At 40.0% G+C, this 49,601-nt stretch carries 45 protein-coding genes, 1 tRNA gene and 1 pseudogene; 25 read left to right on the forward strand and 22 right to left on the reverse strand.

The features are described 5' to 3' along the window. Positions 1 to 118: pseudogene (locus FTU98_RS09025) on the forward strand (IS982 family transposase); the annotation flags it as partial. A gap of 93 nt (positions 119 to 211) precedes the next feature. On the opposite strand, the gene FTU98_RS09030 reads toward FTU98_RS09025, so the two are convergent. Beyond that, entirely contained in the window at positions 212 to 1,678 is a 1,467-nt protein-coding gene (locus tag FTU98_RS09030; protein WP_180051261.1) for a CYTH and CHAD domain-containing protein, read from the reverse strand. 204 nt (positions 1,679 to 1,882) lie between these two features. After that, positions 1,883 to 3,349: a CYTH domain-containing protein gene (locus FTU98_RS09035; RefSeq protein ID WP_096901882.1), complete on the reverse strand. Its 1,467-nt coding sequence runs from the start codon at positions 3,347 to 3,349 to the stop codon at positions 1,883 to 1,885. 503 nt (positions 3,350 to 3,852) lie between these two features. Here FTU98_RS09035 and FTU98_RS09040 point away from each other — a divergent pair. From FTU98_RS09040 to rapA, 5 genes are all read left to right on the forward strand, one after another. Beyond that, a complete protein-coding gene (locus FTU98_RS09040; RefSeq protein WP_373682974.1) occupies positions 3,853 to 4,242 on the forward strand; it encodes an Mpo1-like protein in 390 nt (129 codons plus the stop codon). 642 nt (positions 4,243 to 4,884) lie between these two features. Continuing rightward, positions 4,885 to 5,505 carry a thiamine phosphate synthase gene (gene thiE / locus FTU98_RS09045; protein WP_096900945.1) on the forward strand — a complete coding sequence of 207 codons (621 nt, stop codon included), beginning with the start codon at positions 4,885 to 4,887 and terminating at the stop codon, positions 5,503 to 5,505. 46 nt (positions 5,506 to 5,551) lie between these two features. Next, positions 5,552 to 6,853 carry a glutamate-1-semialdehyde 2,1-aminomutase gene (hemL, locus tag FTU98_RS09050; protein ID WP_167846092.1) on the forward strand — a complete coding sequence of 434 codons (1,302 nt, stop codon included), beginning with the start codon at positions 5,552 to 5,554 and terminating at the stop codon, positions 6,851 to 6,853. Positions 6,854 to 7,339: 486 nt separating this feature from the next. After that, positions 7,340 to 7,984, forward strand: a complete 645-nt coding sequence (locus tag FTU98_RS09055) for an RluA family pseudouridine synthase (RefSeq protein WP_004973024.1) — start codon at positions 7,340 to 7,342, stop codon at positions 7,982 to 7,984. Positions 7,985 to 8,130: 146 nt separating this feature from the next. Further along, a complete protein-coding gene (gene rapA / locus FTU98_RS09060; protein ID WP_179990180.1) occupies positions 8,131 to 10,968 on the forward strand; it encodes an RNA polymerase-associated protein RapA in 2,838 nt (945 codons plus the stop codon). Positions 10,969 to 11,187: 219 nt separating this feature from the next. Here rapA and FTU98_RS09065 read toward each other — a convergent pair. From FTU98_RS09065 to fabR, 3 genes are all read right to left on the reverse strand, one after another. Next, positions 11,188 to 12,010, reverse strand: a protein-coding gene (locus tag FTU98_RS09065; RefSeq protein ID WP_180051264.1) for an IS5 family transposase whose coding sequence is annotated in 2 segments (ribosomal slippage) — positions 11,188 to 11,628 and positions 11,630 to 12,010 — 822 coding nt in all. Because the reading frame shifts where the segments join, the coding sequence is not laid out codon by codon here. A 5-nt stretch (positions 12,011 to 12,015) separates the two neighbouring features. After that, a complete protein-coding gene (locus FTU98_RS09070) occupies positions 12,016 to 12,384 on the reverse strand; it encodes a hypothetical protein (RefSeq protein WP_154320659.1) in 369 nt (122 codons plus the stop codon). Between the two features lie 199 nt (positions 12,385 to 12,583). Further along, the gene (fabR, locus tag FTU98_RS09075; protein WP_171501104.1) at positions 12,584 to 13,264 is read right to left on the reverse strand and encodes an HTH-type transcriptional repressor FabR; all 681 of its coding nucleotides are present in this window, start codon (positions 13,262 to 13,264) and stop codon (positions 12,584 to 12,586) included. Positions 13,265 to 13,418: 154 nt separating this feature from the next. Here fabR and FTU98_RS09080 point away from each other — a divergent pair, with 154 nt between their 5' ends. Together FTU98_RS09080 and FTU98_RS09085 are read left to right on the forward strand one after the other, a co-directional pair. After that, entirely contained in the window at positions 13,419 to 14,489 is a 1,071-nt protein-coding gene (locus tag FTU98_RS09080) for a ferredoxin reductase (RefSeq protein WP_180051266.1), read from the forward strand. A 13-nt stretch (positions 14,490 to 14,502) separates the two neighbouring features. Continuing rightward, positions 14,503 to 15,597 carry an acyl-CoA desaturase gene (locus FTU98_RS09085; protein WP_096900933.1) on the forward strand — a complete coding sequence of 365 codons (1,095 nt, stop codon included), beginning with the start codon at positions 14,503 to 14,505 and terminating at the stop codon, positions 15,595 to 15,597. Between the two features lie 292 nt (positions 15,598 to 15,889). On the opposite strand, the gene FTU98_RS09090 is transcribed toward FTU98_RS09085, so the two are convergent. Together FTU98_RS09090 and FTU98_RS09095 are read right to left on the reverse strand one after the other, a co-directional pair. Continuing rightward, positions 15,890 to 16,537, reverse strand: coding sequence for an HAD-IB family phosphatase (locus tag FTU98_RS09090; protein WP_180051269.1), 648 nt, complete (start codon positions 16,535 to 16,537; stop codon positions 15,890 to 15,892). Beyond that, entirely contained in the window at positions 16,504 to 17,709 is a 1,206-nt protein-coding gene (locus FTU98_RS09095) for a DUF1615 family protein (RefSeq protein WP_004973039.1), read from the reverse strand. Before FTU98_RS09095 ends, FTU98_RS09090 begins: the two co-directional genes overlap by 34 nt. 84 nt (positions 17,710 to 17,793) lie before the next feature. Between FTU98_RS09095 and dusB the strand changes: the two genes are divergently transcribed. Beyond that, positions 17,794 to 18,819, forward strand: coding sequence for a tRNA dihydrouridine synthase DusB (dusB, locus tag FTU98_RS09100; RefSeq protein WP_179989571.1), 1,026 nt, complete (start codon positions 17,794 to 17,796; stop codon positions 18,817 to 18,819). Between the two features lie 84 nt (positions 18,820 to 18,903). Here dusB and FTU98_RS09105 read toward each other — a convergent pair whose 3' ends face one another. Next, entirely contained in the window at positions 18,904 to 19,950 is a 1,047-nt protein-coding gene (locus FTU98_RS09105) for a nitronate monooxygenase family protein (protein WP_154320665.1), read from the reverse strand. Positions 19,951 to 20,109: 159 nt separating this feature from the next. Between FTU98_RS09105 and FTU98_RS09110 the strand changes: the two genes are divergently transcribed. Next, on the forward strand, positions 20,110 to 20,625 hold the full coding sequence (locus tag FTU98_RS09110) for a hypothetical protein (RefSeq protein WP_131260826.1): 516 nt from the start codon (positions 20,110 to 20,112) through the stop codon (positions 20,623 to 20,625). A gap of 403 nt (positions 20,626 to 21,028) precedes the next feature. On the opposite strand, the gene FTU98_RS09115 is transcribed toward FTU98_RS09110, so the two are convergent. Continuing rightward, positions 21,029 to 21,373: a hypothetical protein gene (locus tag FTU98_RS09115; RefSeq protein WP_004973048.1), complete on the reverse strand. Its 345-nt coding sequence runs from the start codon at positions 21,371 to 21,373 to the stop codon at positions 21,029 to 21,031. A gap of 251 nt (positions 21,374 to 21,624) precedes the next feature. On the opposite strand from FTU98_RS09115, the gene FTU98_RS09120 reads away from it, so the two are divergent. Continuing rightward, complete coding sequence (locus FTU98_RS09120; RefSeq protein ID WP_004973051.1) at positions 21,625 to 21,843, forward strand: DUF1653 domain-containing protein; 219 nt, start codon at positions 21,625 to 21,627, stop codon at positions 21,841 to 21,843. An 87-nt stretch (positions 21,844 to 21,930) separates the two neighbouring features. Here FTU98_RS09120 and FTU98_RS09125 read toward each other — a convergent pair whose 3' ends face one another. The 3 genes from FTU98_RS09125 to ahpC form a co-directional block, all read right to left on the reverse strand. Next, complete coding sequence (locus FTU98_RS09125; RefSeq protein ID WP_180051273.1) at positions 21,931 to 22,137, reverse strand: KTSC domain-containing protein; 207 nt, start codon at positions 22,135 to 22,137, stop codon at positions 21,931 to 21,933. 249 nt (positions 22,138 to 22,386) lie between these two features. Continuing rightward, positions 22,387 to 22,704, reverse strand: a complete 318-nt coding sequence (locus FTU98_RS09130) for a hypothetical protein (protein WP_257220038.1) — start codon at positions 22,702 to 22,704, stop codon at positions 22,387 to 22,389. Between the two features lie 345 nt (positions 22,705 to 23,049). Continuing rightward, positions 23,050 to 23,613 (reverse strand): alkyl hydroperoxide reductase subunit C, encoded by a 564-nt coding sequence (gene ahpC / locus FTU98_RS09135; RefSeq protein ID WP_004973058.1) that lies wholly within the window; start codon positions 23,611 to 23,613, stop codon positions 23,050 to 23,052. A gap of 375 nt (positions 23,614 to 23,988) precedes the next feature. Between ahpC and FTU98_RS09140 the strand changes: the two genes are divergently transcribed. The 12 genes from FTU98_RS09140 (at position 23,989) to FTU98_RS09195 (ending at position 37,092) form a co-directional block, all read left to right on the forward strand. After that, positions 23,989 to 27,948 carry a DUF3418 domain-containing protein gene (locus FTU98_RS09140; RefSeq protein ID WP_180051277.1) on the forward strand — a complete coding sequence of 1,320 codons (3,960 nt, stop codon included), beginning with the start codon at positions 23,989 to 23,991 and terminating at the stop codon, positions 27,946 to 27,948. Positions 27,949 to 27,978: 30 nt separating this feature from the next. Further along, positions 27,979 to 29,091 carry a beta-ketoacyl-ACP synthase III gene (locus FTU98_RS09145; protein ID WP_154320667.1) on the forward strand — a complete coding sequence of 371 codons (1,113 nt, stop codon included), beginning with the start codon at positions 27,979 to 27,981 and terminating at the stop codon, positions 29,089 to 29,091. Positions 29,092 to 29,290: 199 nt separating this feature from the next. Next, entirely contained in the window at positions 29,291 to 30,712 is a 1,422-nt protein-coding gene (gene cysS, locus FTU98_RS09150) for a cysteine--tRNA ligase (RefSeq protein WP_180051281.1), read from the forward strand. A 65-nt stretch (positions 30,713 to 30,777) separates the two neighbouring features. Continuing rightward, a tRNA-Gly gene (locus FTU98_RS09155) sits at positions 30,778 to 30,853 on the forward strand. Between the two features lie 402 nt (positions 30,854 to 31,255). Beyond that, a complete protein-coding gene (locus FTU98_RS09160) occupies positions 31,256 to 32,233 on the forward strand; it encodes a KpsF/GutQ family sugar-phosphate isomerase (protein WP_004973067.1) in 978 nt (325 codons plus the stop codon). Positions 32,234 to 32,236: 3 nt separating this feature from the next. Next, a complete protein-coding gene (locus FTU98_RS09165; RefSeq protein WP_004973069.1) occupies positions 32,237 to 32,776 on the forward strand; it encodes an HAD family hydrolase in 540 nt (179 codons plus the stop codon). Positions 32,777 to 32,816: 40 nt separating this feature from the next. Then, positions 32,817 to 33,359: an LPS export ABC transporter periplasmic protein LptC gene (gene lptC, locus FTU98_RS09170; RefSeq protein WP_004973071.1), complete on the forward strand. Its 543-nt coding sequence runs from the start codon at positions 32,817 to 32,819 to the stop codon at positions 33,357 to 33,359. Beyond that, positions 33,349 to 33,915, forward strand: a complete 567-nt coding sequence (lptA, locus tag FTU98_RS09175) for a lipopolysaccharide transport periplasmic protein LptA (protein WP_004973072.1) — start codon at positions 33,349 to 33,351, stop codon at positions 33,913 to 33,915. Before lptC ends, lptA begins: the two co-directional genes overlap by 11 nt. Then, positions 33,915 to 34,682 carry an LPS export ABC transporter ATP-binding protein gene (lptB, locus tag FTU98_RS09180; protein ID WP_154320669.1) on the forward strand — a complete coding sequence of 256 codons (768 nt, stop codon included), beginning with the start codon at positions 33,915 to 33,917 and terminating at the stop codon, positions 34,680 to 34,682. Before lptA ends, lptB begins: the two co-directional genes overlap by 1 nt. A 222-nt stretch (positions 34,683 to 34,904) precedes the next feature. Then, positions 34,905 to 35,504, forward strand: a complete 600-nt coding sequence (locus tag FTU98_RS09185) for a YigZ family protein (RefSeq protein ID WP_096900925.1) — start codon at positions 34,905 to 34,907, stop codon at positions 35,502 to 35,504. Beyond that, entirely contained in the window at positions 35,497 to 36,123 is a 627-nt protein-coding gene (locus tag FTU98_RS09190) for a DapH/DapD/GlmU-related protein (RefSeq protein ID WP_004973079.1), read from the forward strand. The genes FTU98_RS09185 and FTU98_RS09190 overlap by 8 nt, the downstream gene beginning before the upstream one ends. A gap of 126 nt (positions 36,124 to 36,249) precedes the next feature. Then, on the forward strand, positions 36,250 to 37,092 hold the full coding sequence (locus tag FTU98_RS09195) for a universal stress protein (protein WP_154320670.1): 843 nt from the start codon (positions 36,250 to 36,252) through the stop codon (positions 37,090 to 37,092). Positions 37,093 to 37,272: 180 nt separating this feature from the next. Here the strand turns inward: FTU98_RS09195 and FTU98_RS09200 are convergent, their stop codons facing one another. The 4 genes from FTU98_RS09200 to mutS all read right to left on the reverse strand — a co-directional run bounded on the left by FTU98_RS09200 (position 37,273) and on the right by mutS (position 42,128). Next, entirely contained in the window at positions 37,273 to 37,938 is a 666-nt protein-coding gene (locus tag FTU98_RS09200; protein ID WP_136144534.1) for an O-methyltransferase, read from the reverse strand. Between the two features lie 151 nt (positions 37,939 to 38,089). Continuing rightward, positions 38,090 to 38,809: a D-Ala-D-Ala carboxypeptidase family metallohydrolase gene (locus tag FTU98_RS09205; protein ID WP_004973092.1), complete on the reverse strand. Its 720-nt coding sequence runs from the start codon at positions 38,807 to 38,809 to the stop codon at positions 38,090 to 38,092. A 142-nt stretch (positions 38,810 to 38,951) separates the two neighbouring features. Beyond that, complete coding sequence (gene fdxA, locus FTU98_RS09210) at positions 38,952 to 39,275, reverse strand: ferredoxin FdxA (protein ID WP_004973093.1); 324 nt, start codon at positions 39,273 to 39,275, stop codon at positions 38,952 to 38,954. Between the two features lie 213 nt (positions 39,276 to 39,488). After that, on the reverse strand, positions 39,489 to 42,128 hold the full coding sequence (gene mutS, locus FTU98_RS09215) for a DNA mismatch repair protein MutS (protein ID WP_180051285.1): 2,640 nt from the start codon (positions 42,126 to 42,128) through the stop codon (positions 39,489 to 39,491). A gap of 232 nt (positions 42,129 to 42,360) precedes the next feature. On the opposite strand from mutS, the gene FTU98_RS09220 reads away from it, so the two are divergent. Continuing rightward, positions 42,361 to 43,698: a site-specific integrase gene (locus FTU98_RS09220; protein ID WP_180051288.1), complete on the forward strand. Its 1,338-nt coding sequence runs from the start codon at positions 42,361 to 42,363 to the stop codon at positions 43,696 to 43,698. 41 nt (positions 43,699 to 43,739) lie between these two features. Here FTU98_RS09220 and FTU98_RS09225 read toward each other — a convergent pair whose 3' ends face one another. Next, a complete protein-coding gene (locus tag FTU98_RS09225) occupies positions 43,740 to 44,153 on the reverse strand; it encodes a hypothetical protein (RefSeq protein ID WP_180051291.1) in 414 nt (137 codons plus the stop codon). A 56-nt stretch (positions 44,154 to 44,209) separates the two neighbouring features. On the opposite strand from FTU98_RS09225, the gene FTU98_RS09230 reads away from it, so the two are divergent. Next, positions 44,210 to 45,196, forward strand: coding sequence for a hypothetical protein (locus FTU98_RS09230; RefSeq protein ID WP_180051294.1), 987 nt, complete (start codon positions 44,210 to 44,212; stop codon positions 45,194 to 45,196). Between the two features lie 47 nt (positions 45,197 to 45,243). On the opposite strand, the gene FTU98_RS09235 is transcribed toward FTU98_RS09230, so the two are convergent. From FTU98_RS09235 to FTU98_RS09255, 5 genes are all read right to left on the reverse strand, one after another. Further along, on the reverse strand, positions 45,244 to 46,122 hold the full coding sequence (locus FTU98_RS09235; protein WP_180051297.1) for a hydrolase or metal-binding protein: 879 nt from the start codon (positions 46,120 to 46,122) through the stop codon (positions 45,244 to 45,246). A 176-nt stretch (positions 46,123 to 46,298) separates the two neighbouring features. Continuing rightward, positions 46,299 to 47,303, reverse strand: coding sequence for a YqaJ viral recombinase family protein (locus FTU98_RS09240; protein ID WP_373885895.1), 1,005 nt, complete (start codon positions 47,301 to 47,303; stop codon positions 46,299 to 46,301). Positions 47,304 to 47,510: 207 nt separating this feature from the next. After that, on the reverse strand, positions 47,511 to 48,545 hold the full coding sequence (locus tag FTU98_RS09245) for a DUF932 domain-containing protein (RefSeq protein ID WP_180051303.1): 1,035 nt from the start codon (positions 48,543 to 48,545) through the stop codon (positions 47,511 to 47,513). A gap of 17 nt (positions 48,546 to 48,562) precedes the next feature. Next, positions 48,563 to 48,850, reverse strand: a complete 288-nt coding sequence (locus FTU98_RS09250; RefSeq protein WP_158660386.1) for a hypothetical protein — start codon at positions 48,848 to 48,850, stop codon at positions 48,563 to 48,565. An 89-nt stretch (positions 48,851 to 48,939) separates the two neighbouring features. Then, the gene (locus tag FTU98_RS09255; RefSeq protein WP_180051306.1) at positions 48,940 to 49,488 is read right to left on the reverse strand and encodes a hypothetical protein; all 549 of its coding nucleotides are present in this window, start codon (positions 49,486 to 49,488) and stop codon (positions 48,940 to 48,942) included. Positions 49,489 to 49,601: the final 113 nt, after the last annotated feature.

Below are 49,601 nucleotides of genomic sequence, written 5' to 3' on the forward strand. Positions count from 1 at the left end.
TAAACATCGTTCGATTGCTGGTTTTTTAGCAGGCGTATTTTCTTCACTATGTGCGTATCAACTTTGCCAAAAGAATAAGCCTAAAATTCATGTGATTAAATCTTTGGCTTATCCGTAACTGGGGTTAATCTAAGATATAAAAAATAAGCTCAACATGAAATGAATCCCTGTTGAGCTTAAATGTGATCATTGATTGATGATCAAACTTCAACTACGACCAAAAAGGCTGACTTTCAGCAAACTGCTGTAAATCCTGTTCAATCTGTATGGAAATATGACGTTCTTCCGACGCAATCCAACCCAATACAAACCATGTTTTCGGTTCAGTTTGAGCATGGCTTTCATATAGACCTTGTGCCACCATTAAATCATTAAAATGCCCTAAAGTTTCCTGTAATGGTTTTAGGGTTTTTAAATACGTTTTGACGTCATCTTCTGCAAATAAACTACTCACAAACTCCACGGTATAGCGTAAACGTTTTACACGCTTACGCGTGCGGTGTTTAGATTCCACATCCAAGGTTTGGAAATGACCTGTATCATCACAAATTTGTTGATGCATTTTCTGCAAGCGTTTACGTAATACTTTTTTGAATGGTTTTGATTCTGCATCTGCAATCGCAGCCGAATGTGCAAAACTCATAAGTTGTAACAGTAATAAGGTTGTGGTTGGTGAGCGGAAAATTGCATCAATCGCAATGTTTTCAGATGCTGCAGGTGGTAGTTCGGTAATAGGTGAGCCTGCATTTTCAAGTTGCGGAATCAGACTTTCGCGCAAAGCATCTTGATCGCGGGTCGAACCTAACTGCTGAAAAAGTGTCGCCAATTGACTTTCCCAATTGTTATTTGCCAACGCATCATATTCAGCAAAAATTTTTAAGGCACTGCGTAAACGTCGAATGGCAACACGCGCTTGATGCACATGCCCACTGGCATAATCTTGACTGGCAATCGCAGCTGCATTGGGTAGCAAGTGTGCCAAACAATTCTGAGTAATTTGTGTCAACAACTCATGCATATTTTCGGGGTGTTGCAATTGTAAAGCACTTTGCTGCTGTACAGGAATCATGGTTTCATTGTTATACAGCATATTGCCACGCTGCGATTTACTACGTGTGTCGAGCCATAAATGATATTTTTTAATCCACGGCTGAATATAGGCAATTAAATCTGCAATTTCACCTTGTTTCAGTTCAAACTCAACTTCGTAAATTTCAATCGAATTTTTACCTTGTCGGATTTCACCTAAATCAAAAGCAACTTCAATTTGGCTGTTTTTATAATGTGCCAATTGACTGTAGCGTAAAACATCGGTTTCAAACTGCAGAGTTAAATTGACTTTTGAACCATCCAAAGCCTTTTTTAAAATCTTCCGAGCTTGTTTATGATTTTCATAACATGCCAAATCACACAATTCAGGCGCATCATGTCCTAACTCATGTTCAAGCTCAAAGCGTTCATAATGTTGTGGACTAGGCGCTTTTAAAGTTTGTCGCCAAATATCTCCCTCTAAACGCTGACGCAGGGCAATGCGTTGTTTGGCTAAGTGCTGGTCAGGACTATCATAATATTTAGCCCATAAATGTTGTTGTTGAACTAGTTTGTTCTTTTTAAATGCTATTTCGAATGCCGCACGATAATTATGTGGAATTTGAAATTTCAACTCTATTTCAGACATCGGGAATTCCCTCGATGAAAAAAGATACGTTCTATTAACTATAGTGTAAATCTATAAATGAACAAGGGGAGAGCTGTGAACAAAAGCTTGAAAAAGAAAATAATTTGTATTCAGTTTTTAATTCAAAGCAGCCGAAGGAATATTCAAAAGGCTGCCGTTGTATTGCAGTATTTTTAGCGTGTGCTTTGAGGATGTTAAGGATACTTATTTTAAGAATTTACGGCTCACCATAAATTGTTCTGTCGCTTCCAATAAACGCTGTGCATACACTTCCTGTTTTGCAGTGAGCCAACCTAAAACAAACCAGTCGCTCGCTTCCAATTCAGTTTGTTGAATGTATGCTGCAGAAGATGCCAACACTTGATATTCCTGTGCTGCAAGCTGTGCATCATTCAAAGCTTTACTATATTTCTGCAAATTTTTGACATCATAAATATGCGTCAAAATGGGGAAGCTAAATTTTAGTTCCTGAATACGCAAAGCCAGTTGATCTAAACTTTCAAAATCGTGAATATCACTGTGCTGTAATTGTTCATGTAACTGCTTATATTGCTGTTGCAACGTGTTTTGTGCGGCAGTTTTTAAGTCTAAACCTGAGTGATCGCTCGCGGCTAAACTAAACATCAATAATTCTAAATAGTGATGCACATTTTGCGTTGAACGGACTAAATTGACCAATTTTTCTTGGGCGTACAAGGTATCTTTTTTTAGGTTCTCTGCAGTCGTCGGGTTCTGTAAAAATGCGCCGAGTGTGGCTTGCATGTGTTCCAAATGCTGCAGGTGATCAAAATGTTGTTTAAATGCTGCAATTTGCATGGCCCATTTATCGCCTAAATGCTTCGACCAATCTTTAAATAAGGATAGTGTTAGTTGTAAATGTTGCAAAGCGAACTGCGCCTGATCAATATGACTTTGTTCGGCAACTTGAGCAGAAATTGCGGCAATATTGGGCAATAAATGCTGTAATTGTTGTGCAATTAACAGGCGTAAATTTTGGTCGGCATGGTCTTTTTTACTGAATTGAAATTCTTTGCTCTGAGCCGCAGGGCTGACTTTTTGCTGCACAGAAAGCAAATGTCCAATTTCTGCTTTATTGCGCACATCCAGCCATAAATGAAATTTTTTCACCCATTCAAAACTAAAAGCCAGCAATTGCTGAATTGAACCTTGTTTCAGTTCAAACTCAACTTCATGTACTTCAACTTCAGCATCTGCACAACGAATGTGACCAACATCTAAACTGATTTCAATGTCAGTATCTTCAACGGTCATTAGTCGTGAGGTACGTTGAATATCGGTTTCAAATTGTAGTTGCAACTGATCCCAATTTTGTCCCAAAGCTTGATTTAGCAATTGTTGTGCTTCGGGAATACTTTGATAAATTTGCAGATCAAGTTGTGGTGGAGTATCTGGATTTTCAGTTGGCGCAAGTGGATGGTTATGTTCAAAACTATGAAAATGACTTTGACCTGCCGCTTTTAAAGTTTGTACCCATTGCTCACCTTCTAAACGCAGTCTTAACGCCATGCCATGATGCGCCAAGCTGTGCGTAGATGTATCAAAATAGCGTGCTTTTAATGGAATTTGAGTCGATTTTTTCGGGTCTAAAGTTTTGAGTAGTGCAGTACGACGTGCGACTGGAATTTGAAATTTTAATTCAACTTCGACCATGAAAAATATCCTGAACGTAAAGCATGTTGCGCCAAAGCAGCGGCAAACAAATTGGTATTATGAATGTGTGAAAATTGCAGAACGAAGGTTTTGCAAAAGTGCGTTTGATTGTAACCAAAATATGCCAAGAAGTAAGACTTGACCTTGGCTTTTTTAGGGTCTGTTGGCATTTCCTAAATGGCTTGCGCTGTAGGCTAAAACTGAGCAGATCAGGCATGAAACGTAAGGAATAGCGAGACTATTGCCAAGTTTCATAACGCAATCTGAGAAAGTTTTAGCCACAGCCTTTCAGGACAAGCATATTTTTTGCTGCTATTGCGTTATGAGTCAGTTATTTAGAACGACTAAATTTCCTGTCTCATGCCTTATATCAGCTGAAAAATATGCGTTGTCGCAAACATAGACGAAGTGTCAACAGACCCTTGAGTTTGGTTTTTTTTTGGCTTAGTTTAAAGTGTCGTTGAGCGTAGCAAAAATAATTCAAACCTATAAACATCAGGATGATGAACATGAACGCAGCATTAAACCCCGAATTTGAGCCGACACCAGATCCCAAGTTTGAATTGCCAATTCAGGATTATTCAACATTTTATCGCTTTTATTTAACTGAACACCGCAACATTATGAGCCGTCGTTTGCACGTTGTTGGCAGTAGTATCGGTTTATATTGTGTGAGTAAAGCCATACGCCATAAAAAAGCCAAATATGTACTCTATGGTTTGCTGGCAGGCTATGCTTGTGCATGGGTCGGGCACTTTGTTTTTGAAAAAAATAAACCTGCCAGTTTTAAACAGCCTGTGTATAGTTTTATTTCAGACTGGCGGATGTTTGCCGATGTTTTGCGTGGTCATTTAAGTTTGCAAGATCGTGCTAAAGATAAAATTCCAAGTTGAATTGAGCGCTTAGTTATACCGTTTAGGCAAAAACTAAACGATATGTGATTATTTTCATAAAAAATGTACAAATAAAATTAATTTTTTGTTGAAATGATAGAGTGAATATTCTAATAATGTGTCATCAAATTTATTGATAAAAGTTTGTGACTTTCCAAGCCTAGAGTGACCTTTCTCTAGGCTTTTTTTATGTGAAAAATTATATTCAGAATGGTGTTAAATCAGAAATCATTCATCTTTAAGCAAGGATATAGAGCAAGCAGGTTACTGATAGAGCGGCATGAAAAAATATAGACACATGATCATTTGTCGCATCCCCACATGCGCTCTGGCACAAATGATCATGTGTCTAAATGGGCGACCTAAATATGTCGTTATTCGCTGTAGTCACCCGTATGGATTTTAAAATCCATATCTTATTGAACTGGTTGCAGTTCTTGTTTTGCGCAGTTCAATTAAAGCTAAATCTATCTTTTAGCGCTATCACTAGAATTTGGTATTTTTAAGTTTTTGACTCAATAAAACCCAAACAAAATAGAAGCTTATAGAGCCTATATAAAAAAACTTGTTGAGCCTGAGGTTCTGACACATGCCGCCTGAATGTGTAATAATACAGACCTTGTATTATTTGTGGCTGAGATTATGCGCGGTTTATATTTGATTACCAATGATGATCCTATCGAACTGCTTTTGGCAAAATTAGAAGGGGCGATGGCAACTTATGAAGTCGCGGTGTTGCAATATCGCCGTAAAAATGTGCCTCAAGCTCAGCAGGCATACGAAATTGAATATATGAAATCGATGTGTGATCAATACAAAGTGCCATTTGTGATTAATGATGATCTTGAAACTGCAGTGAAATATGGTGTTGGCGTACATTTGGGTCAAGAAGATGGCTCTATTGTTGAAGCGGTTGCACGTTTACCACAAGATGTATTGATTGGTCGCAGTTGTAATAACTCGATTGAATTGGCAGAGCAAGCCATTGCCGATGGTGCAAACTACGTGGCTTTTGGTGCAGTCTATGCAACTGAAACTAAACCTGAGGCAAGTACACTTACATTAGACACGCTCACACTGGCGAAGCAACAACTCAATGTGCCAATTTGCGCGATTGGTGGTTTAACTGTTGAAAACAGTCAGCCTGTCATTGAAGCAGGTGCCGATTTATGTGCAGTGATTAGTGATATATTAAGACGTCCGATGCATACTGTTGCACAGCGTGTTTATGATTGGTCTGCACTTTTCAAAGCAGACACTTAAAGCAGACAGCTAATTTTTTATTTTATTTTTTGAGTTGAGTGCCTCCATGAGCTTATCTCCAAAGCAAGAACAATTGTTTAAACAAGCCAATAAGCATATTCCAGGTGGGGTCAATTCACCTGTACGCGCATTTAACGGGGTAGGCGGAACCCCTGTATTTATTGAAAAAGCCAAAGGTGCTTATTTGTACGATGTCGATGGCAAACGCTATGTCGACTATGTAGGTTCTTGGGGACCAATGATTTTAGGTCATGCCCATCCTGCTATTATTCAGGCGGTGCAAGCTGCAGCTGAAGATGGTTTGAGTTTTGGTGCGCCAACGGTGCATGAAACGACTTTGGCCGATATTATTTGCGAAATTATGCCTTCAATTGAGTTGGTTCGCATGACCAACTCAGGTACAGAAGCCACCATGACCGCAATTCGTTTGGCGCGTGGTTATACAGGTCGTGACAAAATCGTCAAATTTGAAGGTTGCTATCATGGACACTCAGATTCGCTGTTGGTCAAAGCAGGCTCTGGACTTTTAACCAGTGGTGAAGGTGAAGCGACTTCTGCGGGTGTTCCTGCCGATTTTGCTAAACATACGCTGACTTTACCGTATAACGATATCACCACCTTAAAAGAATGTTTTACAAAGTTTGGTGCTGAAATTGCAGGGGTGATTGTTGAGCCAGTTGCGGGCAACATGAACTTGGTTAAACCAATTGATGGTTTCCTGCAAGCAATTCGTGATGTCTGCGATGAACGCGGCTCAGTCTTTATTATTGATGAAGTAATGACAGGTTTCCGTGTTGGCTTAGGCGGTGCTCAGGCGCATTATAATGTTAAACCAGACTTGACCACACTCGGTAAAATTATTGGTGCTGGCTTACCAGTAGGTGCATTTGGTGGTAAACGCGAAATCATGGAATGTATTGCGCCATTAGGTAAGGTGTATCAAGCAGGTACTTTGTCTGGTAACCCGTTGGCGATGCGTGCGGGCATTGAAATGTTTAAACATTTACGTGCCGAAGGTTTTTATGAAAATTTAACTGCGCAACTGGAAAAATTGTTGGCAGGCTTACAAGCTGCGGCAGATGAAGCAGGTATCCCGTTCAAGACGCAACAAGTCGGTGCTATGTTTGGTTTGTATTTTACTGACCAAGATGACATCACCAGTTTTGATTCTATGCTGAATTGCGATGTCGATGCTTTCCGTAAATTCTTCCACGGAATGTTGCAACGTGGTGTGAACTTGGCGCCATCTGCTTTTGAAGCAGGCTTTATTTCATCTGCGCATAGTGATGAAGATATTGCCTACACCATTCAAGCTGCAAAAGAAACATTTGCGGAAATGAAGGCGTAATTTGACCTCTGCTTAACACTGTCCTAAAAGGCATAGATATCTCCAAAATATCTATGCTTTAGGTTAAATTGAAGACATACTCTTCAATTTAATATCAAAGGCTTAGATCAGCGTCTTGTTAAACACTAAAATAGCCTGGTCAAACTAAATATGAATCCTATTACTTCATTTGCTCCCGCCATCAAAGATATAGCTTCAGAACGGCTTTGTTGTGCAACTATCTTGCACTATGATTTCATTGTATTTTTCTATCCAAATTTTAAAAACCTTTAAAACAGTATCTTAAAAAATATTTATGCAACAAAGCCTCCTGCATGCTATAAAACCCACATTTCTAAAAGCAGGCTGATTTAAAATTCAGCAGATTGTCTGATTCAGGAATGTAAATCGGAAAATTCATCGGGAATTGATGTATTTTGCATTGTAATTCTGTGTCAGGCTTTTTATTATTGCCGCCTTGTTTTCACGATCGGCCCGGAATTGAAATTGAGTAATTTTCTAAGCGAACACCTGATTCATCGTGACGATGAGTTTATGGTGATACATAAACCCGCTGGCATACTCACCGTTCCAGGTAAAACAGCAGATTTGCAAGATTGTGTGATGAGTCGTCTAGTTAAAATTGAGCCGCGCACTTTGCTGATTCATCGCTTAGATCGTGATACTTCGGGTATTTTGGTATTTGCACTCACGAAATGGGCGCAAAAACAAATTTCGCGTCAGTTTCAAGAACGCCAAACCGATAAAACCTATCAGGCATTGGTGGCAGGGCAACTGCAAGGTGAAGGCACTGTAGATGTGCCTGTGGTCTATGATCCTGCACATCCTCCATTACACATTGCCGATGCAACCCATAACAAACCTGCGTTAACGCATTGGCGTGCATTGGAGCAATTTGAATTGCAGGGGCAAATTGTGACTCGTGTGCAACTGACGCCTATCACAGGTCGTTCGCATCAACTGCGAGTACACATGCAATATTTAGGTCATCCAATTATTGGTGATACTTTGTATGCCACGCCCGAACAGCAACAACTTATGCCTCGTTTGTGTTTACATGCAGCAGAATTAAGTTTTCTGCATCCACAAACTGAGCAACGTGTACAGTTTACTTGCCCAGTCCCATTTTAAGCGAAAAAGATTACGCAAAGCCTGTGCTTTAGGCTCTCTTTTTAGTGCGCTTTATGTCAAAATATATTGCTATACGCCCTGAATTTTTGCTCAAATACTCAGCAGGTTTTGCGCAAAAATTTATACGTCCTAACTTCTAAATAAAGGTGGAAAAATTGCAGCAGTTTGCTATTGGTCAACGTTGGTTATCAGACACAGAAACGGAATTAGGACTTGGTGTTCTGATTGATGTAGATGAGCGATCGGTCAGCATTTTATTCCCTAAAAGTGATGAAACCCGTGTCTATGCACGCAATAACGCACCTTTATCGCGTATCATTTTTAATGTAAATGATGAAGTTCAAGACCAAGAAGGCAATGCGTGGACGGTTGAATCGGTCGAAGACCGCCATGGCGTATTGCGTTATAACGTGGTGCGTCGTTTGCAAGATGGCAGTGAAGAAAAGAAATCACTGAATGAAACCCGTATTGGTGCAAGTATCCAACTTTCAAAACCCTTAGACCGCTTGCTTGCCAGCCAAATTGACTATAAAGAATGGTACGACTTGCGTATTGAAGCCTTGTTGATGCAAGCCAATATGCAAAGTAGCCCACTGCGCGGCTTGGTGGGTTCGCGTGTAGGTTTGATTCCACATCAACTTTATATTGCACATGAAGTCGGTAAGCGTTTTGCGCCACGTGTCTTATTGGCAGATGAAGTTGGTTTAGGTAAAACCATTGAAGCAGGTTTGATCATCCATCAGCAACTCAAAACAGGACGTGCGGAACGTATCCTGATTTTGGTACCTGATTCGCTGCAATATCAGTGGATGATTGAAATGCGTCGCCGTTTCAATCTGCAATTCTCTTTGTTTGATTTAACCCGTACGGCATCTATTAAAGAACACGATCCTGACCTGAATCCATTCTTGACCGAACAATGCATCATTGCTTCAGTCGATTTAATGATTGACCACGATGACTTACGCGAACAAGCCCTAGAAGCAGGTTTTGATTTGCTGGTGGTCGATGAAGCGCATCACTTAATGTGGAGCGAAGAAGAAGGTGGTAATGACCGTTATGATCTGGTCGAAGAATTAGCTGAACAAACCGCAGGGGTGTTATTGCTCACTGCAACGCCTGAGCAACTGGGTGTAGAAAGCCATTTTGCGCGTTTACGTTTACTCGATCCGCAGCGTTTTAGCTCGCTCGACCGTTTCTTGGATGAAGAAGCGCAATATCAACATACGGCAAAAATTGCCGAAGTCTTAATGTCAGATGCCGCATTGGAAGAAAGCCATTTGGTTGCACTGGAAGGCTTGTTGGGACATCGCATTGAAGATAACCCAGAGCAGCGTTTCCGTGCCATCCACGAATTATTAGACCGTCATGGTACAGGGCGTATTTTGTTCCGTAATACCCGTGAAGCAATTCAAGGTTTCCCAGGTCGTGATTGTCAGCCTGCGCCGTTACCTGCGCCAGAAAACTGGTCTAAAGATGGTAAATTACGTGAACAAATGTGGCCAGAAGAAGCACAGCTCGATGGCAGTTGGATGGAAACTGACCCGCGTGTAATGTGGTTAATGGAGCGTTTGCGTAGCGACTTAAAACATAAAAAAGTGCTTTTAATTGCGCGTAGCGGCCCTGTGGTAGAAGCCCTTGAAAATGCGCTGCGCCTACATGCAGGTATTCGTACTGCAATGTTCCATGAAGGCATGAGCTTGTTAGAACGTGACCAAGCGGCAGCATATTTCGCAGAAGATTCTTATGGTGCACAAATTTTATTGTGTTCCGAAATTGGTTCAGAAGGGCGTAACTTCCAGTTTGCATCAGACCTGATTTTGTTTGACTTACCTGCCAATCCCGACGTGTTAGAACAACGTATCGGTCGTTTAGACCGTATTGGTCAAGAAAACCGTATTCAAATTCATGTGCCGTATTTGGTGGGGACTGCGCAAGAGCGTATGTTCCGTTGGTATAACGAAGCACTCAATATTTTCAGCAATATTTCACCCACTGCACAAACCTTGCAGGAAAACTTTATTGTCGATTTAAAACACTGCTTACTTGCAGATTTAGGACAACAGTTTGAAGATTTACTGGAAGCAGTCAGTGTGCAGCGTGAAGCTTTGGAAGCAGAACTTCAAGCGGGTCGAGATCGTTTGTTGGAATACAACTCTTGCCGTCCTGTGGTGGCGCAGGAAATTGTACAAGCTTTAGAAGATTACGACGACAATACCACGTTGCCTATGTTTATGAAGCGCTTTATGGCATCGACCAATATTGACTTCGATGAACAAAGCAATGGCACGGTGATTATTAAACCAACTGATCAAATGCAAGTGCAAGGTTTGACCTTAGACGAAGAAGGCATGACCGCGACGTTCTATCGGGATCAGGCGCAAATTCGTGAAGATGCACAGTATTTGACCCTAGAGCATCCATTCACAGAAAGCGTGATGGAAATGATCAATACACAAGGTTTTGGTAGCACCAACGTTGCGGTATTAAAATCTGCCGCTTTGCCACAAGGTTCTGTGTTGCTTGAAGTCTGGTTCAAAGTGGATGTCATTGCACCTAAAGCCCTGAATTTGCCATCAAGCTTGCCACAGCAACTCATTCGTGTCTTATTGAGCGAAAAAGGGCAGGATTTATCGCAAAAAATTGCCCCTGAAATTTTAAAACCTTATTTACATCATTTAGATGGCAACAGTTGTCGTCAAGTGGTGAAAGCACGCCGTGACGCGATTGAAGCGCGTTATACACAGGCTTTGGAGTTGGCTAAAGCTGCATTGCCTGAATTTAAGCAACAAGCTAAAGATGTATATAGCAAAAAATGGCAATATGAAATTGACCGTTTAAGCTATTTGAAGCAATTTAACCCAAGTATTCGTGAAGATGAAATTACACGTTTACAGAAATTGCAAAAAGAAGGTGTTGCATTATTAGATGGTTTGTCGGTCACGCCTGAAGCAATTCAGGTGATGGTGGTGGTAAAGCCATAACCGATTGATTTTAAATCTGAATATGTTGTATCTATGTTGAAGCGCCTTCGGGCGCTTTGTTTTTGAGATTTTATTGAATTATTTTGCCGTTTAGTTATTTAGTCAGCGTTGTTATTGCCTATTAGAAAATATGTGTTAAGCAAATATTCAACTTCTGCCTCAAAATTGTCATCGGGTTGCATCATATAAAATAAATCACTAGACCTCTTGCGAAAGTCGTTATTGCAAGTTAATTCGGTTTACCAGTGCAGCGATTAAGTTAATGCGTGAACCGAATCTTTTCCGTCTATTTCGATAGCGTTCACTTAATATTCTAAATGTTTTCAATTGACTATTGATGTGTTCGATCACAACTCGTATTTTTTCAAGCATTTTATTGTACTTTTTCTCAGCATCAAATAAAGGTAAATTCTTCTTTTTCTTGATTGGCATCAATAACTTAAACCCCTCTTGTTCTAATCCATAGTACCCTAAATCCGTCAGAACATATTCACAATGTTTAAACTTCTTAACCGTTTTTCTTGCCAGTTTAATATCATGCTGACTGCCATTTGATACATCGATCCCTATGATTTGTTTGCTCTGCGGATGATAGATCACTTGGGTTTTTAGTGTATGTTTCTTCTTTTTACCACTGTAGAACTTACTCTGGTTTTTTTTTCGGGCGTTCTATTGAACATTCTGTCGCATCAATAATGACCCAGTTAAAGTGTTCGTCTGCTGTGGTAATACTTCGTTTTGGCAGAGTATAACATCTCGATTTCATCAAAGCATCTTCAACCTTTTTAATGGTTCGATTCACATTACTTTCAGCGATATGGTAGTATGCTGCCAATTCTAGTTGAGTGCTGTAGTTGCGTAAGTAATTGAGCGTTAATAACAATTGATCCTCTATAGCTAAAGTATGAGGACGACCTGATTTCTTTTTAAGTGATTCTGCTTTTTCTAAAACATCGACCATTTCAGTAAAAACTGGTCGAGGTACACCAACCAAGCGCTTAAATTCAGAATCTGAAAAACGGTTTAATTTCTCATATCTCATGAAATCTATATTGAAGCATTTTTTACTTTCGCAAGAGGTCTACTAAATGACTTAAATTGAGGATGTGTCTGTAACAACATGATTCTCACCTCATAAAAACGCTGTTTACCACGCTGCAGATAGGCATGTTGCAGTTTTTCGAGTGAAACATTGTCGGTAGGGTGTTTGAGCGCAATTCCACCGCAGTGTGGCAGAATTTCAGTTAAACTTTCTAAAATAAAATCTGCCTCAAGACCTTCGGCAACAATTAGTTCAGGTTGATATTTTTGACTGAGCGCGACAATGTGCTGCTGTATAGTGGCGGCATCTTGTGATAAATCGAGTGTAATCTTGCGTTGTGGTTCAGTCTGAGCCGTATCATCAAGAAATAGCATATTGATTTGCCTTTGCTTTGTTGTTATTAATCCTTAGATTATAAAAACTCAGCATCACTTGTCGAATTTCAGCGTCATAAAATGACGTGCTGATTTTCAGTACACAGAAACTATATAAGCAAAGTGGTTGCATCCAAAATAAAAAAAAGCAGATTTATGTGGTTAAAGCTGCTTTGATAGAGAAGGGATAAACTTGGGTTTATCGAATCTTCCCTTCATCCAAATGACGCGCACCTTCTAAAATCATACGAATCATAATCATGGTTTGTTCGGCGGTTTCTTTGCGCTCTGCAGTTGGCATATCAATGACTTTGGCACCCATATTAAACACCAGTTGCGTAATGGCTTTGGCTGCAATGTCGGGATGCGCCAATTTGCTATTATTCAAACGTTCCAAACGAATTAAATCATCCTGCAATTCTTGCTGGAAATAATTCAATTGGCGCTCAACAGCTAGCTTATAAGAGGTTGAACCCGTATAACCTTCACGTAATAGCAGACTTAAATTGCCTTCATCGGTATCTAATTGTTCAATAAATACTTCAACCGAGCTGCGAATAATACTGTTTTGTTTAGATGCTTTTAAACGTGCTTCATGCAGAATTTGACGCAACACCACACCTGCACGATCAATCAGTTCAATCGCGAGTTCATCAATATCTTTAAAATGACGATAAAAACTGTTTGGTGCGATGCCTGCTTCACGTGCAACTTCACGTAAACTTAAAGATGCGATACTTTTTTGTGGGCCAATTAAATTTAATGCTGCCTGAAATAATTCTTGTTTGGTAATGGTAGCTTTACGCCCAACCGTACGCACGACAAGAGGCTCATGAACCGTTTCAGATTCTGGAAAAGTCACATCATGGTTTGTTTTCATGGCAGGCTGAGTCATATTTTCAATAATTTATAAGCTTAGAGGCATTATAGCGGTTGCGCCAGTACTTGTGAAATGATTAGAAACAATACAGGTGTATATACAAATATATATACATGTGTATAATAATTAAAATTTCATCGGGTGGTGCTGAATCATGCAGCTAACTGAAAAAAGAAAATCTCCCTTAACCAGTATTGCAACTGCAGTACTAGATCCTTATGCAGCAAATTTCTGGTTGCAAAAAATTAATCCATTATGGTCGGTGAATCAGTCACTCGGCAAAATTGTGAAAAAAGATATTGCCGCACAAGGTGTGGTGAGTTTCACTTTGCAATTCAATAAAAAATTCCAAATTGGCGCAGCAGGGCAGCATCATCCTGTTTATGTGACAATTCAGGGCGTACGCTATGAGCGAACCTATAGTTTGACTCAGCTTGATGCACAACACGTTTTATTGACGGTAAAAAAAGTTGATCAGGGCAAAGTCAGCACATGGCTGGTTGAGCAAGCCAAAGTTGGCGATACTTTAGAGTTTGGTGCGCCTTATGGTGATATGCAACTGCCTGCACAAGCCCAGCCTTTAATTCTATTGGCAGCGGGTAGTGGTATCACACCAATGTATAGTTTGCTACAAGACATGGCAAAATCTGGTCGTCTTAGTAGCACTCCAGTGACTTTAATGTATTGGGTAAAAACCTTTGCAGATGCAGCATTTAAAGCGCAATTTGAAGCTTGGGCACAGCAATATCCAAACTTTAAATTTCAAGTGCTTTATACCCAAGAGCCGAGTTTGGCGCACAGCCGTTTAAATGCAGAACATTTACAAGACTTAGCACAAATTGAGCAAAGTGCAGTGTTTGCATGTGGCCCATCGGGTTTTACCACGCAAGTTGAACAATTATTTGCACAAGCTGCTTTGCTGAAAACAGAAGCTTTTAGCATGACCCCTGTGTTAAGTGACGATGTTGGTTTGGTACAAGTTACACTGACCCAATCGAAAAAGATTGTCACCATTCCAAAAGGCAAGTCCATTTTAGAAAGTCTGGAACAGCAAAATATTAAGCCTAAATACGGCTGTCGTATGGGAATTTGCCATAAATGTGTATGTAACAAAGCTGAAGGTTCAACTAAAAACTTGGTCGATGGTGTTCAAAACAGCGAACCGAATAACCAATTGAAAATCTGCGTCAATTCAGCACAAACCGATTTAATTATTGATTTATAAGCGAGTTCCGATTATGAATATGCCAGTAAAAATAGAATATTTCCGCAATCCTAAAAACCGTGAACTCACTCAATTTGAATTAGATGAGCTTGCACGTGAATTAGACGCCATTAAACAAGAAGTTTTGGATGATATTGGCGAAAAAGATGCTAAATACATCCGCCGTGTTTATTCAACCATTCGTTATAGCTCAATGGCAGGTCGTGCCTTATTGTTCGCAGGATGGTTCCCGCCAGCATGGGTTTTGGGTACAGGCTTGTTAGGCTTTGCCAAAATTATGGAAAACATGGAATTAGGTCATAATGTCATGCATGGTCAGTATGACTGGATGAATGATCCTAAATTCAATGGTGCAAGTTATGAATGGGATACGGTAGGTACTTCAGACAACTGGCGTCAAACCCATAACTTTAAACACCATACTTATACCAATATTAAAGGTATGGATGATGATATTGGCTATGGTTTGGTGCGTTTGTTCCCAGAACAGCGCTGGAGATCAGGCTATTTATTGCAACCTTTATACAGTATTCCTTTCTGCTTACTGTTCCAATGGGGTGTTGCCATTCAGAATTTAGAAATTGGTAAAATTTTGAATGGCCGTAAAAGCAAAGCCCAAGCCAAAAAAGAATGGCAACCTATGCAGAAGAAAATTGGAAAACAATTGTTTAAAGATTATGTGTTCTTTCCATTGATTGCAGGCCCTTCGGCTTTACCAGTGTTTACAGGGAACTTGGTTGCGAATGGTATTCGTAATATTTGGACATTCAGCATTATTTTCTGCGGTCACTTTACGAAGGATGTAGAAGTATTTCCAAAGTCTGTGATGCAAAACGAAAGCCGTGGTCACTGGTATATGCGTCAAATTCGTGGTTCATCGAATCTTACAGGTTCTGAAGCATTCCACATTTTGACAGGACATTTAAGCCATCAAATTGAACACCATTTATATCCAGATATTCCTGCACGTCGCTATCGTAAAATGGCTCCAAAAGTACAAGCTGTGTGTGAAAAGTATGGCTTGAACTACAACAATGCGAGCTTAGTTAAACAGTACGGCAGTGTGCTTAAACGTATTGTGAAATATGCTTTTCCATTTAAGAAATAAGTGACTTACAAATGAGTTGTTTAGTACGAATAGATTAAGTGATTGATCTTGGTTTAAAACTATACTTCTATTTTGAATTAGAGGTGATGCTGTAAAGTGTCACCTTTTTTATTGCTTTAGGTGTTGTAGCCGTTATTTTTATGCAGAATCATCAGCTATTTTATTAAGAGAAAACTCTATTTTTATTTTCTATTCTGGGTATAAAAAAGTAATCACCATAGGCGGCATCCGCTACATGTAACTTAAAAAACCCACAATTCAAATTGTGGTTTTATTATATCATTCATCAAAATCAAGCCAGTTTTTTATAAGTTACAATTTCTGGCAATGAATGATCACTACCCACCATATAAGAATAAGTCGCTAAACTCAGCATGGCATCATCTTCATCACTATTACCATACGCATAAATAGCTGCATAATTTTCTAAATCATATTGTTCTAAAATCCGTATTTTCTTTTGTTCCCGACTACAATCAGGTGTTGAATATTGCCCTGTGAATTGTAGATTTTTAATTTCTGTTTCAGTACAAAGCAAATCGACATTTAACTGCTGACAAATATATTGCAAATAAATATCCACACTGGCAGAAACAATCACCACATCATCACCATTGAATTGATGCTGTTTTAATTGTTGTAACAGTTGTGGGTTAAGATCATGTATTAAATCTACTGCGTAGCGCTGTGCAAGTGCTAATATTTCAGCTGTATTTGCATCTTTAAACATAGCATTAAACAATTTAGGGCGCATGGCATGTGCAGGATAAACTTTTAAATAGTAAGCCTGAATCCAAGGCAAGATTTTAAGTCCTTGCTTAAAAATATGCCGCTTAGATAAAGCATAGAAAATAAACCCTGTAAAACTGTCTTTGCTGCACAGGGTCCCATCAAAATCAAATAGGGCTAGATTTTTATATTTTTGGCTTTTTGCATGCATGTTTTATAACGTCCATTGACTCGCGTAGCAAACCAATTGGTGTTGTAATCTCGACTCAGTTTAGGCCCTGAAATGACCACTTGCGGCATCATGGCATAAAATGGCTCTTTGCCCGTTTGCGCTTTATAGAGTTTCGTGACTGCTAAATATGTCGCAGTATCTTCAAATTTCTTTTCTTTTTCTTTTTTTAGGTCTGCACGAATTTGTCGTGGGGTGACTAAAATATTATGTTTTGAAAAAACAGCAATTAATTCACGTTCGGATTCACTCTTTGCATTACGCACGCTACCATCTTTAGTATAAAGTAGCAAATCACCATCTAAATCTAATTCTGCTTCAGTTAAATCATTTAGCATGCTTTGGAATGCGGCATTGCGGCTCGAATACATGCCAGAGTTATAATCAGCAAAGCGGTATAGCGGTTGATCGTAATCGGCAGGGTACATCATTAAACGATGAATCCCGTAATATAATCCGCCATATTGAGTGTATAGATCGCTGCGTAACTCTGCGATGTTACCGCTTTGGCGTTTATGCTCTTTGGCATAGCTAATATGTACTTGCATCGAGCCTAAAGTAGTAATTGGATTAAGTTTTTCGCCAATATTTTGTCCAAACAGTTTGGCAGCACCTGTTAGCGCAGACACGTGATAATGTTTGGCCATATAGTCAAAAATTTCACGATACAATTCATCCAGTTCACGTTCGGTTTTCACACGACGCATTTGGCTTAAATAGTTATCTTCAGGGCTTGGGTGGTTTTTCAGTACATCCTGAAAATAGCCTGCAACCGTACCACCAATGGCTTCGCCCAGTTTATCTTTAAATTTCTCATCCAAACGGTCTTGCACTTCTTTAACTGCTTTTTCACCCAGACCATAGACTTGAGGGTCGGCTACAAAGTTCGATTCCTGATCCACCACGGCAATGATGGTGCACATATTTTCTTTGGTTTGTGGGATGCCCAATTGCTCTGAAATATCGTAAATATCTTTTGCCCAAGCACTACGCTCACTGACCCTATTCGGAATGAGTTTGCGGATTTGTTCTGCTTCAAGGGTTGGCTCATTGTCCTTAGACCACCATGCGCTATCTCCACAGGCAGCCAAGCTTAATGATAAAGCAAGCACGCTGAAGGGTTTCATCAAAGAAGTGAATACAGTGTCTTTCATAGTATAGGGAAAACTCGTTCCAAATGGATGAGCCCAAAGGGCAGATGCAGTATACTATGCCAATCGTTAAAGTTAAGAATATATATGTATATTGGTCCCTATCAACTGTCAAATAATTTGATCGTTGCCCCGATGGCAGGTGTCACTGATAGACCCTTTCGCTCACTGTGCAAGTACTTTGGTGCAGGGCATGCGGTCAGTGAAATGATGACCTCTGACAAAACTTTGCGCATGAGTAAAAAGAGTTTGTATCGTGCCAACTTTGATGGGGAACTTGCACCAATTTCTGCACAAATTGCAGGTTCAGACCCGCATGATTTGGCCGAAGCCGCACGTTATCAAGTCGCCAATGGTGCACAAATTGTTGATATCAATATGGGATGTCCTGCCAAAAAAGTCTGCAATAAGTTGGCTGGTTCGGCTTTATTGCAAGATGAAGATTTGGTGGCACGCATTTTAGATACTGTGGTTGCCGCGGTGAATGTGCCTGTGACACTGAAAACTCGCTTAGGTTTTTTGAATGGGCAGGAAAATATTTTACGGGTTGCCAAACACGCAGAACAAGCAGGCATTGCTGCATTGGCATTGCATGGGCGTACCCGTGAAGATATGTATTTAAACCGTGCACGCTATTCACTGATTAAAGAAGTGAAAAGCATGCTCAATATTCCTGTGATTGCCAATGGTGATATTGATAGTCCTGAAAAAGCCAAATATGTCTTGGACTATACAGGCGCAGATGCGATTATGATTGGACGTGCTGCGCAAGGACGTCCGTGGATTTTTCGGGAAATCGCACATTATTTAGCAACAGGTGAGCTGTTAGCAGCACCGAGCATTGCAGAAGTTCAAAAAGTATTACTTGGACATTTAGCTGAGCTGTATGAATTTTATGGTGAATATTCAGGTTGTCGTATTTCACGTAAACATATTGCTTGGTACACCAAAGGTTTACGTTCAAGTAATGAATTCCGTCAAAGTATGTATCAAGTAGAAAGTACTGCAGAACAATATAAAGTGGTTGAAGATTACTTTAATCAGCTACTTGCGCATGGTGAAATCATGAGTGATGTGCAGGTTGAAACCGTGAACTTGTTAGACACAAAGTAATCGCATGCAAATATATGCTTTAGCTTTTTTGGAACTAAATAAAAACTCAACTGTGATACACAGTTGAGTTTTCTGTACGTAAACTTAGCGTGCGTGAATCATTTCCAAAACCAACTGATTAATTAAATCTGCGGCTTCTAATTCACGTATCTGACTCACATTACTACCAGCCCAAAACGGAGCATAACCTTGCTCGCCTTGTATAACGGCTGCTGCATGCAACTGTTTTGCAAGATCATAGCTATACGGATAGGTAGGTACTGTTAAACGATCTGGCGTATCTACTTGTGTATGCCAATGATTAATTAAACCACGGGCAGGGCGTCCAGAAATGCTGTCGGTCATTTGAGTAATGTTTTGTTGAAATAAAGCTTGTCGATAAGCTGGATTGGCATTGGAACTTTTACATTGCACAAAAGCTGTACCCAGCTGTACCGCAGAAGCGCCCAATTTCAGCATTAACTGTGCTTGCTGACCATTCATAATGCCACCTGCTGCAACCACTGGCAGGGTACAATGTTCACGAATTAGTTGTACTAAATCGCTGGTTTTAATTGCACTATCAAAGGTTTGGTTAAAGATACCCCGATGTCCACCTGCCTCAATGCCTTGGGCGATAATGACATCAATTCCCGCTGCTTCAATGGCTTGAGCTTCGGCTAAGTTGGTTGCTGAAACCATAGTAATGATTCCTGCATCTTTTAAAGCCTGAATTTGATGCGCATGCGGAATCCCGAAGTGAAAACTGACGGCTTGTGGTTTAGTTTCTAGTACAAGATCTAAATATCCATCATGGTCTTTAAAACTTGGATAAATACAATTTAGTTGACTCGGTGCAGTTGCGCCATAGCGTTCAAAGATTGGCTGAAAATGTGCAATCCACGCTTGTGCAGCGACTTCATCTAGTGGACTTGATTCATGGCAAAAGAAATTGACCTGAAATGGAAAATCAGTCAGTTCTTGAGTGCGTAAAATTTGCTCACGTGCAGCATCTACCGTGTTTGCACCTAAACCGAGTGAGCCAAAACCACCTTGATTAGAAACCTCGGCTGCAAGTTCGGGAGTAGAAACGCCAGCCATTGGAGCAAGAAAAATAGGATGCTTTATATTCAGTTGTTCTAATAAGGTCATATTATTTACTCCATGTTTTTATCTACTTTGCCCAACTCTAGGTAGATTGGCAAATCATATCCGTCATTTCTTTATGAAATATTAAGATGAGCGATATCATTAAATTTGCAGATGCTTTCAGGCATAATAAGCCTGATGTATGAATTGATGAGTAAATTAATGAAGCCTTTCGTTTATGGTGGTTTGCTTGTGGTGTGTGGATTAAGTGCGTGTAGCAATCCACAGCAAACTCAAGTAAAAATTGATCCAAAGCAATATCAGGTTCAGGATGCGACTGCATTACAACAGCGTATAGATGCTTTAAATGTCAAATTGGCGCAAGACTTCAAACAATTTAAACAAGTCGAAAATATCGCATTTGCGCATCAATTCCCTTTAGATGTAAATAACTTACAAACTTTGAATCAGCATTTGGTCGCCAGTACTGCTTTAAAGCCGACTAAAATTGCTTATTGCGATATGATGAATGGTTATTTTGCTGAGTTATATCGCTTAGGACATAACAATCTAGATTTTCTTAAAGATGTAAAATTACCGCGTGCAGAGCAGGAAAATTTGGCTGAAAATTTTGCCAATGCAGAATCTTATTATGATTTTATTTTGAATCGTTACACCAGTTACCGCCAAGTACAACAGACCATGGGCTATGGTTGTAATTTAAAAGCGGCGTTATAGTTGCGGCAGGATTTAGGTTTACTAGGGTCTGTTGATATTTCATAAATGGCTTGCGCTGTAGGCTAAAACTGAGCAGATTAGGCATGAAACGCAGGGAATAACGGGTTTATTTTCAAGTTTTATAACGCAATCTGTGAAAGTTTTAGCCACATGAGCAAAAACAAAGCACTGCTTTGTTTGCTGCGCAAGGGTACAAGCATATTTTTTGCTGCTATTACGTTATGTGCCAGTCATTTAGAATGAGTAAATTTCCTGTCCCATGCCTTATATCAGCTAAAAAACCTTGCGAGATATATCTCTCATGTCGCAAACATAGACGAATTGTCAACAGACCCTAATTAAATCGTGCTGAATAAAAAACTCCTGAGAACTTGCTCAGGAGTTTTTGTTTTATACAATCAAATTATTGTTGTGCTTTTTCTTTCACATTTGCAGCACCTTGTTCAACCGCACCTGCAGTCGCAGCAGTTGCATCTTTAGCAGCTTGTACAGTCGCATCAGCTGCGTTTTCTGTTGCTGTTGCAACATTGTGTGCAGCATTTTCAGTTGCTTGCGCTGCGTTATCTACCGCAGTTGCTGTAGCAGTAGCAGCTTCATGTGTTGCATCTTTGGCATCATGTGCAGCTTGAGCCGCAGCGTTTTCTAAGTGTTCACCCGTAGTTGCCCCTGTTTCTGGTGCTTTTTCTTTTGCACAACCTACAAGTGCTACAGTGGCAGCAAGACCTAAAGCAATAAGAAGTTTATTCATTATCATGTTTCCTTTTTTTACATCCACTTAAGATGGGATAATGCGAATATAACCAAAAAACAATCAATTTGAAGCTTAAAATTGTTCAAATAATGTAATGGGTTTAGATATTTTTTTGTTGTGTAGATTAGAACGATAAATTAGAGAAAAATATGCCGATGCGATTCATTTTTTCTGATAAGGTGAAATCTTGAGAATGGTTACAGTTTTTATTGTACAGTAATGCCATTCTGTAAGATTGGGATTGTAAAATGCTTAAAAAAGGGATTTATCAACATTATAAAGGGCAATTGTATCAAGTGCTGCATGTGGCTACACACAGTGAAACCCAAGAGAAATTGGTGGTTTATCAATGCTTATATGGCGATTATTCTATTTGGGCCAGACCGCTTGATATGTTCACGGAGAGTATTACTTTGGATGATGACCGTGAACAGGAACGCTTTAAATTGATTCAAGAAGTGTATTAATATTTGAAGTTATTTACCTATTTAAAACGATCCAATCTATTTTTAGATTGGATCGTTATGTGGATGCTCAAAGTTTAATAAAATCAATTATTGAATGGAAATACGGTTAAAGCTTAAATCGTATGCTAAATATTTACTCACAAAAGCTGCTTTATCACTGCGTCTTAATAAGTTGTCATAAATAAATTGTGGTACAGGATGGAATAAATCCCCAGAGCCATTTTCGTAAAATATTTTTAAATAACGTGAAGATGCACTGTATGTCCAGGATGTCACGGCAAGTGCTTTACCCATAAGCAACTCCTTTATTTTTTATATTATTTTTCACAGAATAAATCTGCTTATTTTGAACATAAGTGAAGTGCTTGCTAAAAAGTATTACAGAATTGTAACTTTTGAATATAAGTTTTTTGCGCAACCTAAACGTGCCAAAAACGACAAAACTATTATGAAGCGAAATAAAACACCACATTTAGGATGTGGTGTTTATGCTTTGCACATGAATAGTCATTCATTTAAATAAAATGATTGAAAGACTAGATTTTATAGATGACGACATTGATCTTCTTTGTCACCAGAAACACGGTTTGTGCCGCCAGTCGTTTTTACGCGGTTATCTTCACATTCTAAATTGCCATTCACGCGGTTATTTTTTACAACGATTGAGCCTGAATTATCTTTAAGTTGAATATTGCCATTTACACGGTTTGACGTGAGTTGGATGTTACGCCCATCTTCGAGTTGGATATTGCCATCAATGCGGTTGGCATGTGCATTAACCTGACTAAAGTTTCCTTTAGATTCTAAATTGCCATCAATCGTACTATTTTTAATTGCCGTTTGTGAGTTGGAATGCAACATTAGGTTGCCCTTAATAGTCACATGATCAAGAACACATTGTTTATGCACTTTGACATTATCATCAATAGTTCGATTTTTAATGCTGCCATTACAGTTGAAATCAGCTAAAGCTGGCACTGAAAATGCTATTAATGTTGAAAGTAAAAATAATTTTTTCATAGAACAGCCCTCAAAAATAAATCTCACAACTGTTACCGGTACAGATTCGATTGTAGTGTTGTAATGTTTTTACATTTTCTATTCTAGAGATGAAATATGAATAAATAAGGTAGAAAAGGGTGATGTTCTGATTAAAAAAAACCACGCAAAATATGCGTGGTTTTTTTGAGTGGTTTAATCTAAAACTTAGATTTTACCTACTAGGTCGATAGATGGGGCTAAAGTTGCATCACCTTCTTTCCATTTAGCTGGGCATACTTCACCTGGGTGAGCGTGAACGTATTGAGCTGCTTTAACTTTACGAAGAAGTTCTTGAGCATCACGGCCAATACCGCCAGCATTGATTTCGATGATTTGGATTTTACCTTCTGGATCAATTACGAAAGTACCACGGTCAGCAAGACCAGCAGATTCGATTAATACTTCGAAGTTTTTAGAAAGCGTCCAAGTTGGGTCGCCAACCATTACGTATTGGATTTTTTTGATTTCTTCTGAAGAATCGTGCCAAGCTTTGTGCGTGAAGTGAGTGTCAGTAGAAACTGCATAGATTTCAACGCCTAATTTTTGGAATTCTGCGTAATTGTCTGCAAGGTCACCAAGCTCAGTTGGGCAAACGAAAGTGAAGTCAGCAGGGTAGAAGAATACTACAGACCATTTGCCTTTAAGATCAGCTTCAGTTACTTCAATGAATTGACCGTTGTGGTATGCATTTGCTTTAAATGGTTTAACTTCAGTATTAATTAAGCTCATCACTGTCTCCATGATTAAGGTTTGTATTTCGTTGGTAATAGAGTATCTAATTTTGTTTTATTGCTGAAATGGTATTTTTACATTACTAGCATCGGAAAAACAAATGAGTATGTAAAAAGCGTACACTTTCATTACTGCATTATTGAGTCTTTATTAAGCCTCAAAATGATGATGATTGCATGACAACCTATTTTTCAGGTTCAAATACAACCCATTTCAAGCAATTGGTGAACATACATCTATATGGGGATGCTATTTTGAAATTCAAGGGGGGATTTAAAACTTTTTAAATACGCATTCTAAATCACTGTTCTTTCGCTTAAAGGCATTACAGCGTAAAATACGCGTTTGTGTTTTGGTTAGGAAGCGTATTCTGTGCAGAGTCATTTAAATGTAGACCACCTCGTTTTGGCGCGTGATCGTCATCGTTTAAATCGACTACGAAAAGGCAAAGATGCCAATCCAAAGCAATATCAGGAATTATTTGAAAAATCTAATTTAAAAGTGTTGGAGCGTGCGCAGCGCATTCCCGATATCAAGTTGAATCAAGATTTACCTGTGACTCAATCTGCCGAACAGTTGATTGCTGCAATTCAGCAACATCAGGTCATTATTGTAGCAGGTGAAACAGGTTCAGGAAAAACTACACAGTTACCCCAAATTGCCATGTTGGCAGGGCGTGGTTTAACGGGGTTAATTGGTCATACTCAGCCACGACGTCTTGCTGCGCGTAGTGTATCGCAGCGTATTGCCGAAGAAGTTGGCGAAAAGTTAGGTGAGTCCATCAGCTTTAAAGTTCGTTTTAATGAACAGGGTTCGCAAGATTCAATTGTCCGTTTAATGACCGATGGTATTTTGTTAGCAGAGCTTGCCAATGATCGTTATTTAAATAAATACGACACCATTATTATAGATGAAGCGCATGAGCGTTCTTTAAATATTGACTTCATTATGGGCTATTTAAAGCAACTTTTGCCACGTCGCCCTGATTTAAAAGTCATCATCACTTCTGCAACTTTAGATGTGCAGCGTTTTAGTAACTATTTTAACGGCGCACCTATTTTTGAGGTCGAAGGTCGAAGCTATCCTGTCGAAGTACGTTATCGTCCAATTTCTGAATTAAGCATTGGTGGTAGTGATGATGATGAGTTTGATGACTTTGAAGAAAACTTGCCACGCGCAGTGGTGCAAGCGGTAGAAGAATGCTTTGCCGATGCACAGGAAAAAGGTCATCCTGAACATGCCGATATTCTAATTTTTGCCAGTACTGAACAGGAAATTCGGGAGCTGCAAGAAACCTTGCATAAGCATGGACCGCGTCATACTGAAATTTTACCGTTGTATGCGCGTTTGGCTTTGGCGGAACAACAAAAAATTTTTAATCCTTCAGGTGGTGGTCGTCGCATTATTATTGCCACCAACGTCGCTGAAACCGCACTCACTGTACCCAATATCCGCTATGTGATTGATAGCGGTTTTGCACGTATTTCACGTTATAACTATCGCTCACGGGTGCAGCGTTTACCGATTGAAGCAGTATCTCAGGCAGCAGCGAATCAGCGTAAAGGACGTTGTGGTCGTATTGCACCAGGCGTTTGTATTCGCCTGTATTCAGAAGAAGATTTTTTAAGTCGCCCAGAGTTTACTGAACCTGAAATTAAACGCACCAACTTGGCATCGGTCATTTTACAAATGCAAAGTTTGGGCTTGGGTACGCTCGAAGATTTTGATTTTATTGAGCCGCCAGATCATCGTTTAGTCAATGATGGTCGTAAGCTGTTGATTGAACTGGGTGCGATGATTGAGACGGGTAAAGCCCCTCTTTTAGACGGAATGAGTAGCTCTGCGACGCAAAAGGGAGACAATCATCCGAATAATTCCACTAAATCCACCGCTAATAAAGGCGGGCTTCAAGGCAGCAGCTTAACCAAAATTGGTCAGCAAATGGCAAAAATGCCGATTGATCCAAGACTGGCACGTATGATTTTAGGCGGTGCGCATTTTGGGGTGTTAAATGAAGTCCTGATTATTGTAGCGGCATTGGCGGTACAAGACCCGCGTGAACGTCCTGCAGACAAACAAATGCAAGCCGATCAAAAACATGCTTTGTTCCGTGAAGCAGATTCTGACTTTTTATTCTATTTAAAATTGTGGGAAACTTTACACGAAAACCGTGATGGCATGAGTGAAAACAAACGTCGTACTTTTGCCCGTCAGCATTTTTTAAGTTGGTTGCGTTTACGTGAATGGAAGAAAACTCATGAACAATTGGTGGATTTGGCGCGTGGCTTAAAACTGTCGTTTAATGAGAAAAAAGCCAGTTATGAAAATCTGCATCGGGCGTTATTAACAGGGTTGCTTTCTTTTATTGCCAATAAAACCGATGAGCGCAATGTGTTTATGGCAGTACGCCAACAAAAAGCACGAATTTTCCCTGCATCGACTTTGCATAAAACCAATACACCGTGGGTCATGGCATTTGAGATGGTAGAAACTTCGCAAGTGTATCTACGCACCTTGGCAAAAATTGAACCTGAATGGATTTTATTGGCTGCACGTGATTTGCTGAAGCATCACTATTTTGAACCACATTGGTCTAAAAAAGCAGGCGTGGTGAATGCCTATGATCAAATTTCGCTGTTTGGTCTAATTATCGAGCCGAAACGTCCTGTCAATTACGAAAAGGTCGATCAGGAAGCCGCCCATGAAATATTCTTACGTGATGCTTTAACCACAGGCAACTTGGGCATTACCCCACCATTTTTAAAACACAACCTGCTTAAACTGGAAGAAGTGGAACGGGTTGAAGATAAATTACGTCGTCGTGATTTAGTTGTTGATGAAGAAACTATTTATCAATTTTATGCCGCCAAAGTACCTGCAGAAGTTGCAAGCCGTCGTTCCTTTGAAGATTGGCGTGCCACAGTAGAGCCGCAAAATCCACGTTATTTATTTGTGGAAGATGATGCACTTTGGCTGAATGATCGTCCGACCACGCAGCAATTTCCTGACTATTTGCGTAATGGTGAGCTGCGCTTGGCGGCCAGTTACCGTTTTGACCCCAGCCATGATGAAGATGGCGCAACCGTTAAAATTCCAGTGCAAGCGTTGGCACAGGTCGATGAAAATATCTGGTCGTGGGGTGTTCTGGGTTGGCGTGAAAATTTAATTGAAGCCTTGCTCAAGACTTTGCCTAAAGATAAGCGTCGTCATTTGGTGCCTATTCCAGACACAGCTCGAAAGTTGCTACAACGTGTTGATGCGGTAAATTTACGCGAGCACATTTTTAGCTTTTTGGCATTTCAATTACGTGCTGAATACATCACCGAAAAAGACTTTAGCTTTGAGCGGGTAGATGCGTATTTATTGCCGTTCATTAAAGTGCTAGATGAAAAAGGGCGGGTGATTGAGCAAGGTCGTGATTTATCTGAATTAAAAGCGCGTTGCCATACCGAAACGCATAGTCCTGTAAAGCAGGTGCACGGAGAATTTCAAACTTTTCCTGAACGATTTGTATTTGAAGCTTCGCAAAAAGTTACGGGCGTAGTGGTTAAGCAATATCAGGCGTTGGTACCAAGCAAAACATTTGCAGAGCTTTTACCAAAAGATGAATCGGGTGTGGTGATTCAAACCTTTAATGATCAGAGTGAGGCGATTCGTCAGCACCGTGAAGGCGTGATTCGTTTGCTATATGTGCAATTGGGTGATTTATCACGCCAATTGAAAAAACAAATTGATAAACCCTTGGCTTTGGCGTATTCGCCTTTGGGTGATAAAGCTCAACTTGAGCAAATGTTGATCTATGCAACATTGCAAAGCATTATTGGTGACTTACCAGTCAACTTGGAAGAGTTTCAAAAGTTGCAGCTTGAGGTAAAAAAGACTTTCCTCAGTCATGGTCAAACCACGCTGCGTATCTTTAATGAAATTTATATTGCATGGCAAGACATCCGCCGTCAGCTTCTTATGCTTGATGAAGCAGTTTTTGCTAAAAATATGGATGATATAGAAGATCAGCTGGACTTAATGCATCTGGCAGACTTTGTGTATAGCAAGCCTGTAGAGGTGTGGAGCGAATATCCGCGCTATTTGAAAGCGTTGTTATTACGTTTAGACCGCTTACCCAACAACTTGCAAAGAGACGATGCTGCCATCGCCCAAATTGACCCTTGGATGGACAAATTGTTTAAACACAAACAAGATGCCCGACTCAAGGAATTGTACTTTATGGTGGAAGAATTACGCATATCGCTGTTCTCTCAACCCATGAAAACCAAAATACCAATTTCTGCAACTCGGCTGCAAAAAGTATGGGAAAAGCTCGGAATCAGTTAAGATATTAGTAATTTCTAGAAGGAGTTTTACATGGGCATTCGCATTATAGGTACTGGTCTTTATCACCCAGAAGATGTTATTACCAATGAAGAGTTGGTCGAAAGTTTAAATGCTTATGTGGAACAGTATAATCAGCTCAATGCTGACAAAATTGCAGCAGGTGAGCTTGAAGAACGTCGTGGCTCAAGTGCTGACTTTATCGAAAAAGCCTCTGGGGTAAAACGCCGTTACGTGTCAGAAAAAACAGGTATTCTGGACATTAACCGTTTACGTCCAAATTTGCGTGAACGCGGGGATGATGAAATTTCGCTACAAGCAGAATGGGGTGTAATTGCTGCAAAACAAGCCATGCAAAATGCAGGCGTGACCGCAGAAGATATTGATGTGGTGATTTTGTCTTGCTCAAACTTGCAGCGTGCTTATCCTGCGGTGGCGATTGAAATTCAAACTGCGCTTGGTATTCAAGGTTATGCCTATGACATGAACGTGGCATGTTCTGCTGCGACTTTCGGCATTAAGCAAGCGCATGATGCGATTAAAGCAGGTGCGCGCCGCGTACTGTTGGTGAATGTCGAAATTACCTCAGGTCATAACGATTTCCGTTCACGTGACTGCCACTTTATTTTTGGTGATGTAGCAACCGCTTCAATTTTGGAAGACACTGAAACCAAAGCAGGTTTCGAAATTTTGGACATGAACCTGTTTACTCAGTTCTCGAATAATATCCGTAATAATTTCGGTTTTTTAAACTTAAGTGAAAATGCAGATATTGACGATAAACGCTTCCATCAAGATGGTCGTAAAGTCTTTAAAGAAGTTTGCCCCTTAGTTGCCAAAATGATTACTGCGCAATTAGAAAAGAATCAGATTGCGCCAACCGAGGTGAAGCGTTTCTGGTTGCACCAAGCCAATGCCAGCATGAACGAACTCATTTTGAAATTGGTGGTTGGTAAAGAAGCAGCACAACCAGGTTTAGTACCTATTATTTTAGATGAGTTTGCCAATACTTCTTCGGCAGGGGTAATTATCGCTTTACACCGTACTGCACACGAAGTCGAAAACGGTGAATATGGTGTCTTGTGTTCATTTGGCGCAGGCTATTCAGTTGGCGCGATTTTGGTACAAAAACGTGATGCTGCATAAGCTTTGCCAAACCGTATAAGATCAGCAAACGCCTAAGTACAGGTATTAAAAAGTTCCTTCTCCTTCGGGAGAAGGCTTGGATCATCCGCGATATTCTCTTCACACAGACACATACAGAATAAAAACATCGAAAAACTTTATGAAAAATAATGCTTAGGTTAAGATGGAGCATCTTTTAATAGACCTATTTTGAAAACCTATGCAACCATTTGTTCTATATAACTCAGAGCAACGAAAAAAAGTTGAATTTGTTCCGCGTAAAGAAGGACATATCGACATGTATGTCTGTGGCATGACGGTTTATGATTACTGTCATATCGGGCATGCGCGGGTTATGGTTGCATTTGACTACATCATTCGCTTTTTGCGCAGTCAAGGTTGGAATGTGAAATATGTCCGCAACATTACCGACATTGACGACAAAATTATTAAACGTGCCAATGAAAATGGCGAGAGCATTCAAGCTTTAACAGATCGTTTTATTCAAGCCATGAATGAAGATGCGGCAAACTTAGGCTGTGTTGAACCTGATGCTGCACCACGTGCCACTGAATATATTGATCAAATGCAAAATATGATTGGTAATTTGGTCAATAAAGGCACAGCTTATCCTGCAAGTAATGGCGATGTTTATTTTCAGGTTGAAAAATTTGACAAATATGGCCGTCTTTCAGGTCGCAAGCTAGAAGACATGCAGGCGGGCGCGTCTGAGCGTGTTGATGTTGAAGTCGACAAAAAGCATCCATTTGACTTTGTTTTGTGGAAACATGCCAAAGAAAATGAACCATCTTGGGCTTCGCCGTGGGGCAATGGACGTCCGGGTTGGCACATTGAATGTTCTGCGATGTCGACTTGCTGCTTAGGTAATCATTTTGATATTCATGGTGGTGGTTCAGACTTAATGTTCCCACACCATGAAAATGAAATTGCCCAGTCTGAAGCATCAACAGGTGAGCAGTATGTAAATTACTGGATGCACGTTGGCTTTATTAATGTCGATGGCGAAAAAATGTCGAAGTCATTGGGTAACTTCTTCACCATTCGTGATGTGATGGAAAAATTCCATCCTGAAGTGATCCGCTACTTTATTGTGTCATCGCATTATCGTAGCCCTGTAAACTTCTCCGATGTAGCACTCAAAGAAGCCAAAACCGCATTATCACGTTTCTATCACTCATTTAAAGCTTATCAACAAGCGTACGGTACGCAAACAGTTGAGCAGTTAGATAAGGCTTTGGTAGAGCGCTTTAATGCTGCAATGCGTGACGACTTTAACACTGCAGAAGCAATTGCAGTTTTGTTTGAAGTCAATAAAGAGCTGAACCGTGCGGTGAAAGAGCAGCAGGCAGAGCAGGCGGCTGTGTATTATTCAACCTTGCGTCATTTGACCAATATTTTAGGTTTGGTACAGCATGATGTAGATGAATTCCTGAAGTCTGATATTGGTCAGGATGCTTTAGGTTTGTCTGAACAAGCCATTGCAGACTTAATTCAGCAGCGTCAGGATGCCAAAAAAGCCAAAGACTTTGCCCGTGCCGATGAAATTCGCCAGTCTTTACTAGATCAAGGCGTAGTATTGGAAGATACCCGTCAGGGTACTGTATGGCGTCGTGCTGATTAATTGAGCACTTGGAAGCATGGAGAGTTGACAGTTGTACGAAATTCTCTATAATTCACTTCCATATTGCGGGAATAGCTCAGTTGGTAGAGCACAACCTTGCCAAGGTTGGGGTCGCGAGTTCGAGTCTCGTTTCCCGCTCCAAAATTTAAAAAACGCCTATCGAAAGATAGGCGTTTTTTTATGGCTGTTTGTTACAGCTTGCTTGCAGTCAGCTTTATAGATGGGTTTGATCCATAATTTTTAGAGCATTTTCGTTGAAATATGCTTCTGAGCTAGTTCTATCTTTAGCTTTATCTGCAACTTTGAATCAATAAAATAAATAGCCTAAGCTCAAATATGATTGTTTTTCATTTGAAACTCGAGTCAAAAAGCGAGTTAATTAAAACAGCATACAAAAATGCGTTAAAACAAAAAACACACGCAGAATCAAAGTGTAGAATTGCATAGATATGCTAAAATTGCGAAAATTAAATGTGCTTCAATAAATCACTTTTATTGAGGTGTAGAAAATACTCAATTTAAGTTGAACGTTGAATGCCAAACATGTCAAATACCATTGATTTCCAATCTGTAGCCTTAGACACTTTAAGAATAGAAGAACAAGCATTACAAGTCTTGGCGACGCAAATTGATCAGCGTTTTAGCCGTGCCTGCGAAATCATGTTGCATTGCAAAGGGCGTGTTGTGGTCACAGGTATGGGAAAATCAGGTCATATTGGTCGTAAAATGGCTGCGACGTTTGCCTCTACAGGCACGCCGTCTTTCTTTATGCACCCGGGTGAAGCAGGGCATGGTGATTTGGGAATGTTGGTACGGGGTGATGTTTTAATTGCCATTTCCAACTCCGGCAAAAGTGATGAAATTATGATGTTGATGCCACTCATCAAACATCTGGAAGTTCCTCTAATCACAATTAGCGGTGATGATCGCGGGCCGATGCCACAAAATGCTGATGTCGCTTTAACATTAGGCAATATTCAGGAAGCTTGTCCACTTGGTTTAGCACCAACCTCAAGTACGACTGCAACCTTGGCATTAGGTGATGCATTGGCTGTAGCGTTACTTGATGCACGTGGTTTTACTGCCGATGATTTTGCTCGTTCACATCCTGCAGGCGCTTTGGGTAAGCGCCTGTTATTGCATGTGAAACATTTGATGCATACCGGTACAGAATTACCTAAAGTTGCACCAGATACACCAATGAACAAAGTGTTATACGAAATTTCAAACAAACGTCTAGGTTTAACCACAATTGTCGATGAAAATGACGTCTTGTTAGGCATTTTCACCGATGGTGATTTACGACGTTTAATTGATAAACAACAGGGCTTTGATGTGAATTTACAAGTTGGGCAAGTGATGACTCAACATCCTGCAACGATTTCACAAGAAGCACGTGCAGTTGAAGCTTTAGAGCAATTACGTGACCGTAAAATCAATCAGTTTGTGGTGGTGGATGATGCCAATAAAGTCATTGGTGTGATCAGTATGCATGACTTGATTCAAGCAGGGGTAAACTAAACAATGGCATCTTATATTTTATTAGAGCAAGCGCGTCATATTGAAGCTTTGGTTTTAGATGTCGATGGAATTCTAAGTGATGGTTTTGTCACCTTAACCAACAGCGGTGATGAAATTAAATCATTCGATATTCGTGATGGTTTAGGTATGAAACTGGTGCAACAAGCAGGTGTTAAAGTCATTATCATCACGGGTCGTAAAAGTAATATTGTCGAAAAACGCATGTCCGATTTAGGTGTAGATTTGGTCTACCAAGGACGTGAAGATAAAGGCACTGCATTGCAGGAAGCCTGTGCCAAGTTAGGTTTATCACCTGCAGATTGTCTCTATATGGGCGATGACTGGCCTGATCTTTCAGCGTTTTCGATTGCGGGGATGAAAGTCACAGTGCCAAATGGACATATTGAAGTGCGTCGTCGTGCCGATTTAGTCACACAGGCCATGGGTGGGCGCGGTGCGGTACGTGAAATCTGCGATATGATTTTAACCGCCAAAGGTGTGTACCAAAGCTTACTTGAAAAATATCTCAGCATCCCTCATTAATTAAGTCATACATTCAAAGGTTTGAGTTACAGCCCCACTTATGGATACTAAAGTTTTATACGTTACTGCGATTGCAATTGCAGCTGTAAGTGGTGGTTATTACTATTACAGCGGTAAAGGCAAAAAACTGGAAACTGACGCTGCTCGCTCTATGACTTATAGTGCAGAGCAAATTCATCTGACCCAAACAGATGAGCAGGGCAATTTATATGTGCGTGCGCAAATTGACCGTTTAGAGCAAGACATGCAGCAAAAAACCTCTAAGCTGGAAAATTTGAATGCCTCTATGTATAAAGCGGGCGCGGTGGATGCCACTTTTTTTGCTAAACAGGCACAAGGTTTTAATGACAATGAAAAGGTTGTGTTGTCAGATCAAGTGCTAGCAACCAAGTTACTCGCTCAAGGCAAACTGACGCTTGAAACAGTCGAGTTGAATGTGTTTCCTAAAACACGTGAAATCAGTACCGAAAAACAAGTGACTGTACAATCTCCACAGGCTGATTTTATCAGTCAGGGCTTAAAAGCCAATTTAAATGACGGGCAATACGAATTTTTTAATATTCGAGGAAAGTATGAACCATAAATCTAAGCTTACAGCTCCTAAAGCGTTGATAAAACAAGCAGCACTTGTGGGCTTGGCGGTGCTTTCATCGGCAGGTGCATGGGCAATTCCGTCAGACCGCAGTCAGCCTATTACTTTATTGGCAGACCGTGCGACCTTTAGTGAACGTACTGGCGTCACCACTTATACAGGCAATGTGGTGATTGAACAGGGCACCATGAAACTGCAGGCAGATTCGATTGTTGCTAATCTGAACAGCAAAAAAGAAATTAGTGTCATTACGGCAACGGGCAGACCTGCGCAATTCCAGCAAAAGACTGATCCAGCCAAAGGGCTTGCCAAAGGTCAGGCGCAAAAGATTGTTTACAATGCTGAAACAGGCATTATCACCTTAACGGGTGGCGCACTTTTAGAGCAAGATGGAGCCAGTATTCGTGGTAATACCTTGCGTTATAGTATGAACAAAGGCGATGTTGAAGCGATTGGTACACCGAACAAAACTGGTTCTGAAGCGGGTCGTGTAAAAATTGTGATTCCACCATCAAGTTCAAAATCATTCCCGGGAGCGCGTGATTAATGGATCAAACGAGCGCAGCACAGGACAGCGTCCAGCACGGTCAGCAGACTTTGTGTATTAAGCATTTAGCCAAAAACTATAATAAGCGCTGGGTGGTTAAAGACGTTTCATTTGAAATGAAAAGTGGTGAAATTGTCGGGTTACTTGGGCCGAACGGTGCGGGTAAAACCACCAGTTTCTACATGGTTGTGGGTTTGGTGCGTATGGATAAAGGCGAAATCCATTTAGATCAACTGGATTTATCTGACCTTGCCATGCATGAACGTGCGCGTAAGGGGATTGGTTATTTACCGCAAGAAGCCTCTATTTTCAGAAAGCTGACCATCGCTGAAAATATTATGGCTATTTTAGAAACCCGCAAAGATTTAAATAAACAGCAACGTCAGCAGCGTTTATTAGAATTGCTGGCAGATTTTAAAATCACGCATATTAAAGATTCATTAGGGATGAGTGTGTCGGGTGGCGAACGCCGTCGTGCAGAAATTGCCCGTGCTTTGGCAGCAGACCCTAAATTTATGTTGTTAGATGAGCCTTTTGCAGGGGTCGATCCTATTTCTGTCGGTGATATTAAAGATATCATTCGTACCTTAAAAGATCGTGACATTGGCGTATTAATTACCGACCATAACGTCCGTGATACTTTAGCCATTTGTGAACGTGCTTATATTGTTAGCGAAGGTTCAGTCATTGCAGAGGGTACACCGCAAGAAATTCTGGAAAATGAAATTGTGCGTGAAGTTTATTTGGGTGAAGACTTTTTTGTTTAAAGCTTGAATGTTCTAATCGTTATTGGTTTTCGTATGCTTACTGCATAAGTTGTAGAACAGAAAGTCGTGTAAACATTATTTAACCTTCTATACCTTTGAGGATAGAAGGTTTTTTCATGGTGGTTATCAGTCCAAATAAGCTATAACTCTAAATACGTTAGAGCGCTAAACACGTTATAATTATCAAGTTTTTATTTAACTGGTTGATTGATCTGGAGTGTTATGCCATTTACCATTGCTGCGCCCATCACTTTTGAAGAAGAAATTAAAAAAAGTCGATTTCAGGCAATTGCTGTGCCTGTAGATAATGAGCAAGCGGTAAAAACTTTTTTGGAACAGCAGCGTGATTCATCTACCACACATCAATGTTGGGCATGGAAAATCGGGCATCAATTACGTTTTAATGATGATGGCGAACCTTCAGGTACGGCAGGACGTCCTATTTTAGCCACGATTGAAGGCAATGAGTTGACTAATGTTTTGGTGTTGGTGAATCGTTGGTACGGCGGCATTAAATTGGGCACAGGCGGCTTGGTACGTGCCTATGGGGGATGTGCAGGGCAATGTTTGGCTCTAGCAGAAAAAATAGAACTGATTGAAAAAAAGACCGTGCAATTTTCCTGTCATTTTAATGAGTGGGCAATTTTACAATACGAGCTAAATAGTCAGCAGATTGAGTACAGCGAAGACTACACCGCCGAAGGCGTGTTGGTAAAGGCATTCATGCAAGTCGATCAAATAGACCCTTTAAAACTAAAATTACAAGATATTAGCCGTGGGCGTGAACAACTCAAAATCCTTGAGGATGATCAAGATGACTGAAGCAAATTCACCTGATCCATTATCGAAGTACCGTGAGCAGCATAAACACCGTTTAAACTACATGCCGTGGTTATATTGGTCATTAAAACCTAAACATCGTGCTTGGGCAGAAGCTTGGCAGCAGGAATATCAAGCTTATTTAATGGCAATGGAAACGGTAGAGATTGGCAAAAACTGTTTTATTTCACCATTGGCACATATTTTTGCAGAACCAGGACGTAAAATCAGTATTGGCGATAATACCTTTATTGCAGCCGATTGTACTTTGCATGGCCCTTTAGAAATTGGCAATGAAGTCGCGATTAATCACCACTGTATTTTAGATGGTGGCAGAGTTGGAATTAAGCTTCATGATCAGGTGCGTATCGCAGCATATTGTCATTTATATGCATTTGATCATGGCATGGCTTTGGATCAGCCCATTTATCAGCAAGCGGTGCGTTCACAGGGCATTGAAGTTGGTAAGGATGTTTGGTTAGGTGCGCATGTTGGTGTTAAAGATGGGGTGAAGATTGCGGCACATGCAGTCGTTGGTATGAATAGCATGGTCACCAAAGATGTTCAGGAGCGGGAAATTGTGGTAGGAAACCCTGCCAAATTGATTCGTTATCGTGAGTAAATACGATGCAGCAAGGCTAAATCTTTAAACTTCATTACATTTTTTCATGTCCCTGCAACACGAGTTGTGTTAAGTTAAAAATAACAACTAAAAAATAGCCTGCAAAAGGCAGTAAGAGAGGCAATAATGAAACGTGTAATTGCTTGTATTGATTCTTCGCCTTGTATTAATGCGCTTGCTGAAGCTGCTGCGTGGATTGCAACACAAACTCAACGTGAATTGGTGTTATTACAAGTTTTGGATTATTACCCCGCCAGTTATCATTTGGGGGAAATTAGTGGCGTGATTGGTTTTGAAAGTAATGCGATGTTACTCAAAGAATTAGCTGAGTTGGAACAAAAACAAAGTGAATTAGCACTCGACTATAGCAACAATTTATTGCAGCACATTTCCAATATGATTCAGGAAAAATATGAAATTGTACCTACTCAAATTCAAGAAAAAGGCGATTTTCTAGAACAAAGCTTCAGTGTGTTGAATGAAGACGATATTGTGGTGATTGGACGCGTGGGCGAAAAATCTGCTGAACGCAATAAGGCTTTAGGGAGTAATGTCGAAAACTTTATTCGTGGTGCAAATTGTACCGTGATGACTGTGGGAGAGCATTTTAAAGCACCAACCCGCTTTATTTTTGCTTATGAATATTCCCCAACTTGCATCAAAATGATGAAGCGAATTGCACAAAGTGATTTGCTTAAATTACTGCAATGTCATTTGCTTTATGTGGGCGATCATCCTGAAGTTTTAAATGAACCTGCAGATTTTTTAACAGCAGCGGGTTTAGATGTGGTGGTTGAATATCGTTATGGTGATGTAGCTGAAAATATTTTAGATTATCAACGTGAACATGGTATCCAGTTGATTGTACTAGGGGCATTTAGCCACAGTAAAATTCATCAATTTTTCTTGGGAAGCATTACCACCAATATTTTCCGTAACTCAACTGTTCCTTTGTTGGTGGCAAAGTAAAAATCGTAAATGATTCAAAAAAGATCATTTCAAAAGATTGTTTAGTTGAACTGATGTAAATGCTTGCTGACTGTCCATGGTTATCCGCATAATTTGTGGATAACTGTATGGACAGTATATGTAACATTATAATATATAATGTAAAATTGCTTTAGGTTGTTTTTTAACCTTGTGTGGACTTTACTTTACAATCGCTAAAGCAAAGCCATCATGTCCTTTGCTGCCTACAGTTTGTAATGCTGTGCACGATAAAATTCGCGAATGATTTTGCATGGCTTTGAACATGTCACGAATCCCTTCAATGCTTGGTTTGTGATTGTCAGGATTTAAAATTTCCCCTGCACGAATTACATTGTCTAAAAAGATAATTGTACCTGAGCGTGAAAGTTTAAGACTCAGTTCCAAATATTCAGGATAGCTTTGTTTGTCGGCATCAATAAAAATAAAATCAAAAGCTTCAGTATCTTCTGGCAGAGCTTTTAGAATTTCTGCAGCACGACCAACTTTTAATTCAACCTTTTGTTTTAATTGAGCGCGGTCAATATTTTCCTGTCCCAAAGCTGCATGGGTATCACGTCCTTCAATCGTGAGTATATAACCATCTTCAGGCAGCGCACGTGCTAGCCACATTGTGCTATAAGCTGCGAATGTGCCCAATTCCAACACACGTTTGCATTGATTCATTTGAATGAGCATTTGTAGCAACATGCCCTGATTTGCCGCAACTGCAAGGTGATCTGGAAAACCTTTGGCATCGGTATTTTCTAAAGTTTGCGTCAAAACTGGGTCTTCGGGAATTAAATGTGATTCGATATAGTGATCGATATCCGTCCACATTTGTTGCATAGCGTGCTCACCTTTGTTGCGATGTGTGCATTGTAAACTTTTCTGCTCAGAGTGCAATTTATTCGCGGAATGGAGCAGGTGATAATCTATTTCGCAATAAAAAAAGAGGTCAATTTGACCTCTTTAGGATTTAATTCTAAACAACACTGAATTAGAAATTACACATAGATGAATGGCGGCTTAAATCTGGCCCCCAAGTTCGATAACCTTGTGTATCAATATGAATTTGTCCTGAAGCGTATAAGCCTAAGCCCATGTTTAAACTTTGACCATATTGCTGCCAGAACTGACACAGTCTGTATTTGGTACTTTCAATATAGGCATAGTCTTCGGCATTCGGGAATTGTGGCCCAATTCTAAAATCAATGGCTGAGTTAAATAAGTGACGCGATGAGTTCGCACCACCTGCACATTGATTCAGTGGTAAATCTCGATAGACAGAAGTGACTTCAAAATCAGTTAAGACTTTAGAGGCGACCAAATATTTAAATACACGCAAGGTAGGCACCTGATTTTGCCACAATTCACGACTTGGAATCATAAATTGCGAACGTCCACAGCGTTGCCAGTCACGTGCGGTACGCATTAATTCAAAACTTGGAATAATATTGCCAACACCGTTGTGTTCCAAGAAGCGTTCATATTCACGAACTTGGCGTAAATTGTCACTCACTGCCACCCATGCATTATACGAATAAGGCACAATTTTAGGTGCTACCTGACGCTCATAGGTGATTTTTTCTTGAGGAATGAAAATTCGTTTTCCATCGGGCGTGGTGATCGTTGTTGTTCTGTTTGGGGTTGAACTACAGGCAACCAAGATAACGGGAACAATGCTGAACGAAAACAGCGCCTTGAAAAATTTCTTCATTAGGCAAATCAGATATTTATTTAAAGTGGCAGTATTCTAATCGAAAATGCTGGTTAAAATTTGAAAATATTGCAATCAAATGTGTGTTTTAGGTATAAAAAAAGATCAGCACAGGACTGATCTTTTTCACAACAAGACGAACTTACTTTTCTAAGTATTGTAATTTGTCTGGTTTGCCATTCCATTCTTCACGATCAGCAGGTTGATCGCCAATTTGTGTAATGTTTGGCCAAGTCTGTGAAAGTTCAGCATTTAGCTCGATAAACACTTCCTGACCTTCTGGTAATTCATCTTCAGAGAAAATAGCGTTGGCAGGACACTCTGGTTCACATAATGCACAGTCGATACATTCGTCTGGATTAATGACAAGGAAGTTCGGACCCTCGTAGAAGCAGTCTACAGGACAAACTTCAACGCAGTCTTGATATTTACATTTAATACAGTTTTCAGTGACAACAAATGTCATGGCGACAGCTACCTAAAAATATGGTTCTAATTCAGAATAGTCTATTTTAGGCAAAAATCACTACAACTAACAATCGCTTTTACTGATATTTGATATAGACAGTGCTGCTAAATTTGATAAAAGGGGGATAAAACCATCAAAAAAACTTATAAATGACAAAGACTCTCAATTGAGAGTCTTTGTTTAGCTCAAATTTTTTAGAAATAACAGCGGCTAAGCGTTCAATTGTTCCTTTAAAGCATACAATTGTTCCAGCGCTTGTCGTGGCGTTAAATTATCGACATCTATACTGCGTAATAAATCTAAAGCAGGTGATGGTTTTTCTACCTCTATTACACGTTCAATCACTTCTGGTTCAGCTGAGCTTGTTGCTGGTGCAAATAGGTCATCTTGAACGGCTAAATTGACATTTTTGTGCTGCTGTTTTTCTAAAATTCTTAAACGGTTTTGCGCTTCTTTAATCACATTGGCTGGAATGCCTGCCAATTTTGCCACTTGCAAACCGTGACTTTGGCTTGCAGGACCTTGTTGAACTTTGTGCAAGAGAATCAGGTTGCCATTCATTTCTTTGGCGGTTACGTGGTAGTTATCCACCCCAGATTCTTTGCTTAATTCGGTCAATTCAAAATAATGCGTTGCAAATAGGCATAAACATTTGATGCGTTTGCTTAAATCCAACACACATGCCCATGCCAAAGATAAGCCATCGTAGGTACTGGTTCCGCGACCAACTTCATCCATCAGCACCAAAGACTGTGAGGTTGCATGGTGTAAAATTTGTGAAGTCTCAGTCATTTCGACCATAAAGGTCGATTTACCTGTCGATAAATCATCGGCAGAACCAATACGGGTAAACACGCGATCAATAGGACCTAATACGGCTGTTTGGGCAGGCACATAACTACCACAATAGCCAAGTAGGGCAATGAGTGCGGTTTGACGCATATACGTTGATTTACCGCCCATATTCGGGCCAGTAATAATTGCCAAACGATGATTGTAGTCGAGTAAAGTATCATTCGGTGTAAAGGCGGTTTTACTCAAGGCCTCAACAACAGGATGACGTCCTGCAGTAATTTTAATTCCAATTTCAGGGCTATATTCAGGGCGTGCCCAATTGCGTAAACGTGCTTGATGGGCAAAGTTTGCCAATAGATCAATTTGTGCAATCGCGCTGCTCATCATTTGTAATTGAGCAATGTCTTGGCGTAATTCATCCAATAGCATTTCAAATAGCATCTTTTCACGGGCTAAAGCACGGGACTCGCTAGACAGGACTTTATCTTCAAAACTTTTTAGCTCTGGGGTGATGTAGCGTTCTGCATTTTTTAAAGTTTGACGACGGATATAGTGTTCAGGTGCTTGCTCGGCTTGGGCGCGAGTGAGTTCAATGTAGTAACCACTGACACGGTTGTAGCCAATTTTTAACGTTGGGATACCGCTTTCTTGGCGCTCTTTGACTTCTAAATCAATCAGGAATTGCCCCGCATGATCACGGATTTTGCGTAGTTCATCGAGTTCACTGTCAAAACCCTCTGCAATGACATTGCCATCACGCAATAGTACAGGTGGGTTTTCTACAATTGCCTGCATCAGCCGTTGATGCAGTCCATGAAAATCGCCCAGTTCTTCATTCAGGTTTTGAATGAGTGCGGATTGTTGTGCAGAAACAATGGGCTGTAAGGCATGACGCAAATAGGGAATTTGCGCACAGGCCTGACGTAGTTGTACCAAATCACGTGGGCGTGCGCTACCGAGTGCGACACGACTCAGCACACGTTCAATATCACTAATTTCTTTCAGTACCAAACGCACAGGCGACTCATGGTAACCTTGTATTAAGGCTTGAATTGCATCCAGTCTTGCATCTAACAATGCCGTGTCACGCAAAGGTTGCATCAAGGTACGACTCAGTAAACGGCTACCCATGGCAGTTTGGCAATCGTTAATCAGTTGGAATAAAGAAGTGCCGTGTTCAAATAATGGTTCAACCAATTCCAAATTACGTCGGGTCACAGGATCAAGCGCAATAAAATTGCTGCTTTGTTCTAATTGAATACTGCGAATATGTGGTAAAGCCGTTTTTTGGGTTTCTTTGGCGTAGTGTATTAACGCTGCCGCTGCTGCTTTGGCTAAGGGCAAATGATCAATACCAAAACCTGAAAGTGTCGATACAGCAAACTGATCACAAAGCGTTTTTTGCGCATTGTTTAGGTTGAAATCGACATTTGGGCGTTTGGTCACAGGGCAGTCAAGCTGCTTTTTAACCTGTTCAATAATATTCGGATCGACAATATCTTCATCGACCACAATTTCGCTTGGCATTAAACGAGAAAGTTCAATCGCGAGTTGTTCAGGCAAATAATCCATTTGCTGAACTTTAAAAATCCCTGCACTTAAATCCAGCAACGCGATACCAATTTGGTTTTGCTGTAAGCATAAAGAGACCAAGTTGGAAGATTGATGACTGTTGAGCAGGGCATCATCGGTGAGCGTACCAGGGGTGATAATCCGTACCACTCCACGCTCTACAGGACCTTTGCCTGTTACCTCGCCAATTTGCTCACAAATTACCACGGTTTCGCCTTTTTTAACCAAGCGAGCGAGATAACCTTCGGCAGCATGATACGGTATGCCTGCCATTGGGATAGGTTTGCCGCTGGTTTTACCTCGATGGGTGAGGGTAATGCCTAAGAGTTTGGCGGCTTTGTGTGCATCATCAAAAAATAATTCGTAGAAATCGCCCATGCGATAGAACATTAAAGAATGTGGATGTTCCATCTTCACCCGTAAGTATTGCTGCATCATAGGTGTAAGTGATGATAGATCAATACCTGAATTTTCTATGTTCATCTAATAAAAATACCTTTAAAAATAATAAGTTCTTCAATGATAATCATCTGCTTACATTCCTATTGCTGCTTAGGGGTAACAAGCAAGTCTTAAGGAATCCAATGAATAAGTATACCTTTTAGTATACCTTTTATTGGTGTATCTTATTTAAATCCTATCAGCATATGCATGCTGAAAAATCTGAGGGTGATTTTAGCAAAATTACCGAGTGCGAAAAGGTTAGAAGAACTATATGACTGTAAAAGATCCTACTTATAAAAAAAAAGTAGCGTTAACTGCTCGAGCTATTGAAAAAATGAAACCTGAAACTTTCTTAGTAGATATTGGTGAAAATGAAGGGTTAAGAGTTAATAAGGGGAAAACAGGTCTGACTTCATTTTCTTATCGCTTCAGAAGTCCTATTGATAACTCGTTAAAGAAAGTAAAAATTGGTATTTACCCAGATATGTCATTGGCTGAAGCTAGATTAGAGCTTCAAAAGATGAAGATCAAACGCAGAGCAGGTATTTGCCCAAGTCAGGAGCTAAAAGATCAGAAGGAACAAAAAAAGATTGAGCAAGAAAAACGAGATGAAACAAATGCCCAATTTACAGTTAAAGAATTGATTGATTTATATTTAACTAATGTAATTGAAGACCGTTATGTTTTAGATAGTAAAACAGGCAGTAAGAAGTTGATTCCAGGAGCGAGAAAACGTAAAGGACAAGATGAAGCTAGAAGAACACTATACGGCGATGCGGTTAGAGTATTAGGACATATAGCAGCTGATCAAGTGACGCGAAAAGATGTCGTAAATATGATTTCTAAAATTATTGAGCGTGGGGCAAATGTTCAAGCTGGGCGTGTACTAGCAGAATTAACGTTGGCTTATGACTACAGTATAGGATTGGAAAAATTTAAGGATGATTTTGCAAATCCGGCACTTTTGGCTAAATCGAGTTTAAAGCAAAGCAGGGTGAAGTTAACACACAAAAAGGGTAGCCGTGTATTATCAGATAACGAAATTAAAAAAGTATTGGAATGGCTTCCAACATCAGGTTTCTCAGAAAAAGTTAGGCATATTCTTAGAATTACATTATGGACTGGGTGCCGTACTGGGGAAGTTTGTGAGTTGAAATGGGCGGACATTGATTTTGAAAAAAATACGTGGCATTTAAAAGGAAGCAAGAATGGTACGGATAGGTATGTCCAACTTTCTAAACAATGCCTTGAATATATAAAAGCATTATCTCGTGAGTCAGATTTTCTTTTTGAATCAAGAGTTAAAGGTAAGGCAATTGCCCAGAAGATTCTTACAGTGTATAAATGGCAAATGCGACATCCTGAAAAACTTTCATACGCATTACAGCCTGAACAATTGTGGTTGTCCGAAATTGAGGATTGGAGTCCGCACGATTTAAGGCGGACTGTACGTACTGGTCTATCTAGGTTAAGTTGTCCTGCAGAAATTGCAGAAGCTGTATTAGGGCATTCAAAAAAAGGAATACAAGGTACTTATAATTTGCACGCGTATGAAAAAGAATGTGCGGAATGGTTACAGAAGTGGGCCGATCATTTGGATGCTTTATAAGATAAAAGAGAGCCTCTGGAAGAGGCTCTTATTTTTACATGTTACAAAAATCTTTTGAAATATTGTTCAATGGAGTTTTCATTGGAAAACCTTTCTTTAGTGAGTAAATTCTCGACCATACTAATATTATTTACCTTAATAGTTTTTGGTGCGTTTTGCCCTAAACTGATCAATTTAATCCAAAGCTGTTGATGTTCTTCATAGCATTTTTCAAGATGGCCGGACAGGGTTGTGATTTTATTGAGGGTAGGATCAAAAAACTGTATTTCATGATCAGGCTTGAGAGATTCCGTGTTTGAGAGAGTTGATCCTTTATTACCTATTAATTTCGTAGATTGATTTGGTTTAGATGAATTGGCGAAGTTCATTAAAGTCATAAAGATAAAGCGAATACCATAAAAAAGCACGCTAATAAAGAAAAAGAATACTGCAATCCAAAAAATAGCTTTTAACACGATTGACCCCTCTAATAAATTGATAAATTTTGTTATGCTACTAAGATGAATAATAAATGAGATTTAAGAAAATGATATCTAATAAGTTTCCAGATGTGATTTTTGTCGCATCAAACGAAATGGTAGAAGAATTATTTAAGAAAAAATATCCTAAACTAGTAAAGGAATCTGAACCAAAAACAGATGGATTCTTTTCTAGATTTAATCAGAAATTGAATGAAAGAAGTAGTATGGCAGTAGGGTTGATAGGAGCAAGTATTCATAAAGCTACAAATAAAGAAAGCACTAAAGACGTTTTAACACATGCTGAAGAAATTTCAGCAGAGTTTATGAAATATACCAATAATACGACAGTGAAAAATACAAAGCCAGCTCTTGTTTATAGCGTTGAAGATAAAGCAAGTATTATTTTGAAAGGGATGAAACTTCCTACTGAAGTAACTTATGTATCTTTAGAAGATGCAAAAAAATTAAAAACTCCCAAAGAAGATAAGCTGACTGAAAATAGTTTTTTTATCAAGCATCCTCATATTAAAGACCTTTACATTAGACCAGAAAACTTCCAAATCGAATTAGCAAAAGCAAAAGAAAATGTATATATCCAATTAGCAATGGCTTTTGGTGCTAAAGAAATTCGTTTAGTGACTAATTCCATTAATCATTCAAATAAAAAAGTAAATTCAAATATTCCTTTACCTCAATACGGGCTACTAAGTGGCTTTGATGTGTCTTTTAATAGCACTACAAATCAATATCGATCATCAGTAAGAAAATTTGATCCAACTGATCATGATCCGTATATACCAAGTGATTTACAGGAGTGGGTGGATCAAGATATGGAATTGCAAACTATGTGGGATGGTAGAAAAGATGGTAAACGGCAAAAGACACATACCATGAAATTACATTATTTTAATGATATGAATGGTAGTATACAAGTCGCTGTATCTTTACTTAATATTTTGAAACAGGAATTTAATGCGAAAATAACACAACAAAAATTCGAAGCAACAACAGTTTTATTTGAGATTGATTATTATTAATAATAGCTGATATTACCTAATAAGACCCATCTTTGATGGGTCTTTTTTTATGCCACTTTTTCTACAGTTTGCCTGAGAGTGTTTGATATGGCGTAACTATTTTCTGGATCTGCCGAGTTTTCATCTAAAGGGTAAAACTCATCGATGACGTAAGGATCTTCTTCAGAATTAATCTCAAATACAGCATTGGCAAAACCTCGTCTGGCGATATGATCTACAGCCTCTTGATAGAATCCGGCCTGCTTGCTCTGTTCATCAATTTGCTTGGCTTGAGTAATGGCATCATTGAGACTAATCCCATCCCTTAAAGTTAGATCCACGTAATACACCGGCTGACGATAGCTTTGTGTGGTGCTTTTGCCTCTTAAAGTCAGTTGCAAAGGCAGGCAAGAGAGTAAACCTCCTGAGGCTGCGTGGTAATAACTCAGCCGTGCAGCCAAAGTCCGAATACTGTTAAATCCTGTGGTTCTAAAGATGAAGGTGCCAAACTCATCCGAGTCATCTAAATTCACATGCAAGCGTCCATAAGGCTTGCAGTTGCCTCCTTGAGCCAATGGGCATAAATCAGGTGATGGACAGGGATGTTGTTCTACGCCTTGATTGGTTAAACGCTGGCATGTTTCACCGTTGCCGACACATACTGGACGGCCAGTCTGTCGATCAAACAAGCTATATTCTGCACGTAGGTTTAAATCTGGATCATTAAAGATCATTCTGACGGGGATTGAGCGTAGCTTTTGATTCGGCGTACTGGCTCGAAGCTGTTCATCTAATGGATGTTTGACCCATCCCTCTTTGCTTTGGATCTGGGAAGTAATGGTGAACTGATCATCCTTTTCAGGTAGGCGCTTGCCATTCTTTTCTACTACCCGACCAATACTGATACGCCCTAGAGCTGGTGGTGTAATCGCTAAACCTTTAATCATTTTATTTTCCTCAATTTGATTTTGTACAGATCATCTAGCTTTATGTAGATCACCTGATTCAAGAAATATGTATATAGTTCACTACAAAAGCCGCGACCGTTTAACCCTCTGTTCCTAGCGAATGGAGGGCGGGGAGCGGTTTTTGCGCATCGCTATTTAAATGGGCTGAAATAGACTTAGTCGGTATAGATGTTGAAACGACGACCGCCTTGCTTCTGAAGTGGATAAAGCTCGATGAGTTCAGGCTGGTGCTGAAGCAATGCCTTGGTATTCAGACTGATGGAGTCCTTGGTTTTCTTCCACACCACCGAGCCACGACTAAACACAGCTCTTTCGGCATCTTTCATCAGCATTTGGATTTGATGCTTCAACTGGTCAAAGCGTTCCTGCTTATGCTGAATCTCTTCTTTCATTTTGATGAGTTGATCGAACATCAAATTGGCATTTTCATTTTGCGAGAGATCTTCAACGCTTAGTGGGATATGCGCTGGATAGAGTTGCTGAATCGCTTTGGCTGCGGATTCACTGGCATCGACTGATGGCGGAGTATCTGTTTCCACACATTCCCAGAAATAACGCTCTGCCTGAATGATGTGTTGAATCACTGATTCAGACCGTGTCACTTTGAAGATTTTGGTTTCATGCCCACAGATCAGAACACAGACATGTGCAGCCTGTTTGCCTGTTACAGCCAATTGGTGTTGCACCTGACACAGCACGTATAAAGGCACACCATCTCGCCATAGTCTGGCACCATGTTCCCCAGCTGTTTTACATTCCAGAATCTGCACGTCATCGCTACCCACGACCGCATAGTCCAGATTTGCCAACATAAACGACTTATCGGGATCGGGGTGTTGAAGCACGGCATTCACTCGTCTCACTTTATTATTGGTATGCAGGCTGTAGTACTCAGCCACCAGTGGCTCTAACTGTTTGCCCCAATACAACGGTGCAACGCCTGAGCTGTCATCATCAACATTCTGCTGAGTTCGACCAGTTTTAATCATCCACAGTTCCAGCATTGACATGTAGGGATTCAATCCACATGCGGTTGCGGCATCACTACTGCCAATGCCTTGCTTACGCACTTCTAGCCATTCTTGGTAATCCATATTTTTAGTATTGGCTAAACGTTTGGCGGTCACTGTTCGTTTAGCTACGGTATTTGATTCATTCATCTCATTCGGAATTGGAAAATGAGGGAGTTGAGGGGTATTTATCGGTGCAATCTGATTCATACTTTGATCCTTATAAATAGTGAGGTCTGTAAAATTTTCGGCATAAAAAAAGCCACATCTGGAGATGTGGCAAAAAGGGGGGCACTGGAGAAGGATCATCTGCATGACCCTTGACCATTATTGTAATAGCACTGGCTTAAATGAAAATTAAACCACTAAGCGAAGCGCCTGTTCTAGTCCGCGCTGCTTTAACGCAGCACCTGCACCAAACCATGCTGAATCGAGGCGGTGATCGGTACTCATGGCACGACGTTCATGGTCAGCAAACTCGGTGATTGAACACAGCAAACCATAGGCAGTATCTTTGGCTGAGCTGAGTTCTGCACCACGTCCTTGTCCATTAAACATGTTCATGACTTTAGTCATGGCACGTCCATTCGGTTCAGGCTTTTCTTTGGCTGGATTTGGAGTAGCGATATTGCGATAAAACTGAATGATGTTCTCCTCCTGGTCGATAACACTCATGCTGGTATTGTTAAACACTGCATCAAAGAAAGCTGCTGCCTCACCTTGAGTGACTTTACGTTGACTCAGCTGTTTCATTTCATACATGTGTTCATCCCATGCACGAACTGAGATGCCCAATTGTTGTTTGACTTTGTCCGCATCGAACTTAGTACTGTGTGGTACTTTCACCACACCAGCATTGCTACTTTGTCCACGTAGGGCAATGGCTAAGGTGTTATTACACACCACACGGATATTGGTGAACTGTGCTGTGGTGGCCAACGTACCATCACAGGCTGTTGCCAATAAAATATAACCATTGCTGACATCCTTGCCCTTGAGTGCTGTGCTTTGTCCAGTACGTGCCAATGCCCAGAACTTCTTCCCGCCTTTCAGTACACCAGCGGTTTCCAGCTCAAAGCCAGATTGCTCAGTCAGATCCCGGTAGAACTCCAGAATCTCCATCGGTTGCACTTCCTGATAACGCTGACTGACCACAGACAAGGGAGCATGAGTATCGGAACGATACAGCACTCGCTGTTCTTCATACGGCATGATGATGCTTTGCCCACGTTCATTCTGTGCCATGTAACTGACATTCGAGGATTCGATGCGCCAATCCATACCTGCTTGCTGGGCCCAGATTTCAATCGGCTGATTCTGAGTGAGTTGATTACCTAAGCCATGCCAAGGGGTATCACCGACATAAGCCATTTGTTCAAGTTGATGTGCCATATTTATACCTATTATTGTTAATTGATTTGAAAAGTTAAATTGCAGTCATTACAGGTGTAAGACTTCTCGTTTTGTACGAAAGGAGATCCAGAATGCTTATGTAAATAATAATTAAGTACATAGCCTAAGCTGGCTCCTGTAATTTCTCCAATTACAGGAGGAATTCTGTAAGCTTTAGCTAATTCTTTGCCAATGAAGGTAAGTGTTGATTGTGACCAGAGTGGGCTTGGAGCTTGGTTAGATCCTTTTGGAGCTAATCCAAGAAAAGTTATTTCTTCACTATGACAAGCAGGGCAAGTCGTCATATGGACACCTTTAAAAATGAAAAAGGCCTGCTAAGCAGACCTGATGGGTAATTATCGTTTTTGTGATATATATTTGAAATATATTGGATTTAATTGAAATATCTTAGTTTGAATTTTTTGTACTCATCCATTATGTAGTGCTTCTTTAAGATATATTCAAGCTCCTCATTATTTTTATAATGTGGTCGTAAAGTGATGGAATCTAGCAGCTTTTTTGTCGTAAAATTCGGTTCTAAAACGAGAGGTTGTAGATAGCCTTGATATTTTAATGATACTTCTTGTCCATCAAAATGATCTTCGATATTTGGCTTGCATTGAAAGCGTGAATAATTTGGACAAAGATCACCTAAGGACATCAGTTTTTCCATAACTCTATTATTTAAATTTTCTGAGCATTCGATTTCTAAGTCATAGATGATCAAACATATTAAATTTTTTAGCAGAGCATCATAACGGTCAGAGGTAGCTTTTGCATTATTCAAAGCATCTAGTTGATCAAGAATATTGAAAAGTTCTTTATGTTCTCTGCTTCCAAAAAAAGAAGACTTTTCATCAGAAATGTTTAATCGATTAAGCGTAATTTTCTGATCTAAATATTTAACCATTATTTGCGTTAAAAGCTCAGGTAATACCCCCATTTTTAATTGAATTAATGGGTAGAAAATCTAAAGCCCTTGTTATTGTTTAAAAATAGGTGGACAACCATTTACTGACATATGAGGTCGTTCATGATTATAAAAGTACTGCCAGT

Source organism: Acinetobacter sp. YH12211, from assembly GCF_013418015.1.
In the GTDB taxonomy this organism is placed as follows: Bacteria; Pseudomonadota; Gammaproteobacteria; order Pseudomonadales; family Moraxellaceae; genus Acinetobacter; species Acinetobacter towneri.

What these genes read in the sequence shown, in the direction of transcription:
- thiE (WP_096900945.1), top strand. Translation starts at nt 4,885, where the DNA reads ATGCGCGGTTTATATTTGATTACCAATGATGATCCTATCGAACTGCTT.
- FTU98_RS09085 (WP_096900933.1), top strand. Translation starts at nt 14,503, where the DNA reads ATGAATATGCCAGTAAAAATAGAATATTTCCGCAATCCTAAAAACCGT.
- FTU98_RS09165 (WP_004973069.1), top strand. Translation starts at nt 32,237, where the DNA reads ATGGCATCTTATATTTTATTAGAGCAAGCGCGTCATATTGAAGCTTTG.
- lptB (WP_154320669.1), top strand. Translation starts at nt 33,915, where the DNA reads ATGGATCAAACGAGCGCAGCACAGGACAGCGTCCAGCACGGTCAGCAG.
- cysS (WP_180051281.1), top strand. Translation starts at nt 29,291, where the DNA reads ATGCAACCATTTGTTCTATATAACTCAGAGCAACGAAAAAAAGTTGAA.
- dusB (WP_179989571.1), top strand. Translation starts at nt 17,794, where the DNA reads ATGTATATTGGTCCCTATCAACTGTCAAATAATTTGATCGTTGCCCCG.
- FTU98_RS09255 (WP_180051306.1), bottom strand. Translation starts at nt 49,488, where the DNA reads ATGGGGGTATTACCTGAGCTTTTAACGCAAATAATGGTTAAATATTTA.
- FTU98_RS09035 (WP_096901882.1), bottom strand. Translation starts at nt 3,349, where the DNA reads ATGGTCGAAGTTGAATTAAAATTTCAAATTCCAGTCGCACGTCGTACT.
- FTU98_RS09090 (WP_180051269.1), bottom strand. Translation starts at nt 16,537, where the DNA reads ATGCATGCAAAAAGCCAAAAATATAAAAATCTAGCCCTATTTGATTTT.
- fabR (WP_171501104.1), bottom strand. Translation starts at nt 13,264, where the DNA reads ATGAAAACAAACCATGATGTGACTTTTCCAGAATCTGAAACGGTTCAT.
- FTU98_RS09095 (WP_004973039.1), bottom strand. Translation starts at nt 17,709, where the DNA reads ATGAAAGACACTGTATTCACTTCTTTGATGAAACCCTTCAGCGTGCTT.
- FTU98_RS09245 (WP_180051303.1), bottom strand. Translation starts at nt 48,545, where the DNA reads ATGGCACATCAACTTGAACAAATGGCTTATGTCGGTGATACCCCTTGG.
- FTU98_RS09230 (WP_180051294.1), top strand. Translation starts at nt 44,210, where the DNA reads ATGAGATTTAAGAAAATGATATCTAATAAGTTTCCAGATGTGATTTTT.
- FTU98_RS09160 (WP_004973067.1), top strand. Translation starts at nt 31,256, where the DNA reads ATGTCAAATACCATTGATTTCCAATCTGTAGCCTTAGACACTTTAAGA.
- FTU98_RS09040 (WP_373682974.1), top strand. Translation starts at nt 3,853, where the DNA reads ATGAACATGAACGCAGCATTAAACCCCGAATTTGAGCCGACACCAGAT.
- FTU98_RS09200 (WP_136144534.1), bottom strand. Translation starts at nt 37,938, where the DNA reads ATGCAACAAATGTGGACGGATATCGATCACTATATCGAATCACATTTA.
- FTU98_RS09120 (WP_004973051.1), top strand. Translation starts at nt 21,625, where the DNA reads ATGCTTAAAAAAGGGATTTATCAACATTATAAAGGGCAATTGTATCAA.
- FTU98_RS09105 (WP_154320665.1), bottom strand. Translation starts at nt 19,950, where the DNA reads ATGACCTTATTAGAACAACTGAATATAAAGCATCCTATTTTTCTTGCT.
- lptA (WP_004973072.1), top strand. Translation starts at nt 33,349, where the DNA reads ATGAACCATAAATCTAAGCTTACAGCTCCTAAAGCGTTGATAAAACAA.
- FTU98_RS09240 (WP_373885895.1), bottom strand. Translation starts at nt 47,303, where the DNA reads ATGAATGAATCAAATACCGTAGCTAAACGAACAGTGACCGCCAAACGT.
- FTU98_RS09115 (WP_004973048.1), bottom strand. Translation starts at nt 21,373, where the DNA reads ATGAATAAACTTCTTATTGCTTTAGGTCTTGCTGCCACTGTAGCACTT.
- FTU98_RS09220 (WP_180051288.1), top strand. Translation starts at nt 42,361, where the DNA reads ATGACTGTAAAAGATCCTACTTATAAAAAAAAAGTAGCGTTAACTGCT.
- FTU98_RS09070 (WP_154320659.1), bottom strand. Translation starts at nt 12,384, where the DNA reads ATGCTATTTCTTGATGATACGGCTCAGACTGAACCACAACGCAAGATT.
- fdxA (WP_004973093.1), bottom strand. Translation starts at nt 39,275, where the DNA reads ATGACATTTGTTGTCACTGAAAACTGTATTAAATGTAAATATCAAGAC.
- lptC (WP_004973071.1), top strand. Translation starts at nt 32,817, where the DNA reads ATGGATACTAAAGTTTTATACGTTACTGCGATTGCAATTGCAGCTGTA.
- FTU98_RS09080 (WP_180051266.1), top strand. Translation starts at nt 13,419, where the DNA reads ATGCAGCTAACTGAAAAAAGAAAATCTCCCTTAACCAGTATTGCAACT.
- hemL (WP_167846092.1), top strand. Translation starts at nt 5,552, where the DNA reads ATGAGCTTATCTCCAAAGCAAGAACAATTGTTTAAACAAGCCAATAAG.
- FTU98_RS09110 (WP_131260826.1), top strand. Translation starts at nt 20,110, where the DNA reads ATGAAGCCTTTCGTTTATGGTGGTTTGCTTGTGGTGTGTGGATTAAGT.
- FTU98_RS09190 (WP_004973079.1), top strand. Translation starts at nt 35,497, where the DNA reads ATGACTGAAGCAAATTCACCTGATCCATTATCGAAGTACCGTGAGCAG.
- FTU98_RS09145 (WP_154320667.1), top strand. Translation starts at nt 27,979, where the DNA reads ATGGGCATTCGCATTATAGGTACTGGTCTTTATCACCCAGAAGATGTT.
- mutS (WP_180051285.1), bottom strand. Translation starts at nt 42,128, where the DNA reads ATGAACATAGAAAATTCAGGTATTGATCTATCATCACTTACACCTATG.
- FTU98_RS09235 (WP_180051297.1), bottom strand. Translation starts at nt 46,122, where the DNA reads ATGATTAAAGGTTTAGCGATTACACCACCAGCTCTAGGGCGTATCAGT.
- FTU98_RS09250 (WP_158660386.1), bottom strand. Translation starts at nt 48,850, where the DNA reads ATGACGACTTGCCCTGCTTGTCATAGTGAAGAAATAACTTTTCTTGGA.
- FTU98_RS09205 (WP_004973092.1), bottom strand. Translation starts at nt 38,809, where the DNA reads ATGAAGAAATTTTTCAAGGCGCTGTTTTCGTTCAGCATTGTTCCCGTT.
- FTU98_RS09125 (WP_180051273.1), bottom strand. Translation starts at nt 22,137, where the DNA reads ATGGGTAAAGCACTTGCCGTGACATCCTGGACATACAGTGCATCTTCA.
- FTU98_RS09130 (WP_257220038.1), bottom strand. Translation starts at nt 22,704, where the DNA reads ATGTTGCATTCCAACTCACAAACGGCAATTAAAAATAGTACGATTGAT.
- ahpC (WP_004973058.1), bottom strand. Translation starts at nt 23,613, where the DNA reads ATGAGCTTAATTAATACTGAAGTTAAACCATTTAAAGCAAATGCATAC.
- FTU98_RS09185 (WP_096900925.1), top strand. Translation starts at nt 34,905, where the DNA reads ATGCCATTTACCATTGCTGCGCCCATCACTTTTGAAGAAGAAATTAAA.
- FTU98_RS09195 (WP_154320670.1), top strand. Translation starts at nt 36,250, where the DNA reads ATGAAACGTGTAATTGCTTGTATTGATTCTTCGCCTTGTATTAATGCG.
- FTU98_RS09030 (WP_180051261.1), bottom strand. Translation starts at nt 1,678, where the DNA reads ATGTCTGAAATAGAGTTGAAATTTCAAATTCCACATAATTATCGTGCG.